Origin of the sequence: Dyadobacter sp. CY356 (assembly GCF_021440195.1) — a bacterium.
Taxonomy (GTDB): domain Bacteria; phylum Bacteroidota; class Bacteroidia; order Cytophagales; family Spirosomataceae; genus Dyadobacter.
Window position 1 is genome coordinate 288357 of the sequence record NZ_JAJTSZ010000008.1, and the last position, 44633, is coordinate 332989.

Genomic DNA, 44633 nt, shown 5'->3' on the forward strand with positions numbered 1-44633 from the left:
GAGCATAGATATCAGCCATTTCCTCATGGAAGGAAAATTCAGGCATTATTTTAGCAGCTTTTTCAAGTTCTGTCAGTGCTTTATCATATTCTTTTCTTGCTTTAAAAATCTGGGCTTGTCCGCGTAATGCAAATGCATAACTAGGGCGCATAGCCAGAATTTGCTGGTACTGAATTTCGGCTTCTTTCAGTTGGCCGGTTGTTTCATATAAATGTCCGAGCGTATTTTTACTCCAGCATTGTGGCTCAGATCCGGGTAAGCCTGCTTGAACAGCCAGTTTCATCGCAGCGATAGAGCCAGGATAATTGCCATAAATTTCACGCAGGTAAGAAGCACGGGAGTATGATTCCAGAGAAGGTTTGAGCTCCTGCATTTTATCAGACATGGTCACAGCTTCTTTATAATTTCCAAGTTCCACATTCGCATCAACCAAAACTCCATATACATATGCATTGCTGGGATTAATCTGACGTGCTTTTTCAGCAAGATCTCTTGCTTCGGAAAATTGATGCTGCGACATTTTAACGGAAGATTTGAAGGTAAGCGCTTCAAAGTTTTTGGGATCCATGGAAAGCACACCATCCAATATTTTTAAGACAGCCGGATAATAGTATGGGTGTTCACCGGTAATCCTGGCTTCTGAAAGATATATAACCACAACCTGTAAACGTGATTTAATATCACCTGGGTTTTCCTTTATTTTCTTTTTAAGTTCATCTACTTTTTCTTTCGTTTTAGGCCATTCCGCAGCGTTGGATAATTCTCCATGACGTTCGAACAATGGCGGAATTTCCATGCTCACCTGATTATTTTCAGTGCTTTCAGTTTTCTTTTTTTCTGTGCAGCTAAACTGAGCCAATAGCAGTACGGGCAGAATTAATGCAAATAGAGATTTCATGATCTTTAAATTTTGTGTTTGGTGAAGGATTTTTAAAGGTTTTTGTAAGAAGGCCGGGAATTACAGGATTATTTTTTTATTCCAATTCCCGGCCTTTCTAACGTATTACAGTTTTCTACCTGCGTAAAATTTTGATCGTGTATTTATCATCTGGTGTCGAAACACGCAAGAAATAAACACCTGGCTGGTTACCAAGTTTTACAGCACGGCGTTCTGTTAAATTGGCACTGCCAATAACCTGCTGACCAACAATCACACCTGAATTATTGGCAAGATCCAGTTGAACTCTTTTACCAAGCGCACCTTTCACTTCAATAATTACTTCTTCGTTGGTAGTAGGATTGCCCATAATTACTGCGGATAATGGAACAACCTTTTCACCGTTTTCAGGAACACCCATACGTGCCGCTTTACACGGTGCACGGAATTCGAATTCAAGGGATACTTCCGATGCCGGTTCGTTTACGTAACGAGCCTTTGCGTAGAGTTGGCTTCTGCTGTTTGCATCTTTGAAAAGTTCAGATTCGATCATTCTGTCTACAGAAGTTCCCCATCCGCCATTCACAACACCAGCAGCAGAATACTCAACAGTTTTTGTTTTGTCTCCACCTGTACGACCGAAAGTAAAAGCTCCTGTTGTACAGTTCAGATTAGAAATCGTTACTGCCAGCGCTTCCGGCATTTCAGCATCCTGTCCTTCGTAGCTGTTGCCACGGAAACCTGGCCATGGATTTTGCAGATAAGGGAAAGTTTTTTTCAACGTAGTGTCATTTTTGGTAACACCGGCATTGAAACCCAATACACCTGCAAGGTTTGGAGTTACAGGACTTGCAGTTACATTTGGTACATAATCATCATACCAAAGTCCGATTGCCGCCAGAACAACACCGCCCACTGCCTGTAATTCAATGGTTGTAACATCATCTTCCAAACGACGACCATTTGGGAATCCATCCATGTTTGGAATAAATTGAAGATCAGTCGTCTTGTTATAAGTCGCATCTGTCAACCCAAGTGCAGCAGCCTGAACAAGTCCCAATGAACTGAATTTAGGATCGTCGCGTGGTGTTGCGGGAACAGCCATATTCAGACGAAGCCAGTCACCCAAAGTAGGCAGGAAGTTGTTAATAAACGGTTTTCCGGGAGCCAGCGGATTTCCGTTTTTACCGGTTGCCAATTGATACGGAGGCAAATTAGGAACTCCTGTATAGAAAATCGGCAGGATATCCACAGCACGCGGACTTGTGGCATCCGGAAGTAATACACTTCCAAAAGCAGCTTCTGACAACGCAGTACCGTCCAGTGCAGCAGTTCCTTTTAAACCAAACAAACCAGCCTTTCCGTTACGGAAGTCAAATGCACCAAGAGATTTGGTCTGGATACGCAAAGGAGCAAGGCCCGGTACAGCAGTACCAAAGGCAGAGTCATCCATGTACAGGGCCAATTCAGGGTTGGTGAAATATTTGGCAAACTGCAAATCGTTGTCTGGCGTAGTTGCGTTCCATCTGTCTTTCATGCCAACAGGAATGACTGCTTCGTTAGTCAGCGGCATACCAAGGCGGGATACCTGCACCCAACTGCCATCATAACCTACGTCACTTCCACCATAAAGTGTTGTGATTTTTTTACGGCTTGATGACGCGTAAACACCGATCACATAATCAGGATCAAGAATATTGGAAGCCATAGCGACAGCCTTATGGCTTTTTTGAAGCGTTGCGACCGGAACTTCAATCACAATGGAGTGACAATTAAATTTCGCCACTGCATCTCTGCCACTTCCTGCACGAATATTTCCAAGGTCAAAAATTCCACCCAGGTCCACAAAAAACGGATCATCCACAGGTCCACAGAATATTTTTTCTCCTGTGCTTGCCGTCATGATGGATTTTTTGACCAAAGCATCATAACCCATTCCAAGTCCAACCGTTTTGTTATCAATCGAGCGTGGGCCGATATGTGGAGGTGGAACTGTGCCTTCTGAAATAATTGTTTCAAAAGATTTACCGCCATCTGTACTGCGTTCGCAGATATACGTAGTTTTCAGGTTTTCTTTTCCAAGACGGATCAGGAAGAAAGTTGTAGGATCTTCATTCTTTTTTGAAAACGTGAAGCGGTATACGATATCCGCACCAGGTGTCGAAGCGTTGTTGTCAACATGCACTTCGTAGCGGATATTTTCCCCGAATGAATACCAGTTGGGGCCGCCTGCGGGATGTTCAAACGGAATATAGTTGGCTACGAGCACTATGTTTTCTTTGTCAACCGGGCTTTTGAAAGCATACACGTCCGTGTTATCAGCCAGCGGATCGTTTGATATTAACGGTGCTTCACGATGTGAGGAAGCTTCCGATTGGTAGGGCAGGAGACACAAGGCCGCCATAAACCCGATCAGATATAAAATATTTTTCATTTGAATCTTTTTTAGATTGTTGATGGATCAGAATCTGGCTTTTTCCGGATAGTCAAACCCTCTCCACGGATTTTGTACGTAAGGGAATTTGCTTTTCAACTCAGTATCATTTTTTGTAGGACCTGAATTAAAACCAAGAACACTTAAAAGAGCAGGGGATACCGGTGCTTCCTTTGTAGCATCATCATAAAATAGACCGACTGCTGCAAGTACAACACCTGAAACTGCCTGCAATTCGATTGTTGTTACATCGTCTTCCAATCGGCGACCGTTCGGAAAGCCATCCATATTAGGGATAAACTGCAATGCAGTTGAACCATTGAATTCCGGATCCGTAATACCAAGAACTGCTGCTTTTATCAAACCTAATGAGCTGAATCTTGGGTCGTTACGCGGGGTTGCAGGTACTGCCATATTCAACCTCAACATATCTCCCAAAGTCGGCAGAAAGTTATGGATGAAGGGTTTCCCTTTGGCCAGTGGATTGTTATTTTTTCCTGTTGCCAATTGGTAAGGCGAAAGATTCGGAACACCTGTATAAAAAATTGGCAGAAGATCCACAGCGCGCGGACTTGCATTATCCGGCAATAAAATGCCTCCAAATGCAGCTTCTGCAAGTGCAGTACCGTCCAGTGCAGGATTTCCTTTTAAGCCATATAATCCTGATTTTCCATTTCGGAAATCATAAGATCCAAGTGATTTTGTCTGGATTCGAAGTGCATTCAGGGAAGGAACTGCGGTGCCAAACTGAGAATCATCCATATATAATGCCAGTTCCGGGTTGGTGAAATACTTGGCAAATTGCAGATCATTTCCTGCGTATGGCGTTTCTGAATTCCATTTGTCCTTCATTCCAATAGGAATAATCGCCTCGTTTGTCAAAGGCATTCCAAGTCTTGAAACCTGAACAAACTTTCCATCATATCCAACGTCGCCGCCGCCATACAATGTTTTGATCATTTTGCGGCTGGCTGATGCCCATACGCCGATTACAAAATCAGGATCTAGGATATTTGCCGCCTGTGAAATTCCTTTACCATCTTTTTGAAGAAGATTTACCGGAACTTTGATCGCTATGGTATGTACGTTGAAGCGGTTTAAAGCATCTTTTGGAGCGTTGGTTGTATTGCCCTCAGGACGGAAGTTTCCGACATCAAATGCACCTGCCAGATCAACAAAAAAAGGATCGTCTACGGGGCCGCAGAATATTTTTTCTCCGCTGTTGGCCGTTGCAATGGCACTTTCAACAAGCGAATTATAATCTGTTTCCAGTCCTACCGTTTTCCCTTCTATTGAAAGGGGGCCGATATTGGCCGGTGGTACAATTCCACCCATAACGATGGTTGTAAACGATTGTCCGCCATCCATGCTTTTTTCACACATGTATGTTGTCTTCAGATTTTGTTTTCCAAGACGGATGTTGAAAAAAGTGGTAGGATCTTCGTTCGTGCTTGAAAAAGTGAATCGATAAGTAATGTCGTCGCCGGCAGATGAAGTTTTGTTTTTGATGTGAATTTCATAACGAACGTTTGTGCCAAAGTTGTAGTAATTCGGCCCGCCTTCGGGAGATTCGAAGGGAATGTAATTCGCAATGATCGTGATACTGTTGGGGTCGTCGGGACTTTTAAATGCGTAAACGTCGGTATTGTCTGCCAGCGGGTCGTTAGAAATTAACGGGGCTTCCCTGTGACTTGATGCGAAACTGCTGACCGATAGCAGTAGTGCCGCGCAACTTAGGAATCCAATCCTGAGCTGCCGATGCAACGAAGAAACATGCATAAAGTAGAATTTTTAGATATGAAAAATTGATTTAAATGAACAAATAAGACAACTTCAAAAAGCAAAAGGGCTTCATATCTCACATGATACAAGCGACACGTCGGAAACTATGGATCCGTCTGATCCCGTAAAAAAAGTAATTAACTAATTTGTCCTGATATACGAGAAAGATACATTTTTGGATGTAATTTGTGATGGAATTTATTTAACTTTTTTGTGAAAATGCATCAGAGATATGCTGAGGGGCATTTGACTAATGTTAAGTTTTCATAATAAAGATCATCATCACAACTGTTGGTTGTAGATCATAAAGTTTTGTCATTTTGTAACTCGTTGGCTATTATCTTTAAAAAATCAGTTTCTATCCAAATTATATTTGGAAACATCAATTTTACTTGTTTTGGAAATGGTAACAGATTTTCAAAAAAACAAGTGAATCATATAAAATAAATGTCCTCAACATGCCTGGCGATTTTTTAGAAGTAATCGGGGACAATGATCACTATTTTTGATTTAAATAGATCAATATTGATTATTTTTGATCATTTAATTTGTTTTATAAACACCTTTCGTTTTATATTTGCAGCATGAAAAATCAATCTGCTCTTTCATTAAAATTCTGGTGGCGCAATACCCAACTTCGGTATTGTGAACGCTGGCTTGCTCGTTAGAAAATTCTTATGATATTATAAACGCGACTCTCTGTTCACAGGGAGTCTTTTTTGTTTTAACCAATAATTTTATGAACTATCAAATTGACGAAAACGGATTTTACGGTCCTTACGGAGGAGCCTATGTTCCAGAAGTTTTGTATTCCAATGTTGAAAATCTGAGCAGGAATTATCAGGCAATTCTTAACGATCCGGATTTTAAAAAAGAGTTATCAAGGTTGTTGAAGGTATATGTTGGCCGGGAAACGCCGTTGTATCATTCTCCCTCTTTATCAGAAGTTTACAACACAAAAGTGTATCTTAAAAGAGAAGATCTTTGTCATTCTGGTTCACATAAAATCAACAATACACTCGGGCAGGTTTTGCTTGCGAAAAGGCTGGGGAAAACCCGGATAGTAGCTGAAACAGGCGCAGGATCGCACGGCGTTGCTACGGCCATGGCTTGCGCACTGCTTAAATTACCTTGTTTTATTTACATGGGAGAGGTGGATATACAAAGACAATTTCCAAATGTCGGGCGGATGAGGTTACTCGGGGCGACGGTAATTCCAGCACTTTCGGGCAGTAAAACGTTGAAGGATGCCACTAATGAGGCTTTTCGGGATTGGATCAATAATCCTCTGAATACTTTTTATGTCCTTGGTTCCGTCGTTGGTCCGCATCCATATCCGGATATGGTTGCCCGGTTGCAATCGGTAATCAGCCAGGAATTATTACATCAGGTTCCGGAAATAACCGGCAAAGAAAAACCTGATTATGTCGTGGCCTGTGTTGGTGGAGGAAGTAATGCGGCAGGTTCATTTTATCATTTTTTGAATGATCCTGAGGTGAAACTTATTGCAGCAGAAGCAGCCGGAAAGGGTCTGGATTCCGGTTTTACAGCCGCTGCTACCTTCCGGGGAAAGCCGGGAATTTTGCATGGCAGCAAAACGAAATTTATGCAGACAAACGAGGGTCAGGTTGTAGAAGCACATTCAATTTCCGCCGGGCTGGATTATCCGGGGATCGGGCCTTTGCACGCATGGCTGAGTGATACCGGCCGCGCAAAATTTGTGGCAGTCACCGATGATGAAGCCCTGGATGCGGGACTTGCTTTAAGCCAGATGGAGGGAATTATTCCGGCTATTGAATCCGCACACGCATTAGCTGCACTTTCGCAATTAAATTTTAAAACGGATGATGTTGTCGTGGTCTGTCTTTCGGGCAGAGGTGACAAAGATCTGGAAACCTACATTCAATATTCAAATTCAAAGAAAACTGCTCATGGAAACGTTTAAAAAAAACCGGCTGAAAACTATTTTTAAAAGCCCGGAGAAAAAAGTTAGCATTTATTTTACTGCCGGTTATCCTGCCTTAACTGACACGCTTGATCTTTTATCATTGCTAGCGGAATCAAAAGTTGATTTTGTAGAAATTGGTATTCCGTTTTCCGATTCTGTAATGGATGGAGAAGTGATTCTTGAAAGTCATAAAGTGGCACTGGAAAATGGAATGACGATCGAGATTTTATTTGATCAAATACAAAAAATACGTGCTCAGGTTTCCATTCCTGTTGTGCTGATGGGTTCAATGAATCCGGTATATCAATACGGTTTTGAAAAATTCTGTCAGCGTTGTCATGAAGCGGGCGTGGACGGATTATTATTGCCAGATCTGCCTTTGGATGAGTATGAAAAATATTACCGAGTCTGGTATCAACAAAATGATCTAGCACCGATTTTTATGATATCACCTCAGACAAATGGCGATCGGATGAAGCGGATTGACGAGCTGGGTGAAGGGTTTCTATATGCTCTTTCAGGCAATTCAACAACGGGTAGTACCAGTGAAATCGGGGACAATTCTGAGTATCTGCAAAGGCTATCAAATCACAAATTTATCAATCCTGTTGTTCTTGGTTTTAATATTAAAACAAAGGATGACATTCTGTTCGCAAACCAGTTTGCAGATGGAGCCATCGTGGGTTCTGCTTTTGTGAAAACTTTAAAAGGCGGATTTAATAAGGAGCGGACAAAACATTTTTTGGAACAATTGATGTAACAAAGACTAAGCAATTGATATTCGAAATAGACGGTTATTGGGTCTAAGTGTGTTCTTCGCTGTATCAATGAGGCGGTTTTAGTTTATAAATAAAAACAGTCTTTAACGAAAATTTTTGATTGAATAACCAATTGTAGATCAAAGCTTGGTTATATTCAATTCTTAAACCAAAACTGCACCAATATGAAAAACAGAATTTTATTGATTCTAATGAGTTTTACCTGTTTTTCTGTTTCGGCGCAGGAAAAGAAAACCTATCAGGTCGGACAAATCAAAACCAGTTTTGGTGAAATTCTTTTCTGGTTATATGATGAAACACCAAACCACAAAGCCAGTTTTGTCAAACTGGCGAATGAAGGTTACTGGGATTCGTTAACATTTAATCGGGTGATTAAAGATTTTGTGGCCCAGGGCGGCTGTCCGGATACACCGGCCGGATTCTCGGATTCGCCTTATTTGCTAAAACCTGAATTCAATAAAAATATCCGCCATGTTTATGGAGCAGTTGCATCCGGTCGCGATAATAACCCGGAAATGCTATCTGCCGGATGTCAGTTTTATATTGTTCAAAACAAAAAAGGTCTGGCAAGACTGGATGATAAATATACCATTTTTGGACAGGTTTTTAAAGGAATGGATCTTGTTGATAAGATTGTCAGCGTAAAAACGGATTCAACAAACACGCCGCTGGTACCCATTAAACTGGATGTCAATGTGATTAATATGTCAGCAGCTGATCTAAAGAAAAATGGCTATATGGCGATTCCAAAATGATTTTCAATATTAAAAAGCTGTAAGTATCAGTTGCAATCTGAGTATTCAATCGGCTGATATTTAATTATTTTTATCATATACCTGATCAGCCTGCCAAAGTTCAAGTTGTATTCACTTCTATTCATAAAACATTGTCAAAAAATATCAGCATTATGAAATTAAAACTTCTCGTCTGTTCATTAGCGTTTGTCGGTATTCAGGCAGATTCGTTTAGTCAGGCGTTCAATAATTTTCCGGTTACCACGCAGAAACCTCCGCTGCATGCCAGACACTGGATGGGTATTACCGGAAAACCTCTGGCCGCAACTGCGGGCGCCATGATTTTTACCAAAGGTGGAAATGCCATTGATGCTTCCTGCGCTATGCTTGCCTCGACATGTACAATGTGGGACGTGCTCAGCTGGGGAGGCGAAACGCAGGCTTTGATCTATAATCCGAAAACTAAAAAAGTAATTGCATTGAACGCGATGGGCGTTGCACCAACCGGTGCCACTGCGGATTTCTTCAAAGGAAAAGGAATGAAATATCCTCCTGAATATGGGCCGCTGGCCGCCACGACGCCGGGAACTGCGGGCGGATTGATGACGATGCTTGCAGAATATGGAACCATGAGCCTGAAACAGGTTCTGGCTCCGGCAATGCAACTGGCGGCGGGTTATCCGATTGAAGCGCAAACAGCCAATTCAATTGAAAGAGGGAAGGCCAGGATCAAAGAATGGCCATATTCGAAAAAGGTTTTTCTGACACATTTGGGTGAAAAAAGAGAAGCGCCGGACGCTGGTGAAATTTTTGTTCAGAAAGATCTTTTGGCCACATTACAAAAACTGGTGGATACCGAAGAACTGGCTTTGAAAAAGGGGAAATCCAGAAAGGAAGCCATTTATGCAGCCTATGACCGTTTTTATAAAGGTGATATCGCAAAAGAAATTGCCAGAAGCTGTCAGGAGCAAGGCGGACTGATCACAGAGCAGGATCTGGCCAACTGGAAAGTGAAAATTGAAGAACCTTTAATGACAAACTACAAAGGTATTGACGTTTACAAAATGCAGCAGTGGACTCAGGGCCCTGTGATGTTACAGGCCTTGAATATGCTCGAAAATTTTGACCTGAAAAGTATGGGTTACAATTCTTCCCGATATGTACACACCTTGTATCAGACAATGAATCTGGCTTTTGCGGATCGGGATTTTTATTACGGAGATCCTGCCTTTGCTCCGGCCGGACCAATAAAAGGGCTATTGTCAAAGGAATATGCAAAGGAGCGGATTAAGCAAATTAACTGGGAAAGGAATGATCCGAAAACCTTACCGGGTGATCCGTATCCATTTGAAGGCAAGACAAATCCCTATTCTGATCAGATAAAAACCTGGGGGACAAAACAGCTTTCGATGCGGAATGATCATGGGCTGGACGAAAAGTTTATGGAGGAATTCACTGCCGGAACAACATCCGTGGAAGCGGCAGATGAGGAAGGCTGGGTGGTTTCGATCACGCCGAGCGGTGGCTGGGTGCCGGCCACAATTGCAGGAAATACCGGTGTGGGATTAAGTCAGCGTATGCAGAGTTTTGTTCTGGATGCCAAAGAAAACCCGTTTAATGTGGTTGAGCCTGGGAAGCGTCCGAGGGTAACGCTTACGCCAAGTCTGGCTTTGAAAGACGGAAAACCATTTCTATCATTTGCCAAACAGGCAGGCGATGAGCAGGATCAGTTATTACTGCAATTTTTCCTGAATATCGTAGAATTCGGAATGACAGTTCAGGAAGCTACCGAAGCACCAAGTTTCAAGACCTTGCAGATGTATGCCAGTTTTGGAGAGCATGAAAAAGATCCAGGTGGATTAATCCTAAACGAAGCAATGCCGGATTGGACCAGAAAAGAATTGTCAAGAATGGGTTACAAAAATTCATATCAGCCCCGTACCAGCGGCCCGATCAACGCCATTTATTTTGACTGGATTCATGGAAGTATGTGGGGCGGTTCCAGTAATCATGGTGAAGACTATGGAATCGGATGGTAATGTTCCTGGTACAGGTAAATTATTTTGATGAAAAAATAAGATTTCTTTAAACGTATAAGTTAAAAAACGCCGGCATCAGATGATGACCGGCGTTTTGAGTTTTAATTGCATGCATTTTAATGAATTAAAATTTTATTCAAGTTAAAATGGACACGTTAATAAAAAAACGCATGATAAAGACTTTGGCAAAATACAAAACTCTGTGCTCCTCTTTTTACCTCTGTGTTGCTCTGTGTAACCTAACAGAATAAGCAAAAAAACTCCGCAAAGAAAGTGCTAAGCATATAGGTAAATATGCAAAATTAAGTCGCTGAGGTAATATTGACCAGGCCAAAATTGTCACAGCAAGCATCAGGCCATAGCAGAAATAGTACCATCTGATATTACGATTGTATTTGCAGGTAAAGAAGCCGAATGCAAAAAACAGACTTAATGGATTGGCCCAAATCATATTGAGATTTACCTGTGAATAATGGGTTGTAAAGAACCATAAAAAAAGGAGTAAAACACCTACGGTACCGCTGATGAAGAATAGAGAAAAATCGAAAATCCTGGCGAAAATGGATTTATTAAGCTTAGGCCAGGTAAGAATAAAGGCAATAAAACAAATGATACTGAAAGTGATACCCGGGCTATAAAAATCTGAAAATGATTTTTTATTTAAATTGTGTTCACTTCTAAACAACGGTACCTTTTCTGTCACAAGCTGAACAAATTTTCCATTGCATTTTATTGTAGCCCTGTCATAGTTCCACATCAGAAAATCCGGTAAGAATTTAAATTGTTCAGGTGTGATTTTTCTATCCATTTCAATTCCCAGGCAAGTCTCAATTCCTAATTCTCCCCATTTACTTTGCTGTAAGTATTGATGCGTCAATTGTCGGATAGTTGCACCGGATTGGCCATGCGCTTCTGAGACACTTTTGGCATTAAATTTTAAACAATCTCCAAAAACCGTTTTTAGCGCATTATCGATCCGGGTGGAGCAGTTGTCATAGAAATAATCGTAGCGGTAGTTTTTGTTCTGAGGCAACGCATTATTTTCCATAAATAGGAACAATGCCTTTTTTTGCTTCAACGTTAAATTGAGCGTTTGCTGCGTAATATTCCGGTTTTCACGAAGTGCCCAGTTGTAGTATTCATTTTGAAAAGGACTAATCGAAAGCCAGTAAATATTTTCTCCCTTTGCAAAGTTTATATAGAAATTCTCGTCAAAAGTAAATGTCCCATAATTGTATACGTAATCAAGACCAATTGTCTGGTCAGAAATCCGCAAAGCACTATGGCCGAAAGATGAATAAATATCTTTTCCAGGGCCTACCGTCAGCAAACTGATTTTAGAATTTTCCGTTAATTGGGCGAAAACAGGAATGAAACTAATAAGAAAATAAATAATCAGCAGCGTACTTTTATTGAAGCTCATTGAAATTAAGATCACTGATGTATTTATAAAAGCCAACATTCCCCAATAATCTGGTCGCTTATTTTATAGCTTTCCAACGCATTATAAAAGTAATCACATAAAAGCCCATATTCCGGAAGCGGTTTTGCTTGCGCTACAATTTGATTAATCGCTATTTAAATAAATAAAGTTATAGTGACAAATGAACATCACTTTTAAATAATTAGATTTCAAAATAAAACCCTAAATACTGGCACCTGCCAATAATCTTATCAATATAAAACCGCCATCCGATTTCTCTTTCCCCATTTATATTGATGCGTCCAGTACGCCACTTTCATCGATAAAAATCCAATTCCCGCTCCAACGAGCACATCGCTTATGTAATGCCTGTTATTGGCCACCCGCAAAATTCCAACCGAAGAGGCAACCGTATAAGATGCATAGGGCATCCATTTATACCGGTCTTTATACTCTTCGCTCAGAAAAGTGGCTGCGGCAAAAGCCTGGGTTGTGTGGCCGGATGGAAAGGAAGTATATGCACTGCCGTCAGGCCGTAGTTCGTGGGTCATTTTTTTTAAAAGTGTGGCGGTTCCAATCGCCAGAATTTCTCCTTTTAACAAAATTACGGACCGGTTAAGCAAATCAGTTTTGGATTTTATACCGATGGCGTCCAGACCATAAGCTATCGCAAAGGGTGAAAACTGGAGGTAATCGTCCAGGTTGGTTTTGAATCTTGGTATATTTCTATTGCGATCTTCGGCGATTTCATTTTTAACGCTTTCCTGTGAATGTCCATTGGCAAGCAGTCCGGCCAAGACAAGCAATCCGGGTGCATAAAGTTGCTTTGTCGAAAAACGAAGTTCCTTCCGTAGCGAATCTTCGCATTGAGAAAACCCCTGTAATTGAAACAGGCAGCAGAATGCGAAGAACAGAACAGATTTCATAACAACGATCGGTAGTCTATAAAAACTTAATTGTCCGTACTTGGCGCATTGTGTAAAAAATCATTTCCCTGTTCTTTCCCTTTTTTAAATTCAAGTTTCCCGAATTTGTATGTCAGACTCAGACCAAAAGAGCGATAGGGGACCAGGACGGTATTGGTGGCCAGGTAATTACCGGTTTTCACTGTGGTGACCTGACTGATATATTTGGTAAAAGGATTTGTTGCCGTGAAACCGATACTCGCATTTTTGTGGTAAAATTGTTTTCTGAATGCAAAGTTGTAGGTAAGCTGCTGCGGCCTTTTGCCCTGAATGGTGTTGATGGCGGATGAATAATTCCCAAAACCTTCAAGACTTAAATCCTTTGGTAGTTGATAGGTCGCATTCAGATTAAAACGCCAGTTGGTTCCATTGGTTACGTTTCCACCGAGCAGGTTATTGACAACCCTCTTTTGTGTTACTACGAAATTACCTCTCAGATTTAAATGATCTGTGATTGGCATTGAGCCTGATAAACTCACGCCGGAATTATATTCCACACCAATATTTTGACGATTCGTCACCGACACATTCTCATATGTGGAATCACCGATCATGTATGTCGGATAAAAAGTGGTGTATGGTTTCACGTCTCTGGTGTTAATCCGTTCAATCAACGCGATGTACACACTTCCTCCATTGCTGAAAGGTTTGTTGTAACCAAGTTCAAAATTATTCCCGATTTCAGGTTTCAAAAGTGGGTTTCCTGCCGTGATATTATACGGATCGCTCAGGTTCATAAACGGGTTGATTTCCCGGTATTCGGCTCGCTCAATCCGGCGTGTGAAAGCCAGTTTTAAAGACTGGTCGTCCTTGAAATTGTGTGAAAATATAAGTGATGGTACCAGATTATTGTAGGATGGAATGGTCGTATTCGGATAATCGATTTTGACATCCGTATGTTCAAATCTTGCTCCGGCTTTTATATTGAGCCAGTTAAACATGGAAAAAGTAGTGGAAAGATAACCTGCATAAATCTTCATATTGTAGCTCAACTGATAAGACTGCGTCGGATCAAGTAAAAACTGGTTTTGAGACGGGGTGAAAACACTGATATCAGCCACGCTTTTAATATCCTGCAAAACCGTTTTTACACCAGTTTCAATCATAAAACCCTTTTTTACCGGATAGGCATAATCGATTGAAATATTGGTTTGTTTATCATTTCCGGGCGTATTCCCCCTCGTTCCGGATGTGGCGAGGGATTCACCGTTATAACTTTGGATCTGACTGTAATTATTCCCTGGTTTCCCAAAACTGGAACTGTAAAGTACGTTCAGTTCCTGTCCTTCTTTTTTTAGTTTTTTGATATAATTCAAACTCCAGTCAAAAGCGCCGATACTGTTTTTGCTGGAAGAGTTCCGTAGAATTTCCTGAGCCAGCGTAGGAATACCAGTCTGGCTGTATGTTGTTTGATTGATATCGGTAAGCCCGCTACCACTGCTCCGGAAACTGTTATAGCCGAATGATCCGATCAGATTATCTTTCTTGCTGATAGTCCAGTCAAAACCCAGACCGGAACGATAACCGCTTCTCTTAAAGTCCTGAAAACCATTCTGCAAAAGACGGGTTGTTGTGGTATCAGCAATGTTACTGGAAAGACGATCCTGGGTACTTGGTGTTCTGGAACTGAGCTGTTTATTCCCACTAAAAAAAGCATTGATACCAAAATTATTTTTCCTGAAATTCAGATTAGCAGAACCATTCTGAAGTCTGGTTCCGCCCGTCAGGCTCACATTTCCATTTATTCCCTGCAACTTGTTATCTTTCAGGATAATGTTGATAATTCCACCGGTTCCCTGCGCATCGTATTTGGCGCCCGGGCTTGTTATGGCTTCAATACTTTTGATCTGGCTGGCCGGAATCGACGAAAGCGCATCAGTAAGGCTGTTTCCAAAAACGCTGGACGGTTTTCCATTGATCAAAAAACGCACGTTCGGATTGCCCTGCAATTCAACATTTCCATCAATATCAACCGAAACCTGTGGTACTTTTTTCAAAACATCCAGCGCAACTCCGGCCTGGGAAGTAATATCATTTGCTGCGTTGTAAACAATTTTATCAATCTGATTTTCAACAATGGTTTTTGTACCTGTGACCGTCACCTCTGCCAGAACATTTACGGTTGGTGTTAAAGTGATAACATTTAATGAAACCGTTTTTGTAGAGCCTGAGATGATCACATCTTTTACTTCTTTTTTTTGATAGCCGATAAAATCAACCGAAACGGTATAGCTGCCAGCCGGAATCCCTGCAATTTCAAAATAACCCGATGTATCCGTCACGGCTCCGTTAACTATGGCATTTGTTAGCTGATCGGTTATAGCAACAGACGCGTATTCTACGGGTAAGCTTGTAGAAGCATCCCTGATTTTCCCTGTTACCTTACTGTTTTGTTTATTTTGGGCGTGTGCATTGATTACACATGAAAAGAATAAGAAAATATACAATAGTACTGGCCTCATAACTAATTTAAAAAATGATGAAACAAACGTAAAGACCAATTCTGAATTTTTTTGGTAAAAACCTTTGAAGTATAAACAAGTAGAAAAAATTAATGATTATTTAATGTGGGCCGGGGTGAATTTTCAAGAATTCATAATCGTCAAAAAATCTTCATTTTTATATTTTGACAACTTACTAAAAGATAGATATTTAAAGTCTGGAACTTATTTATTCTCTGTCTGTGTTAGCACAACATATCGGAAATTTTCAACTTTATATTACCACAAAACTGGTTTGAATTTCCAGGGTATCTCGTCAAGTCCGAGAATTTTAGAATGTTACTGTAAGATTGTTTCTTTTTTGTACTATTTCCATCAATAATTTATGCTGTCAGGCAACCGGAAAGCTTTGCTTGTTTTTCTGTGTACAATCTGTGCAAATGCGTTTTCACAGGATTTAAAACCAGGCTTAACTGGTATGGCTCCGTCCAAATGGCTGACAATGAGATATAATCATTCGCCGGGTAAGGTGTATGATTTTCCAAATGTGGGTGCCAAAAAGTTTACCCATGAAGAATATTATTTCAGAGCATGGCTTCCTGTGGTTCACAGTAAAAAAGTGACTCTTCTTGTAGGTCCAAACTATCGGTCTGAGCAATTTGAACTGAAAACGCCGGGGGATAATCCGATAAAAAAAATGGCGGGCTGGAACCTTCGCTCTTATGCCATGGATGTGAATGCACTTATCAAATTAGACAGTACTTCCTGGCTTGTTACTACGACGAACATCAATAAAAGCGGAAATCTTGAATATCTGACCTTAAAACAGATTCCGATCAATTATACAGTTTCAGCCACTTTTCTACGTAAAAAATCTGTCAATAAGGAGATCGGTTTTGGGGCTATGTTAAATAAAAGTTACAAACTGACCGTGCTGCCCGTATTTGTATTTAATTATAACTATTCCGAAAACGCAGGTATTGAGTTGATGCTGCCAAAAAGAATAGCATGGAGAAGAAATTTATCACCTAATGACATCATTTACCTGAAAGCCGAAACGGTAAGCCGGACGTATTATGTCAATTCCGCAAGCAGTGATTTACCAAGTGTATATCGCCGTGTTGACGTAGATATGGGCATAAGTTATAACAAGAAGCTGGGCAATTTTGGCGGTGTCGATATCATGGCTGGTTATAGAAAAAATTTGAGTACCCGAATGGTTGAAGGCGGGATTCCTATTAAAACCTCTGGCCTTGCCATAACGGTTGATTTTTACATACAGCCTCCAAGATTTCATAAAAAGAAATAAAAATTCAAAATCAGCCCGTATATCAATTTTGTTTCACCTGTCTTTCTGAACGTTTACCATTCAGCGTTCTAATGCAGGATCTGGTTGTAGAATAAAATGATTTGTGTAAAGCTAAAAAAAACGCAAAGGCCGCTAAGTTTTTACTTTGCGAACTTTGCGTTTTTACTTTTTTTTTTCTGCATGAAAAAGTTAAGCAAATAAAGATAGAAACCTTATTGAATTATCTTCTTCCGATGCGCCAATCCCCAGTAATGCAACTCTTCCATTACCTTTTCCAGTGACTTTCCATGTTCCGTAATCGTATATTCAACGGTTGGCGGAAAGGTGTCATATACATCTCTCCTCAGCAATTTGTTTGCTTCCAGATTCTTCAGTTCTTTGGATAACGTTTTGTCCGTAATGCCTGTAACTTCTTTTGAAATCTGTTTGAATCGCCGTGGACCCGCAGATAGGGCAAACAGAATTAAAAGCTTCCATCTGCCTTCCAATGCCTCCAAAGCATCGCGGATCGAAAGGGCAGTTTTAGGACACCCGCCTGTGGTCAGCATATTTATCTTGTTTTAATTTTACGATACTATCACTTTGGATAGCGCTATCCAAAGTGGAAGCGCTATCGAATGGAAAGCAAAGATAAGTAGGTTTGTATCACATTTTGAAATTTTACAGATACATGAACGACTATCAGAAATCATCAAAAACCAGGAATACGATCCTTTGGATTGCGCAGATATTGCTGGCAGCCTTTTTTATTATAGGTGCCGTAATGAAATTTATGCCGATTGAAAAAATATCCGTCATTATGCCATGGACAGGACAGGTTCCAGTCCAGATCGTAAGAATCCTTGGCATAATAGATCTGCTGGCCGCCGCAGGTTTAGTACTACCGCCTATATTTAAAATTAAATCAGAATTGACCTCATGGGCTGCAATCGGAATTGTTTTGATGATGATTTGTGCTGTTATTTTTCATGTTTTGAGAGGAGAAGCATCGGTGATCGGAATCAATTTGTTTTGTATTGTTTTGGCCTGTCTTGTGGCATGGGGACGGTTCAGGAAAGGTAGAATTGGGTGAAAATGTATCCGTAACTGGTACTTAATCATGATTGACACAGATTTAACATAGATAACTTTTTCAAGTTATTTCAAACACATATCTTGGTAAAAGTTTAGTGTCAACCACAAGTTAAACCCCAAATCATGGCTAAGATCACTGTAAAAGACGGTACTGAAATTTATTACAAAGACTGGGGAACCGGGCAGCCCATCGTATTCCACCACGGCTGGCCATTATCCGGCGACGATTGGGATGCACAAATGATGTTTTTTCTGGACAAAGGATACAGGGTGATTGCACATGACCGCAGAGGTCACGGAAGATCTTCCCAGACTTCTGAGGGACATAATATGGATACTTACGCATCAGACGTGGCTGAATTAACAGAAGCGCTTGATTTGAAAAATGCAATCCATGTGGGTCACTCAACCGGTGGTGGGGAAGCCATTCATTATGCTGCAAATTTTGGCCAGGGACGTGCGGCAAAGGTTGTTCTGATCAGCGCTGTTACGCCATTGATGGTACAAACTGCTGGAAATCCTGACGGTGTTCCAATGTCGATATTTGATGAGATCCGTGAAGGGACAGCTACGAAAAGAGCACAATATTTTCAGGATTTCACAATACCTTTTTACGGGTACAACCGTGAAGGTGCAACCATTTCGCAGGGTATCCGTGACAACTGGTGGCGTCAGGGAATGATGGGCAGCGTGAAGGCACATTATGACGGTATCAAGGCTTTTTCAGAAACTGATTTTACAGCAGATCTTCAAAGCGTAGATTTCCCCGTGCTGGTTTTGCATGGTGAAGATGATCAGATCGTGCCTTTCCCGATTTCGGGAGCAAAAGCTATAAAACTTTTGAAAAATGGTAAGTTGATTTCATACCCTGGTTTTCCTCATGGTATGCCTGCCACAGAAGCAGCTACGATCAACAAAGATCTATTGGAATTCTTCCAATCCTGACCTGCAAAGTAAAACGGCAGGTTTTTGGATTTAAATAAAAAAATGGCACCGCTTTATACCAGGGTATAGGAGGTGCCATTTCTTTACTTATTGGTAAAATTGTGATTACTTAATCGCAGCAATTGCAGCCGTGTAATCAGGTTCTTGTCCGATCTCCGGAACTTGTTGCTCATAAACAATTTTGCCTTCCGGGTTAATAACGATCACGGCCCGGCTCAACAAACCTTTCATCGGACCATCCGCGATTTGAACACCATAAGAGGTTCCGAAATCAGTTCTGAAATCCGAAAGCATAACCACGTTATTGATTCCTTCTGCGCCGCAAAATGCTTTTTGAGCGAATGGCAGATCTTTGGAGATGCAAAGCACTGTTGTATTTTTCAAACTTGCAGCATCTTCATTAAATTTCCTTACCGATTTGGAACAAACACCCGTATTCACACTTGGGAAAATGTTCATGATAATGTATTTTCCTTTGTATTCTGCCAAAGATTTTTCTTTCAGATCAACACCGGTCAGGGTTGAATTTTTAACATCTGTCCCGACAGCCGGAAGTTTTCCAACTGTATGAATTGTATTGCCACCCAAAGTAATAGCAGTTCCGGATTGTGCAAAAGAGCTGGTTGCGATGAACATACCAAATAGCCCGATAAAAACAACTTTGATTCTGACAGAAGATTTTTTTATGCTGGTCATATTATTTGTTTTTTTGTTATTTATCATCGAATGTACAAATAAAACTGACGCCACAATTTATTTATCCGGCTTTCCGGTCAAGTTGTATTAATGAAGAAAAAAGAGGATTTTTACAGTGATTAAAATTCTTCAAATTAAATTCAAAAATCATCATGCTTACCGACATAAATCCCAAATTGCCTATGCGTGATAAAGCTATCACGAAGGACTTTTACATAAACAAATTAGGTTTTGAGCAATTTGGCAGTGATGTGCATAAAGATTATTTGATGGTTAAAAAGGATAACATTCAAATTCACTTTTTTGAGTTTAAAGAAATTGACCCAAAGGAAAATTACGGGATGGTTTACATCCGGACTGATGATATTGAAAAATGGTACCAGCTGGCACTAGATCAAAAAGTAAGTATTCCAACAGCCGGACATTTGCAAATCAAGCCATGGAGGCAAAAGGAATTTGCGATGCTTGATCCGGATAATAATTTGTTGACTTTTGGGGAGAGTATGTTTTGAATTGTGTGACTGAAATTTCTCTCATGGTCAGTCCATAACCTTGCCAATGTGCCAGAGAGTATCAGCGCTAAGATCTATTTCTTCATTTTTCCATGAAACAAAATATACATAATTAATGACTCTTTTAAAGTTATTAATATCCTGCAACCACTGAAAAGCCTCGGATTTCAAAAAAGGTGATATCCGCATTTCTCGTAATGCCATCGTCAAAGAAACATTTCAGAAAGTATCCGTCTGTTGCTGTAAGATTTTTAATAGTTCTCATAGTCAAAGTGTGATGTTTTGTTCTAAATATAAATGAACAGCAAGAAATGTTCCCATATACCGTGTCTTTTAATATTTAACTATCATGTTCATAACTGTAATCATTTTTGTAAGTCCGAAGGACTGACATTATTATAGAGGATTCAAATGTCATGATCATCAATACCACGAAGTGGTGACATAAGGATTTTCTTCACTATTCAACAATAACCTTCAATTCCTAATTCCAACTACAATAAAAGTAGATTCAGCTACATTCACCAACTTTCTGCTGCTGAACTTTGTGATCTAAACAAACAGGGAAATAATGAAAATTATAGTAACAGGTTCGACAGGTCATATCAGCAAACCGCTGACGGATGAATTGGTACAAAGAGGCCACGATGTAACGGTCATCAGCAGTAAGTCTGAAAGAAAAGAGGAAATTGAAAATCTTGGTGCAAAGGCAGCCATTGGCTCCTTGGACGATGTGGAGTTTTTGAAAGATATTTTTGCGGGTGCTGATGCTGTGTATAGCATGGTTCCGCCAGCAAATTACTTCGATCATAACCTTGATCTGCTCGCTTATTATCATAACATTGGTAATAATTATGCAGAGGCCATCAATCATTCCGGAGTGAAAAAAGTGGTGAATCTCAGTACATTCGGGGGTGATCTTGAAAAAGGAAACGGAATTTTACGAGGTGCCCATGATGTAGAGGAGATTTTGAATAAATTACCACTGGATGTCTCAATCACACATATTCGGCCGACTTCATTCTTTTATAATTTGTATGCTTACACCAATATGATTAAGAAGGCAGGAATGATAGCGGCAAATTATGGTGCCGAAGATATTATTCCCTGGGTTTCACCAACGGATATTGCGGCGGTGGTTGCGGAAGAATTGGTGACGCCGTTTATTGGCCGAAAAGCGCGTTATATTGCAAGTGAAGAATTAACAGGAAGTGAAACGGCTGCTATTTTGGGTGCTGCCATTGGTAAACCTGATTTGCAGTGGATACTGATTTCTGATGAGCAGGTACAAAGTGGACTGGAAGCCATTGGGATGAACCCACAAATTGCGGCTGGAATGGTTGAAATGTATGGAAGTCTGCATAATGGTGCACTAGCGGAAGACTATTACCGTAATAAACCAGCTGTCATGGGAAAAGTGAAACTGACAGATTTTGCCAAAGAATTTGCGGCAAGATATCATAGTTAAAAACCTTAAAAATAATGGAACCGCTCCGCATCAAAACAATAACCGAATGGCATCAGTTAAGATTTTTGCCCAAACCCCAGCACCCGCTTGTCAGTGTGATCAATTATGCTGACATAAAGCAGCTGAGGGATGATGAGCCGAAAAGTATCGTAAATGATTTCTATTCAATTTCACTGAAAAGAAGTTTTAATGCGAAGATGAAATATGGTCAGCAGGAATATGATTTTGATGAAGGTGTTCTGTTTTTTATTTCTCCTGGTCAGGTTTTTTCAATTGATGCAGCTAAAAATATACAGCATACAGGTTGGTCATTACTGATTCATCCAGATTTTCTCTGGAACACATCGCTGGCACAAAAGATAAAGAAATATGAATATTTCAGTTACGCAGTTCACGAAGCACTGCATCTTTCTGAAAAAGAGGAGGCGATGATCGCAGCCATCATGCAAAATATTGAGCAGGAGTATCATGCCAACATTGACAATTTCAGCCAGGAAGTGATCATTGCACAGCTGGAATTATTGCTGACATATGCCGACCGGTTTTATAACCGACAATTTATTACAAGAAAGATAACGAACCATAAAATTTTAATCCGCCTTGAAGAAATACTGGATGATTATTTTGATGGCGATACTTTGGAGAAAAATGGATTGCCTTCGGTTCAGTATATCGCGGAAGTTTTAAATACCTCACCAAGTTATTTAAGCGGCTTGCTCAAATCTTTGACCGGACAAAGTACGCAGCAGCATATTCACGATAAACTTATTGAAAAGGCAAAAGAGAAATTATCGACTACTAATTTATCGGTAGGTGAAATTGCCTTTTCCTTAGGATTTGAACATTCCCAATCGTTCAGCAAATTATTTAAAAATAAAACCAGTCTTTCTCCGCTGGAATTCCGGCAATCCTTCAATTGAATTACGACGATTGAAAAAAGAAAATTCTGATTTATTCTTACAGCATTTTTTAATTAAACAAACGGCTTTCAAACTCTTCTGATTTGAAAGCCGTTTGTTTTTTGTCTGCACCTCTAAATTTCTGACGCCGTATCAAGTATTCCATAGTAGCATTCAAAAAAATAGTAATACAAACGGACTTGACCAAACGTAAAATATCACTGGTAGATTTATAAAGTGCCACTTAGAAATTAATAATTCGCGACTTTCTATCTGCAAATATATCCTTTGAATAAATCAATTTTTAAAGTTAAACAGGACTCATAAATTAGGCTTGATCTGCGTTGCAGTCAGATGATTTTCGCTCCCGAAAAGAATATAATTTTTTGTAGAAACCACAATTTTTCTTCGCTTAAAACAGCAGATGCCGGGATTAATTAATTGTAAATTTTTTAATAAATTCAGTGCGTTGATATTTTTATATAAAATCTGGATAAAATAACATGGTCGCTAATGTTTGGCAATATTTTAATTCCATTTTAATTTAGCTTTAATACCACGCTAATCAACATTGACGCTATTTGTAACCAGAACATGACCATGAATGACCACTACCTCACCTAAGTTTAATGTTTTGCGGCCGATGATTAAGAAACTGAGATTCATATTACCACTTGTAATTGTTTTGTTGACTGGATTTTTTCAGCACAGCGGACGTGGTTATAGCGATTCTTTTTTCCTTTCTGCAATAAAAGATTTCGAAGGTTCAGTGTTCTCCGGTTGTGCTGGTTTGCCCGCCAATCAAGGCTTCTTTTTACAATCCTTACCGTCTGGCTCCGAAAACGGAAATGTTAAAAATCACGCTACGGCCATCGAAGAAAAGAACGAAGAGCTGGTTGCTTTTAAAAAATATTTAGAATTCAGTTACGAATTTTTCACTCCGTTTTATTCCCACAACACCGGAGGTTTTCGCCCATTCATTCCCAACGGGTTATTTTTAGCCAAGCATTTTTGTTATTTTCCGTCATATAAATCACTGTATCTTTTATTAAAAGTTTTCAGGATCTGATACCCGGATTTAACAGGAAGTGCAAATGCCGGCTCTTCTGATTTTTTCTGTTGTTGATAACCAATAACATTGATCAAAAAGGCAAAAGGTATCTTAAATGCAGGATACTTTTCAAACAGAATTACCAAAAACTCATATAGTATTAAATAAAAAAATCATCATGAAGAGAATTCTCATGGTCATTAGTTTGTGTGCGTTGTTGCTACATACAAGCTGTGAATCAAAAAAGGAAGAAAAGGAAGAAGAAACCGACTATCAGGTTACAAGTCCATTGCTTAGAGACACTTTGGTGACAAAGGAGTATGTTGCACAGATCCACGCCATCAGCCATATTGAGCTGCGGGCTTTAGAAAAAGGTTATCTTCAAAAAATCTACGTGGATGAAGGTCAGTCAGTTAAAAAAGGCCAGCTTATGTTTCAGATCATGCCGATGATCTATCAGGCAGAAGCACAAAAAGCTCAGGCTGAGGCTAATTTCGCAGAAATCGAATACAAAAACACAAAATCGCTTGCCGATAGCAATGTTGTTTCTAAAAATGAACTAGCATTAGGTAAAGCCAAATTTGATAAAGCAAAAGCAGAACTTGGATTGGCAAAGGCTCACCTGGGCTTCACCGAAATCAGAGCTCCTTTCAATGGTATCATGGATCATTTCCAGGGCCGGTTGGGAAGTCTTGTAAATGAAGGTGATTTGCTTACAACGTTATCAGACAACAGTAAAATGTGGGTCTATTACAATGTACCGGAAGCTGAATATCTTGATTACAAAACGAAGATCAGCAAAGAAGGTCCTTTGAAAGTTGAATTGCTGATGGCAAACAACAAATTGTTTGATTATCCTGGTTATGTTGAAACGATTGAGGCTGATTTTAATAACGAAACAGGTAACATCGCGTTCAGGGCCACTTTCCCAAATCCAAAAGGATTGTTGAGACATGGCGAAACAGGTAATATCCAGGTTAAACTTCCATACAAAGACGCGCTTATCATCCCTCAGAAAGCCACTTTCGAGGTTCTTGAAAAGAAATACGTTTATGTGCTGGATAAAGACAATGTGATTAAATCAAGAGAAATAACGATAGCAGCCGAATTGCCGCACATTTTTGTCGTTAAATCTGGTTTGAATAAGAATGACAAAATCCTTCTTGAAGGTTTACGTCAGGTACACGAAAATGAAAAAATTCATACAAAATTCGTAAAGCCTGACTCTGTTATCTCTCATTTAAGTCTGTATGCCGAATAGTTAGGTATCTAAAAAAGTAAACGACATGTTCAATCAATTCATACGAAGACCTGTATTCGCTATTGTGATTTCGATCATGATAGTCTTTATAGGCATCCTGGCGATTGAGAAATTACCTATTTCTCAATTCCCGGACATTGCCCCGACAACAGTTAATATCTTTATCGCTTATCCGGGTGCGAGTGCGGATGTACTCGTAAAATCTACGCTGATCACGCTGGAACAGGCAATCAACGGGGTTCAGGATATGCGGTATATTGCAACGGATGCAACCAGTGCTGGTGAGGCTACCCTGAGGATCATCTTCGAGCCCGGGACCGACCCCAACGTTGCGGTTATCCGGGTTAAAACAAGGGTGGATCAGGTTATGCCACTTTTGCCGGAACTTGTTCAGCGTGAAGGGGTTATTATCTCTCCTGTTCAGCCTAGTATGTTGATGTACGTCAACCTTTATTCGAAAGAAAAAAGCATTGACGAAAAATTCCTTTTCAACTATGCTACGGTAAAAATGATTCCTGAGATCCAACGGACCAAAGGGATTGCAAGAGCACAAATATTAGGTAGCAGAAGATATGCGATGCGTCTTTGGTTAAACCCTGAACGTATGCGTGCTTACAATATTTCTACCGAAGAGGTTATGAAAGCGGTAGGGGAACAAAGTATTGTTGGTCGCCCGGGTCGTATTGGACAAAGCTCCGGTATTGCGGCTCAGTCGCTTGAATACGTACTTACTTATAAAGGACGATATGACAAACCTGAAGAATATGAAGGAATTATCATTCGTGCTAACTCAAAGGGTGAAAGTATACACCTTAGAGATATCGCCAAAGTTGAGTTAGGTAGTGAATTCTTTGATATTTATTCCAACCTGGATGGTCACCCATCGGCGGCCATTGTATTAAGACAAAATTATGGTAGTAATGCCAGTGATGTAATTGAAGAAGTAAAAAAGAAGCTTGAAGTGATGAAGGAATCTTTCCCTCCGGGAGTAGATTACAAAATCAGTTATGACGTTTCGAACTTTCTTGACGCGTCTATCGAGCAGGTTATTGATACCTTGCGTGATGCGTTTATCCTGGTAGCCCTGGTTGTATTTGTATTCCTTGGCGACTGGCGTTCAACTTTGATTCCGATCCTTGCGGTTCCGGTATCACTGGTCGGGGCATTCTTTGTAATACAGGCTTTTGGGCTTTCCATCAACCTGATCACACTTTTTGCCCTTGTACTTGCGATTGGTATTGTGGTCGATGATGCGATTGTCGTCGTCGAGGCCGTCCATGCCAAGTTTGAGGAAGAACCCGGGATATCACCCTTCAATGCGGTGAAAAAAGTGCTTGCAGAAATCAGTGGTGCGATTATCGCGATCACAGCCGTAATGGTTTCAGTGTTCCTGCCGATTTCGTTCATGTCTGGTCCCGTTGGTACTTTCTATCGACAGTTCTCGATCACGATGGCCAGTTCAATCGTAATTTCGGCCCTGATCGCCTTGACACTTACTCCGGTATTGTGCGCCATGTTGCTTCAAAATCATCATGGACACGAGAAGAAGAAAAACATTCTTACAAAAGCGCTTGACAGCTTTAACCGTGTATTTGATAAACTTACCGGAAGATATGTTGCTTTGCTTAAAAGGATCGTTAGCCGCAGATTTGTTACCTGGGCAGTATTGCTGGTATTCTGTGCAGGAATTGTATTTGTGAATAAAATTCTGCCGGCAGGTTTTATCCCGAATGAGGATCAGAGTACTATCTATGCGATTATCCAGACACCTCCGGGTTCTACGCTTGAAAAAACGAATGAAGTTTCAAGACGTCTTCAAAAGATTTGCGAAGAAGTGGGTGGAATTGAATCGGTATCATCTCTTGCAGGTTACGAGATCATGACCGAAGGTCGGGGATCTAACGCCGGTACTTGTTTGATCAACTTGAAATCGTGGCACGACCGTGATAAGAACGTGAAGGAAATCATGGAAGAGCTCGAGTCAAAAACTCGTGGTCTTGGAGCCGTGGTTGAATTCTTTGAACCGCCGGCAATTCCTGGTTTCGGTACTTCCGGTGGTTTCTCTATGCGTTTGCTTGATAAAAACTCAGAAACAGATTATAGCGCATTTGATAAGATCAACAAGAAGTTCATGGAAGATCTTGCAAAACGTCCTGAGCTTACTGGTTTGTTTACATTCTTCGCTGCGAATTATCCTCAGTACGAATTGCAGATCGATAACCAGCTTGCCATGCAAAAAGGCGTATCAATCGGAAAAGCGATGGATAACCTGAATATCATGATCGGTAGTACATACGAACAAGGGTTTACAAGATTTAACCAGTTCTTTAAAGTGTATGTGCAGTCTGACCCAAGTTTCAGAAGACTTCCATCTGATCTTTTAAAACTTTTTGTGAAAAATGATGCGGGTGAAATGGTTCCTTATTCATCATTTATGACGCTTAAAAAAGGTCAGGGACCCAATGAGATCACACGTTTCAACCTGTACAATTCAGCGGCGATCCAGGGTCTTCCGGCCAAAGGATACACAACGGCTGATGCCATCCAGGCTATCCGTGAAGTTGCTGCGAAGACGTTGCCAAAAGGATATGATATTGCTTTTGAAGGTCTGTCTTATGACGAATCGATTCGTGGAAATGAATCTCTTGTCGTGTTCATGATCGTATTGGCTTTCGTATACTTTGTATTGGCAGCGCAGTATGAAAGTTTCATTATTCCATTCGCCGTAGTGTTATCGCTACCGGTTGGGGTATTTGGTTCATTCCTGCTGCTTAAATTGATGGGTCTTGAAAACAACATCTATGCTCAGATCGGTCTCATCATGTTGGTAGGTTTGTTAGGTAAAAATGCCGTGTTGATTGTGGAATTCGCTGTCCAGAAGCGGCAGCAGGGTGAAACAATTCTGAATGCAGCCATTGAAGGAGCAAAAGTTCGTTTCCGTCCTATCCTGATGACATCATTTGCATTCGTTGCCGGTTTGATACCATTGATCAGTGCAACAGGTGCAGGTGCGATTGGTAACCGTACAATCGGTGCTTCGGCTATGGGTGGTATGTTATTCGGAACAATTTTCGGAGTAATCATCATTCCTGGATTGTACTATATATTTGGCTCTTTGGCCGATGGTAGAAAAATGATCAAAGATGAAGAGGACGGCTCATTGTCTGAACAGTTTGTTCATGCGATCGACGCTTTCCCCCAAACTAACGAACCTCATAATGATGCGCAATAAAAGAATATTAAGTTGGGTCGGGATAGCATTTATTTCCCTCGCTTACACCGCGTGTAAGACACCAACTCTGGTAACGAAAACAGAAAATAAAGCAGTACCTGTGAGCTATACCGGCTCACAGGACTCAACCAATGCCGGAAAGCTGTCGTGGAAAACTTACTTTGCGGATAGCTCGCTGCAAGCCCTGATTGAACAGGGTTTGCAAGGCAATCAGGAGTTGAATATCACATTGCAGGAAATCCAGATTGCCAATAACGAGATTATGGCAAGAAAAGGGGAGTACATGCCTTTTGTAAATCTGGGTGGTGCGGCTGGTGTTGAAAAAGCATCGCGGTATACACTTCCGGGTGCCACTGAGGAAATCACTGAAATAAAGCCGGGCAAGAAAACGCCGGATCCTTTATCAGATTTTCGTTTTGGCGCAACTGCTTCGTGGGAAATCGACATCTGGCATAAGTTAAGAAATGCTAAAAAGGCTGCCGCTTACAGATACCTGTCTTCGGTGGATGGTAAAAATTTCACTGTGACCAACCTGGTGTCAGAAATTGCAAGTAACTATTATGAACTACTGGCTCTGGATGCGCAGCTTGAAATTTTGCAGAGAAACATTGACATTCAGAACAATGCCCTGAAAATCGTTAAAATGGAGAAAGAAGCAACCCGTGTGACGGAACTGGCTGTAAAGCGATTTCAGGCGCAGGTGCTGAATACCCAGAATCTGCAATACGATATCAGACAGAAAATTGTGGAATCTGAAAACCGTATTAATTTCCTTTTAGGACGTTACCCACAGCCGGTTGTCAGGACTCACCAGAATTTTGAAACGCTGATGCCAACCATCATTCAGACTGGTATCCCAACTCAGTTGTTGGAAAACCGTCCGGATGTTAAACAGGCTGAGAATGATCTTGCCGCTGCCAAACTGGATGTTCAGGTTGCAAAAGCTAATTTTTATCCTCGCCTGGGTCTTTCAGCTGTACTTGGTTTTCAATCGTTTAATCCGGTTTATCTTGCCAAAATGCCAAAGTCGATCATTACGTCAATTGCCGCAGATATGGCAGGACCATTGATTAACAAAAACCTGATCAAGGCAACTTATTACAGTGCAAATGCGAAACAGATACAGGCTGTTTATAATTATGAGCGTACTGTTTTGAATGCTTACATTGAAGTTGCCAATCAGATTTCTAGAATTGGTAACCTTGAAAAAAGCTACGATCTGAAAAAGAGCGAAGTGGATGCACTTAATGAATCGATCAACATCTCAAACCGTCTTTTCGCTTCGGCAAGAGCGGATTATATGGAAGTTCTTCTGACTCAGCGCGACGCGTTAGAATCAAGATTCGACCTTATTGAAACAAAAATGAACCAGATGAATGCCACGGTTAGTATCTATCGTGCTTTGGGTGGTGGATGGAGATAATAAAATGCTGAAAATAATATAGCATGTAAAGTTCCATCATAAAGTCAAGCAAAAAATGGTTGCCAAATCCACGGCAACCATTTCTTGTTTTTCAACAAATCCGAACAACAAACGACAACCCTTGACAATAAATGACAATCCTTAACAATACTCTAATCTTCCAAAATTTCCACCCCCACATCAGTTTCTGTAAACTCCAAAATATCCCCAGGCTGACAGTTCAGGACTTTACAAATACCTTCCAGCGTAGTAAAACGAATCGCTTTTGCCTTTCCGGTTTTGAGCACAGACAGGTTGGCAAGTGTTAATCCAACTTTTTCCGAAAGCTCATTCAATGACATTTTTCGCCTGGCCATCATCACATCCAGATTTACAATGATCGGCATAGTTTATACGGTAAGGTCATTTTCTGATTGAATTTCCACACCACGTTTAAAAACCTGGGAAATTATAAATACCAGTCCGGCCATGAAGATAAATTCCTCTGCGGACAAGGTTTCGCTTGTGATACTTGTTTGCTTCAATAACCAGCTAACGTGTTCGTTGTTTAAAACGGCTACAATCCAGATTCCTAACAATGTGTAGCTGATTTTTTCAAGTATTGAAACCATTTCAACTGTAAAAGGATTTGCCAGATTTACTTTGGAAAGTGCCTTGATCACCATAAATGATACATAAGCCTTCATTGCTGATACGGCAATTATAAAAGAAACGGACATCGTGTATTGATATATACTGAACGTTCTGAGTTCTTCTAAATTCAGGTCTTTATATAAATTTTTAGCCGCTCCCGGATTTAGGCAGCTTACAACATAGGAAACCAGAATTGCTCCGGTTTCTATCATTAAACCAACAAATGCAATCCAGGTAAGGACATACATTACGTTTAAAATTTGTTTTGTTCTAGTATCTGTTTCCATAGTCTTGATATTTTATGAAACAAATATAGATAATTATTTATTGTTTATCAATAAATAAAATATTTTAATCGATAAATGATGATTGGGTGTTATAAATCAATTTCCAGTAATTCCAGCGATTTTTGATTGTCGGTTACGCTGATCATTATATTAAAAGCTTCACGGGTTCGGCGGAATTTAAATATATCATCTGACAAATTTTCAAATACTACATCAGCAACGACAATTATATGATATATTTAAATCGGGGATAAATGGGTCATCTTCATCCTATTTAAAATGATAAAATTATGCCTGGTTCAGTTTTTCATAACGGCGAGCTATACGTTCAGCAAAGTACTGGTGAAGAATATTTTGCGATGCAGAATGGCTCCATTGTCAGGGATAGTATCATGGGAGGAGCGCTTAATTTTGTGCATAGTCAAAGATTCTTTTTTGCGTCAACAAAAGATCAGGACGGAAGGCTCTGGGCTTCTGTACTTTCAGGAAATCCTGGTTTTCTGGATATTCAGGATGCTCACAATTTACTTTTAAATATAGATTTTCTTAATTCCAGTCCTGGTGATATTTTCTGGGAAAACATCCGTAACAATTCGTCAATTGGTTTATTGTTTATAGAGCTGGCGACCCGCAGACGGTTCAGGGTGAACGGCAATATCATTCAATTGGGAAAACTTTGGAAAATTGAAATTGAACAGGCATATCCCAATTGTCCAAAATATATTCAAAGAAGAGAATTCACAGAGACAAATTTAATTGCAGAACCGGCGAGTCGGGATATAAAAAAATGGATTGCGGAGGCGGATACTATTTTTGTAGCAAGTGCTGGCAACGATAATAATCTGGACATGTCACATCGCGGAGGAAATCCCGGATTCATTTCCTGGGCCGCAGAAAATGTATTACGAATACCTGATTATCGCGGTAATTCAATGTTTAATACTTTGGGTAATTTTTATGAAAATCCACAGGCTGGATTACTGTTTGTGAATTTTGAGAATGGTGAAACGATGAAATTATCGGGCAAGGCAGAGCTATTCTTAAATGATGAAAAAGCCGGTTCTTTTACAGGCGGAACAAACCGCTACTGGGATTTCCATATTGAAAAGATAATTTTTGAAAAATCACTTGAAAATTTTTCAATGCACCTTGTTGATTATTCACGCTATAACCCGTAGTATGTTGTTTAAAAATATTTCTTTTTACTGATCAATATGTAAAATCTTAGACAGACAAATAGACGGAATCAGTTCATGATTTCCATTATTTGCCTGCCTTTTCTAGTATTCCTCTAAAACCTTTATCAATTAATTGCCTGCTTTTTTTGCTGATTCTTCGCCAGATTCTTTGGCGGAATTTATTTTATCCTGTTCCGCCAATACATCGTCCCACATGGTGTCTCCACATTCTTCATTCACAAATGGGAGGTAATTTTCTTCCTCCACTTTCGGGGTTGAGGTCGCTAATTTTTCAGTATCCATAAATTTTTTTTTGTTTATTAAGACCGGCTATATTGTTTCGGTTTCATACCGATATGTTCATTAAAAACTTTTGAAAAATGGCTAAGATTAGTAAAACCCATCCGGTAACCTACGTCTGCGACGGATAGTCTTTCTCTTTTTAACAAAAAAGCTGCTTCTTTCATTCTGAATTCCTGGTAATAATTAAAAATGCTGTTCCCGAAAATTTGCCTGAATAATCGTTTCAGTTTGGTTGGGCTCATATGGGCGTAAGCTGCCAGTTCATTTATGACGGGCGGCGTTGCAAGATCTGTCAGCATTGCACTTTCACTTTGTACAGGATTTGAATATCCTGTGGGTTTAAGTCATAGATATGCTTTTCATTCCGTCTGGCCAGTTCCATTAACAATCTGCAAATCAGTTCCTCCGCCTTTACTCTCAGAAAAAACAATTGAAAAATTTCTTCAATGGGTTCAGAAACCATTTGTGCTGCAATCTGATGAAGAGAAGGATAGATAATCTGTTCAAACAACAAAGGTTGATTATTCTGCAACAGGCTTTGCAATACCAGTGATTTTTCAGTCAGGTCAAATAACCCGTTCAGATAATGCGCATCCACTTCTATGTTGATCGTCGCGGTATTGGTGTGCACAGGGATTTCAGCCATACTCATATGCATGGTAGCAATTAAAACCGAAGGCATCAATTGCAGATCTTTTTCCATTGGCAAGTCTTTTGTAATGGGGAAAATATTTTGAAACTTGAATAGTAACCTGCTATCGGGTTTATCATCGTAAGGATTGCTGATGATCAGATCTTCGTTTAGTTCGTAGTTGAAGATCAGCATTCTGATATTTTCGTTAAATACAAATCCGGCGCAATAACCTCGCCCAAATTTCTCCGGAATTTCCAATCTGTGGTTTTTTACTTCCGTCCCTAAGAGCTGAGCGAATTCTTTTAAAACATTGGGTACAGTTAGCATTGAGCATTTTTCATTAAGTCTTTTACGACTGTTTTAAAGTCTTTTTCGGATATATTATCTCTAAGCTACCTGATATTTTTGTATTGTAGTTAATAATTTGAGATTATGATACTTTATAATAAGAAAATAGCCATTATCGGCGGTGGACCGGGAGGTTTAACATTGGCCAGACTTTTACAGCTTCGAGGTGTGGATGTAAAAGTGTATGAAAGAGATTTTAGTCCGGAAGCCCGCGTACAAGGTTCTCCGCTTGATATGCATGAAGAATCAGGATGGGCAGCTTTAAATAAGGCAGGTTTAACAGATGAATTTAAAAAACATGTTCGTCATGGAGCCGATAAAAAGATTATCCTAAACGAACAGGCCGAAATAGTTTTCAGCGACCACGAAACCAAATCTTTTGAAGGTTTGAATAAAGAGCATTATCGTCCTGAAATTGATCGTGGCGCGTTGCGAAAGGTATTTTTAAATGTTTTATTGCCGGAAACAGTGGTTTGGGATAGTCATTTTATTTCCCTGGAAAAGCAAAATAGTGGTTGGCTTGTGTATTTTAAAAATGGTTCTGTTGCTTATGCTGATCTTGTGATTGGCGCTGACGGTGCTCATTCTAAAATCCGGCCATATGTTACAGATATTAAAGCTGTTTACACAGGCATCACCATGCTTGAAATCAATATTGAAAACGCTGCAACATCAATTCCTGATATTTTCAGACTTCTGAATGGAGGCAAAGTAATGGCTTTTGGAAATGGAAAATGTCTGTTGGGCGGTCAAAAAGGAGATGGCGGCCTGGGTTTTTATGCCAGCTTTAAAACAGATGAAAATTGGGCATTATCGGGTGGCTTAAATTTCTCAGACAAGTCACAAATGTTGGATTGGTTTAAAAATGAATATAACCAATGGAGCAATATCTGGTATAAGCTGTTTGGAAAAGCTTCTATGCCAATGATTCCGCGTCCAATTTATTGTATGCCATTGGATCAAAACTGGCAGGCTCTACCGGATCTGACATTGCTTGGCGACGCTGCTCACGTCATGCCGCCCTTTGCCGGAGAGGGAGCCAATACTTCCATGTTTGATGCAATTGAACTTTGTGAATGTTTGACATCCGGCAAGCACAACACTATGCTGGAAGCCATTTCGTCCTATGAAGTTAGTATGCGTAAAAGAGCAGCAAGGGCCGCAAAACAATCATTGGTAAATGGCGAACGGATGCATTCAGAAGCTGCGCTGGAAAAAATGCTGGGTGTTTTTGGTTTGAAATAATTGTTGACTAACTAAGCATCAAATACTAAACGGACCATTCTTTGGGCGTTTTGCCAAATTTTCGTTTAAAAGAATGGGAGAAATGGGAGAGGCTTTCAAACCCGAGTTCGAGATAAATTGCAGACGGTTTTTTGTTCTTACTTTCTATCAGATGCCGGGCTTCTATAAGTCTTCTTTCTTGCAGCCAGTGCCGTGGTGCCATGCCAAATATTTTCTGAAAGTCACGCTTGAACCCAGCCAGACTTCTTCCCGTAAGCAGTGCAAATTTTTCAACCGGAATATTATAATGAAAGTTGCTGAGCATGAATTTTTCCAAATCCATTTTATAAGGCTCCGAAAAGTCAAATAGAAATTCTTCGAGTTCGGGCATGGTGTAAAGGAGGAGGTGTACCGCCTCCTTTACTTTCAGCCTGCCAAGCGAACTGGTTATTTTTGGATCAGGATTACGAACATATGGAATAATGGAGTCGAAAAATGCGCGCAAAAAATCATTAGCAGGAATAAGAATGTTTGGCGGTCCCGTATATTTTTGACCAATCTCAATTTGTTCTTCCAAGACAATCTTTCTGAGCAGTTCTTCATTTAAACTGATGACAATCGTTTGATAATATTCCCCTTCCAAAGGAGTTTTCGTAAGCTCAGCCAACTGATTTTTTTGTACCAATAACATCTCACCCCGACCCATTGAAATTTTCTCGTTGGCCGTTTCTAATGTGAAGCGGCCCGAAACCTGTAAAACCAGGATCTTGTTTTCCAGGAATGCCACTTTCTCTTTTTTGCGGGTTGAGAGATAAGAGGAAAAAATCATCCCTGGAATTATTTCAGTTGGATTTGTCATGCGCAAAGATATTAAAAACAAGACTTACATAATGTTTACCGCTGAAGGTATGTACCGCCCAATATCGATCCCGGTGCAAAGTGCGTATTCAGCATATCCATTTCCCCGGCGGTTAACTGAATTTCCATGGCCTCCATATTTTCTGGCAGTCTGGACCTCCGGCTCATACTTACCAATGGCATAATATGGTCTCCCTGCGCATTCACCCAGGCGATCGCCAGCTGCGTTGGCGTATAACCTTTTTCCTTAGCCATCTGCTTTAAAACTTCAACAGTTTCAAGATTTTTAATCAGATTATCTCCCTGAAAACGTGAGAAATGGTTGTGGTAATCATCGGCTGAAAGTGGAGCTTTCATTTCACCGGTCAGCAATCCTTCTGCGGTATTAGCAAATGCGACAACGCCTATTCCAAGTTCTTTCGCAGTTGGAAGCAAGTCGCTCTCTATCTGACGATCTGCCAGAGAATACCCAATTTCCAGTGCAGATACCGGATAAACGCGGTTTGCCTCACGCAGTTGATCAACAGTTATTTCGGATACACCCAAGTGGCGCACTTTTCCTTCCTTTATCAGATCGGCAACCGTTCCGATCACGTCTTCAACCGGAACACTGCCATCGAGTCTGCATGGCTGATAAAGATCGATTGTTTCAATTCCAAGACGTACCAGGGAATAGTTGACGAAATTCTTAATCGCAACAGGCCTCAGATCCAACCCGATCCACTGTCCATTATGAAAAATTGCTCCAAATTTTACACTCACAAAAGCATCATCCCGACGACCTTTGATAGCCTTTCCTACCAGCATCTCATTATGTCCATGGCCATAAAAGTCGCCGGTATTTAAAAAATTAATTCCACTGTCCAACGCCGACTGAATGGTAGCGATGCTTTCATTTTCATCATTCGCCAGACCTCCCCAAACGGATGACATGCGCATACAACCCAACCCAAGTTTAGAAACAAGCGGGCCATTTTTTCCAAGATTTATTTTTGTTATCGTTGTCATTGTTTTGTTTAATGATTGATAACCCAAAGGTCGTTGATGTTCTTGCTTCTAAATTTCGTCTACGGCTCAAAAAACTTGTCTGTACGGATCAGTTATTGATTTTGGAGTTTACTATTGACGAATTTGTAAATACTAAAAAAGGAAGCAAAAACAACTGCAAATTTTTGTTTACAGGTGTTTTTGCTTCCCATGACATGATAAAATACCTAACTAATTTTTTGTGACAAACATTATTTCATCAGACTGATATTTGTCATGCCTCCGTCTGAAAGGATTTCGGTACCAACAATAAATGAAGAGTCGTCAGAGGCAAGGAAAACTGCTGCTTTTCCCATGTCAGATGGTAAGCCCATTCTTCCTACCGGAATCAGGTCCTTCCAGACTTGTTTAACTGCTTCCACCTGTTCTTTTGGTACGATCTTACCAAATACCGGTGTGTCAATTGAGCCGGGTGATAAGGTATTCACTCGGATTTTTCTTTCTAACAGATCTAGCGACAGACCTTTGGCGAGTGATACAACTGCCGCTTTCGCCGCACCATAAATCGTCATGCCAGGTGCTGCGCGGTGTGCTGCGCTGGACCCGATCAGGATAATGGATGCGCCTTCGTTGAGGTACGGAAGTGCTTTTTGAACCGTAAAATAGGCACTTTTCAAATTCAGATTCATGTATTGGTCATAGTTGTCTTCTGTAACATCCGTGATAGATGCCATGGCCATTCCATCTACGATACCACCGGCATTGACAACCACAGTATCAATTTTACCAAACCGGTCAAAAGTAGTTTTGAAGATGCGTTCCAGGTCTTCCATTTTTGTTACATCGCCCTTGATGGCTATAAAGGTTGATCCAAGTTCCTGAACGGATTGATCCAGTGATTCCTGATTTCTGCCGGTAATTGTACCAATTGCACCTTCGTTTTTGAACGCTTCTGCAATACCGAATCCAATGCCGCTATTTCCGCCGGTAATGACAGCTACTTTATTTTTTAACCTATCCATTTTATTTTTTTAAACCTTACATTAATAATTAAATTCCGTAGATACCGCCCGAAACGGATATCTTCTCTCCCGTAATCCAGCCGGCATCGTCGGAAGCCAGAAATACTACTTTCGCAATATCTTCCGGTTGGCCGGTACGCCCGAGCGGGGTAGTGGCGACTAATTTTGCTTCAAAATCGCTGCCGATAAAACCTGCACTATGCGAGCCTTCTGTTTCAACCACACCGGGCAAAATGGAGTTGATCCGGATATTTCTTCCGCTGAATTCTTTTGACAAAGCAATTGTAATGGCGTCCAATGCTGCTTTGGTGGCAGAATAGACTGAGCCCGTTGGTAATGGCGTATTGCTTGCGCCGGAGCTGATGTTGATGATGTTTCCACCTTTGTCACCAAAAAGTTTCAAAGCCTCGCGGATTGCCAGGATTGAACCCAATACATTGATATTAAAGTGCTGGTGAACAGACTCAACGGATACCTGTTCAATGGGTGCGTACTGGTATATGCCAGCATTATTTACCAGGATATCCAGCTTTCCAAAAGCTGTTTTTGTTTCTTCAAACAACCTGATCACGTCAGCTTCATTGGAAACATCGGCCTGTATCGAAATGGCTGTTCCTCCAAGATTCGTTATTTCCTTTACAATTTTGTCTGCACCCTCTTTGCTTGATGCGTAATTCACCACAACTTTTGCGCCTTCTGCTGCAAAATATTTGGCAATAGATGCGCCTATCCCTTTTGATGCGCCAGTTACGATGGCTACTTTGTTTTCCAGTTTACTCATTTTGACTATTGATTAAATATCGAGCTGCAAAGTTATGGCAGACAAATATATTTTGGTAACTTTGTTTCAAAAAGTAACAGTAACATTGAAGTAACCGGGTAACCTATGGAGTGCAAAACTGATTTTCAAACGGATCGTAAAAAGGAGATGATGGCCATCCATGACGCCATGGATGTGCTGAGCGGAAAATGGAAGATCTATATCATTTCGTCCATTTGTCATTATAACAAAAGAAGATTCTCAGATATTTTGAATGATGTCGTCGGGATATCAAACAAAATGCTTAGCAAGGAATTGAAGGAGCTGGAAATCAATAAGCTGGTTGTGCGCACCGTTTTAGATACGCACCCGGTGACTGTTCACTATGAGCTTACCAAACACGGCAAGACGTTACAGACCATTATTAATAATCTGACCACCTGGGGAATGGAGCACAGAAAGGAAATTATCGGGAATGGTTAAAGTTTCCGGAATACGTGACTGATCAGTTTAAACTCCGGTATTCATGAGGGGTGACACCGGTTTTTTGTTTAAAAAGTCGTGTAAAATGTTGTTGATATTTGAATCCGAGCTGATAGGCGATTTCGCCAAATGATGTATTTGCTTCAAAGATTTTCACTTTTGCCTCTTCAATTAACCTGGATTGTATGAAATCCTGAGCCGTGCTTCCGGTTTCTTTTTTAATAAGATCACCAAAATAATTTGGAGATAAAAACAGCATTTCAGCACAGTAGGCTACACTTGGTAATCCCAATGTTTGCGCCTTTCCTGACTTAAAGTAATCGTTTACTAATTCTTCAAAACGGACGAGAATGTCTTTATTGGCATGGCTGCGGGTGATAAACTGGCGGTCATAAAACCGCATGCAGTAATTTAGAAATAATTCAATGTTGGAAACGATCAGCGTTTTACTATGCTTGTCGATATTCTGATTGATCTCGACGCTGATCTTCTCAAAACAATCGATAATTGTGTCTTTTTCTTTTTTTGATAAATGTAAAGCTTCATTCACCTCATAAGAAAAGAAGGAATATTCTTTGATTATTTTTCCCAGTTGTGTGCCGGCAATCAGATCCGGATGGAAGATCAGCGCATAACCCGAGGGTTTTATTGATTTTCCTTTACTGTCAATTCCATATACCTGTCCCGGAGAAACAAATACCAAAGTGCCATCTTCATAATCGTATGGTTTACAGCCATAAACTATGTCGCCGCACTTTATGTTTTTCAAAAATACAGCATAAACGCCCATATAGCGTCTGAAATGCTGGACAGTGGGAATCTCATTAAAATTGATAACACTCACCAGCGGGTGCAGCGTCTCAGTTCCCATCCAGCTATTATACTGCTTCACCGAATCTATTCTTTCTACCTGTTCCATTTTTTCATAAATAATCACTCAAATATAACAAGGCAAAAACTCTGATTTACTCGTGAAAGTCTAAATCCGTAAAAGTGGTAAATAAACCAGTAATCTGTATAAAAATTGAAGCACGTAGATGAGCGACCTTTGTCATATGAAAAGATTAACAAACTTCATATATGAAACGAAACCTGAAGTCAATTACTTACTCGCTTTTGATCGCAGCATTATTGCCGGTCGCAGCATTCAGCCAAACTAAAAATTCAACAAAAATGACAAACGAACAAACCACCGCTCTTTTTCCAAAAGGAGACAAGTTACCGGATTCATATTTCACCGGAAACGCTTATCTGAAACCGCTTTTGGCAAAAGATAAAAATAATGATTTCGCCATGGGTAGTGTAACTTTTGAACCAAACGCCAGAACGATTTGGCATACACATCCACGCGGACAGGTTTTAATTGTAACAGAAGGAGCGGGATTCTATCAGGAAAAAGGAAAACCGGCCCGTGCCATTAAAAAAGGAGACGTTGTTAACATTCCGGAAAATGTAGAACATTGGCATGGAGCCGGTGCAACAACAAGTATGACGCATATCGCAATCACCAACTATGAAGGGGATACCAATGTGATCTGGCTTACACCCGTTTCGCAGGAAGAGTATAGTGCAGCTAATAATAAATAAAACTTATAGCCATGGATTATGTCAAAATCACTCGTCTGTGTACTGCTTTTGGTGTTTCTGTTTAATTCAACTTTCATGAAAGCACAAGAGTTTAAAGATCATAATAGGGTACTCAGCCTTCAACAAGAAAAAATTGTAGCTATTTCCGCGCTGACGGCAACCGGAAATCTTGAAAGTCTGAAATCAGCGTTGAATGCCGGTCTTGACGCAGGTTTAAGTGTGGAGGAAATTAAAGAAATCCTGGTGCAGCTTTATGCTTATTGCGGTTTTCCAAGAAGTCTCAATGCGATAAGTGCGTTCATGGCTGTTGTGGAAAAAAGAAAGGCAGACGGCATCCATGACAAACAAGGGAAACCGGCAGTTTTAAAGAAAGAGCCAAAGGACAAATATGAACAAGGCAGGAAGGTATTAGAAGTTTTAACGAAAACGCCTCAAGAAAAGCCAGCACCAGGATTTGGAGAATTTGCTCCCAGAATAGATGCATTTCTGAAAGAACATTTGTTTGCTGACATTTTCGAAAGTGAGGTATTGACCTTCCGGCAGCGAGAGCTCGTGACCATATCAACCCTTTCTGCGATGCCTGGCGTAGTACCTCAGTTACAGGCTCATATAAAAATGGGGATGAATACCGGAATCACCGAAGCCGAGCTTGGAGAAGTTGCTGTGCTGATTGAAAAGTTTGTCAGCGCTACACAGGCAAATTCATTAAGAGATATTATTGCAAAACTTTAATTTTCAACCTTTTATCCGGCATTGGAGCAGCCTGACCAGATGAGGGTCAGGCTGGCGGATCCGACCGCCCTGGCCGGAAAAATGGTAAAATAAATAACTGAAATAATGAAGAAGGCATCAAGAAGAAAATTTATTCAGCAGACAATCGCAACAGGAACGGGCTTAATGATTGTCAATCCATTACAGCTTTTTTCACAAAAAAAAGGAATGATAAATATGAGTGAGAATATCCAAGCAAAAGGTTATGCAGGAAAGGACATAAACGGAAAACTTCAACGCTGGAATTTTGACAGACGTCCGGTGGGGGATAATGACATTTTAATTGATATCAAATATTCGGGTATTTGTCACTCAGATATTCATACCATCAAAGGTCATTGGGGGCCACAGCAGTATCCGCAGGTTCCGGGTCATGAAATTGCAGGGATTGTATCAGCAGTAGGCAAGAATGTTACAAAATTTAAGATTGGTGACAAAGCAGGAGTGGGTTGTATGGTTAACAGCTGTATGCAATGCGAAAGTTGCAAAAAAGGAGAAGAGCATCACTGCGAAACCACAGGAATGACCGGTACCTATGGCAGTCCTGAAAAATCATCTCCAACAGGAATTACGCAGGGAGGTTATGCAAATAATATTGTTGTTACCGAACATTTCGCTGTTCAAATTCCGCAGTCCATGGACTTGAAATATGCTGCACCACTATTGTGCGCTGGCATAACGACATACTCTCCCTTAATGAAAGCCGGGATGAAAAAGGGTGATAAGATTGGTGTGGTGGGTATTGGTGGTTTAGGGCATCTGGCTGTCAAGCTTGCTGCTTCGAAGGGTGCGGAAGTTTACGCATTCACCACATCAGAAAGTAAACGTGAGGACATTCTCTCATTCGGGGCAAAGGAGGTGATTTTAGTAAAAGGTGCTGATGACTTGAAACCCTGGTTTGGGAAAATGGATTACATGATTTCCACCGTTCCCTATGCCTATGATATGTCCGCCTACATTTCTTGCGTGAAACCTTACGGGTATTTTACACAGGTAGGACAGCCCGTTAATGGTGAATTGACCATCAATAATTTCAACATGATTTTTAACAGGGTCAATTTTAACGGTTCTCTTATTGGCGGCATACCTGAAACGCAGCAGGTGATGAATTACTGTTCAGAAAATAAAATATATCCTCAGATACAAATCATTAAGGCGGAAGAAATTAACGATGCATGGAACAAAGTGGTTAATAAAGAGGCCCGTTACAGATTTGTGATTGACGCAGCAACCATTTAGTAGTGAAATTATCAAAATAATGAAACACGCTCTCACAGCTTTATTTTCAATCATCATATTCATTGGTTTTATGGCTTGTAAAACCGATGAGAATATCACCGCTGTAAAAATGGACGAAGGGAATAACAACAATGTATCTGTTGAAACTGCCGGCACCAGGGTGAATATCAGGATTGGTTCAAAGACTTTTTTGGCAACACTAATGAATAGTCCGGCAGCAAGTGCTTTTAAAACCAAACTACCAATGACAGTTGCGATGAGTGACCTGAACGGGAATGAGAAATTTTTTAATCTGCCTGCGAATCTGCCCGTTAATGCATCCAGTCCGGGATCGATCCATACTGGGGATTTGATGATTTATGGCTCCAATACGTTGGTACTTTTCTACAAATCTTTTACGACACAATATAGTTACACCAGGCTTGGACGCATAGAAGACGTTTCAGGACTAGCTACGGCGGTCGGCTCAGGAAATGTAACTGTGACTTTTACACTTCAATAAGAGCATCCATGAAAGAGCAAGTAATAGAAAAAGATATTTTTGAGCGGATGAGGGCAGGTGAGTCTATCCGGAAAGATGATATCGGATACAAGAAATTTGAGGAAGTGGTATCCCGAACCATACGGTTATCTGTTCAGATGAATGCGACGGCAACGGATGTAGACCAGGTACGTACTACATTGAGTGAAATAACTGGAGTCGAAATAGATGAGTCAACAACCATATTTCCACCATTTTACACAAATTTTGGACAGTTTATAAAACTTGGAAAAAATGTGTTTATCAATCATGCCTGTTCTTTTCTGGATATTGGCGGGATAACAATTGAGGATGACGTGCAGATTGGCCCAAGAGTTAACTTAACCTCAGAAAATCATTCTATCAATCCCGGAGAACGAAAAACTCTTCTTTTGAAGCCAATTGTGATAAAGCGAAATGCCTGGATAGGGGCAGGAGCTACAATTCTTCCGGGCATTACCATTGGAGAAAATTCCATTGTTGCAGCTGGCGCCGTTGTAAGCCGGGATGTACCGGCGAACACTATCGTAGCAGGTGTTCCGGCAATGATTGTGAAAACTATTTAAACCTTTTGAAGGCGGTAACGGATTAGTATGAATGATCAATAACCGAATGACCATTCATACTATCTATATCTCGTATTTTTCATTTTAATTATCTGATTCCCAGTTGTATCTGCCTGGCAAAATGGCGCGTTTCCAATATCCGCAAATGAAAGTTAGCTGGTCTTTTAATGCCTCGTAAGTTGGAGGTTTTAAATAAAATCCCTGAACCAATGAGAGGTAGGCATCATCGACATCCTTTGGATTAATTGAATCTGATAGGAAAATAAATGGGATTGAGCGCTTTTTTAAGTGCTCTTCCGCATTAATTTTTTCTCTAAGTTCAAGTCCGGAAATTTGTGGAATGTTGAGATCACAAAGAATAAAAAAAGGTCTTTCCTCAGTTTTCTGGAGATATTCGATAAGCTCGTATCCATTATCGAAATTAACGACCTCGCTCTCACATCCTATATCCGCCAGAGCCGTCGAAACCAGAAACTTATCATCCATATCTCCTCCAACATATAGTATTGCATCTTTTGCCATATCTCGTCTGATTTAAATTTAAGACGGGTTTTAAAAAATAGTATGCCAGTTAGTCCTTTAAATCAGCCAAAAGGCTTTTATTGTGGTTTCATGAGCCTATGCGTATCCAAACTTTACCGGGTTCCACATACTGATCGTTATACTTTTTCTAAGATATGCGCCGGGAACTAATCGCCTTAACCCATTCATCTTTCTCACATCTTTTGCACACTTTCCGGCCCTTATTTACATGCTCAACATTGCCACAAAAAGAGCATGCATAATCCGCAGGCTCGGTGATAGTTTTATATTTTTGTTTGTATAGTTTGGGCATGACCGGAAGTCCGGGTTTAACTTCCTCATCTTCAAAAAACAGAAAACTCACATTTCCATTGGGTTCGAGAATTGCCGTGCGCACCTGTCCCAGGTGTTCGATACTTTGCTGACGCATTTCTGAAAAGAATTCGTCCTTGGCATATGTTTCGTCTTCTGCGTCCAGGTTAAATATTCCGTCTTCAATGATATATACGGGATCACCCTCCAGCACACTTTCAAACTTCTCATTTTTCATGGCAAACCATGTAATGAGCCGGTAGAATCCCAATATGGTAACAAACACCAGAAACGCAGGTAAAATGGCGTTTTCTTTGTTCGACATCGGGTCGCCAGCTGCTGAACCCAGGCCGATGATAATGGCTACTTCAAAAATCGAAAGCTGACGGACCCCTTTCTTTCCGGAAATTCTCAGGAAAATCAGGATAAGCGCAAACATGATTAGTGTACGGAGAACGATTTCAATAGCGAATTCCCAGTCCAGGTCGTTCAGGAACATTGCTTTCCAATCCAAGTTGTATATGTTTAATTGTTGAAGCTACCCGGGGTTAAAAGAACCATACCCAAACTGTAAATTATTTAAGGTGTTTTTTTGGGAATCGGGGAGAAGGTATAGTTAAGATTTGGATTTGACTTTCTGGTGATCCCGCTGGGATTCGAATTCGATCGCGAACCCGGCCAGGATCCATACATTAAAAGTATATTGCTTATATTATTCTAAAACAAAAAAAGCCAAACCCATTAAGATTTGACTTTTTGGTGATCCCGCTGGGATTCGAATTCGATCGCGAACCCGGCCAGTATTCATACATTAAAAGTGTATCGCTTTGATATTATTTTAAAACAAAAAAAGCCAAACCAATTAAGATTTGACTTTCTGGTGATCCCGCTGGGATTCGAATTCGATCGCGAACCCGGCCAGGATCCATACATTAAAAGTGTATCGCTTTGATATTATTTTAAAACAAAAAAAGCCAAATCAATTAAGATTTGACTTTCTGGTGATCCCGCTGGGATTCGAATTCGATCGCGAACCCGGCCAGGATCCATACATTAAAAGTGTATCGCTTTGATATTATTTTAAAACAAAAAAAGCCAAATCAATTA

Annotated in this window: 43 protein-coding genes and 1 pseudogene (1 of these 44 only partly in view); 22 read left to right on the forward strand and 22 right to left on the reverse strand. The window is 40.4% G+C overall.

What is annotated here, in order from left to right; translation table 11 throughout:
* The 3 genes from LXL81_RS23580 to LXL81_RS23590 form a co-directional block, all read right to left on the reverse strand.
* Positions 1-898, reverse strand: partial view of a tetratricopeptide repeat protein gene (locus LXL81_RS23580; RefSeq protein ID WP_234649493.1) — the 5' portion only. It extends 392 nt beyond the left edge of the window; only the first 898 of its 1290 coding nucleotides appear in the window; it begins with the start codon at positions 896-898; its stop codon lies off the left edge, out of view.
* Between the two features lie 115 nt (positions 899-1013).
* Entirely contained in the window at positions 1014-3311 is a 2298-nt protein-coding gene (locus LXL81_RS23585; protein ID WP_234649494.1) for a DUF4331 family protein, read from the reverse strand.
* A 27-nt stretch (positions 3312-3338) separates the two neighbouring features.
* Positions 3339-5090: a DUF4331 domain-containing protein gene (locus tag LXL81_RS23590; RefSeq protein WP_234649495.1), complete on the reverse strand. Its 1752-nt coding sequence runs from the start codon at positions 5088-5090 to the stop codon at positions 3339-3341.
* Positions 5091-5832: 742 nt separating this feature from the next.
* On the opposite strand from LXL81_RS23590, the gene trpB reads away from it, so the two are divergent.
* The 4 genes from trpB (at position 5833) to LXL81_RS23610 (ending at position 10593) form a co-directional block, all read left to right on the forward strand.
* Positions 5833-7038: a tryptophan synthase subunit beta gene (gene trpB / locus LXL81_RS23595; protein ID WP_234649497.1), complete on the forward strand. Its 1206-nt coding sequence runs from the start codon at positions 5833-5835 to the stop codon at positions 7036-7038.
* Entirely contained in the window at positions 7025-7801 is a 777-nt protein-coding gene (gene trpA, locus LXL81_RS23600; protein ID WP_234649499.1) for a tryptophan synthase subunit alpha, read from the forward strand. The genes trpB and trpA overlap by 14 nt, the downstream gene beginning before the upstream one ends.
* 210 nt (positions 7802-8011) lie before the next feature.
* Positions 8012-8575 carry a peptidylprolyl isomerase gene (locus tag LXL81_RS23605; protein ID WP_409013957.1) on the forward strand — a complete coding sequence of 188 codons (564 nt, stop codon included), beginning with the start codon at positions 8012-8014 and terminating at the stop codon, positions 8573-8575.
* Positions 8576-8727: 152 nt separating this feature from the next.
* Positions 8728-10593 carry a gamma-glutamyltransferase family protein gene (locus tag LXL81_RS23610; protein ID WP_234649503.1) on the forward strand — a complete coding sequence of 622 codons (1866 nt, stop codon included), beginning with the start codon at positions 8728-8730 and terminating at the stop codon, positions 10591-10593.
* 214 nt (positions 10594-10807) lie between these two features.
* On the opposite strand, the gene LXL81_RS23615 is transcribed toward LXL81_RS23610, so the two are convergent.
* The 3 genes from LXL81_RS23615 to LXL81_RS23625 all read right to left on the reverse strand — a co-directional run bounded on the left by LXL81_RS23615 (position 10808) and on the right by LXL81_RS23625 (position 15443).
* A complete protein-coding gene (locus LXL81_RS23615; protein ID WP_234649505.1) occupies positions 10808-12016 on the reverse strand; it encodes a DUF4105 domain-containing protein in 1209 nt (402 codons plus the stop codon).
* A 251-nt stretch (positions 12017-12267) separates the two neighbouring features.
* Positions 12268-12942 carry a phosphatase PAP2 family protein gene (locus LXL81_RS23620; RefSeq protein ID WP_234649507.1) on the reverse strand — a complete coding sequence of 225 codons (675 nt, stop codon included), beginning with the start codon at positions 12940-12942 and terminating at the stop codon, positions 12268-12270.
* Between the two features lie 26 nt (positions 12943-12968).
* Complete coding sequence (locus tag LXL81_RS23625) at positions 12969-15443, reverse strand: TonB-dependent receptor domain-containing protein (protein WP_234649508.1); 2475 nt, start codon at positions 15441-15443, stop codon at positions 12969-12971.
* A 706-nt stretch (positions 15444-16149) separates the two neighbouring features.
* On the opposite strand from LXL81_RS23625, the pseudogene LXL81_RS29345 reads away from it, so the two are divergent.
* Positions 16150-16611: pseudogene (locus LXL81_RS29345) on the forward strand (DUF6268 family outer membrane beta-barrel protein); the annotation flags it as partial.
* Here the strand turns inward: LXL81_RS29345 and LXL81_RS29350 are convergent.
* A complete protein-coding gene (locus tag LXL81_RS29350) occupies positions 16522-16719 on the reverse strand; it encodes a DUF3986 family protein (protein WP_409013958.1) in 198 nt (65 codons plus the stop codon). The pseudogene LXL81_RS29345 and the gene LXL81_RS29350 overlap by 90 nt on opposite strands.
* 224 nt (positions 16720-16943) lie before the next feature.
* Positions 16944-17279, reverse strand: a complete 336-nt coding sequence (locus tag LXL81_RS23635) for a helix-turn-helix domain-containing protein (RefSeq protein WP_234649512.1) — start codon at positions 17277-17279, stop codon at positions 16944-16946.
* Positions 17280-17401: 122 nt separating this feature from the next.
* On the opposite strand from LXL81_RS23635, the gene LXL81_RS23640 reads away from it, so the two are divergent.
* Together LXL81_RS23640 and LXL81_RS23645 are read left to right on the forward strand one after the other, a co-directional pair.
* The gene (locus LXL81_RS23640; RefSeq protein ID WP_234649513.1) at positions 17402-17803 is read left to right on the forward strand and encodes a DoxX family protein; all 402 of its coding nucleotides are present in this window, start codon (positions 17402-17404) and stop codon (positions 17801-17803) included.
* Between the two features lie 125 nt (positions 17804-17928).
* Entirely contained in the window at positions 17929-18750 is an 822-nt protein-coding gene (locus LXL81_RS23645; RefSeq protein ID WP_234649515.1) for an alpha/beta fold hydrolase, read from the forward strand.
* Between the two features lie 105 nt (positions 18751-18855).
* Here LXL81_RS23645 and tpx read toward each other — a convergent pair whose 3' ends face one another.
* Positions 18856-19446 carry a thiol peroxidase gene (tpx, locus tag LXL81_RS23650; protein ID WP_234649517.1) on the reverse strand — a complete coding sequence of 197 codons (591 nt, stop codon included), beginning with the start codon at positions 19444-19446 and terminating at the stop codon, positions 18856-18858.
* Positions 19447-19598: 152 nt separating this feature from the next.
* Here tpx and LXL81_RS23655 point away from each other — a divergent pair, with 152 nt between their 5' ends.
* Complete coding sequence (locus LXL81_RS23655; RefSeq protein ID WP_234649519.1) at positions 19599-19958, forward strand: VOC family protein; 360 nt, start codon at positions 19599-19601, stop codon at positions 19956-19958.
* Positions 19959-20091: 133 nt separating this feature from the next.
* Here LXL81_RS23655 and LXL81_RS29085 read toward each other — a convergent pair whose 3' ends face one another.
* The gene (locus LXL81_RS29085) at positions 20092-20223 is read right to left on the reverse strand and encodes a hypothetical protein (protein WP_255713891.1); all 132 of its coding nucleotides are present in this window, start codon (positions 20221-20223) and stop codon (positions 20092-20094) included.
* A gap of 306 nt (positions 20224-20529) precedes the next feature.
* On the opposite strand from LXL81_RS29085, the gene LXL81_RS23660 reads away from it, so the two are divergent.
* The 6 genes from LXL81_RS23660 to LXL81_RS23685 all read left to right on the forward strand — a co-directional run bounded on the left by LXL81_RS23660 (position 20530) and on the right by LXL81_RS23685 (position 29292).
* Positions 20530-21426, forward strand: a complete 897-nt coding sequence (locus LXL81_RS23660) for an NmrA family NAD(P)-binding protein (RefSeq protein WP_234649521.1) — start codon at positions 20530-20532, stop codon at positions 21424-21426.
* A gap of 14 nt (positions 21427-21440) precedes the next feature.
* Positions 21441-22346, forward strand: coding sequence for an AraC family transcriptional regulator (locus LXL81_RS23665; protein WP_234649523.1), 906 nt, complete (start codon positions 21441-21443; stop codon positions 22344-22346).
* A gap of 583 nt (positions 22347-22929) precedes the next feature.
* Positions 22930-23394, forward strand: a complete 465-nt coding sequence (locus LXL81_RS23670) for a hypothetical protein (RefSeq protein ID WP_234649526.1) — start codon at positions 22930-22932, stop codon at positions 23392-23394.
* Positions 23395-23554: 160 nt separating this feature from the next.
* Positions 23555-24637, forward strand: a complete 1083-nt coding sequence (locus tag LXL81_RS23675) for an efflux RND transporter periplasmic adaptor subunit (protein ID WP_234649528.1) — start codon at positions 23555-23557, stop codon at positions 24635-24637.
* A 25-nt stretch (positions 24638-24662) separates the two neighbouring features.
* Entirely contained in the window at positions 24663-27869 is a 3207-nt protein-coding gene (locus LXL81_RS23680; RefSeq protein ID WP_234649530.1) for an efflux RND transporter permease subunit, read from the forward strand.
* On the forward strand, positions 27859-29292 hold the full coding sequence (locus tag LXL81_RS23685; RefSeq protein ID WP_234649567.1) for a TolC family protein: 1434 nt from the start codon (positions 27859-27861) through the stop codon (positions 29290-29292). The genes LXL81_RS23680 and LXL81_RS23685 overlap by 11 nt, the downstream gene beginning before the upstream one ends.
* A 152-nt stretch (positions 29293-29444) precedes the next feature.
* Here LXL81_RS23685 and LXL81_RS23690 read toward each other — a convergent pair whose 3' ends face one another.
* Positions 29445-29678 carry a helix-turn-helix transcriptional regulator gene (locus tag LXL81_RS23690; RefSeq protein WP_234649531.1) on the reverse strand — a complete coding sequence of 78 codons (234 nt, stop codon included), beginning with the start codon at positions 29676-29678 and terminating at the stop codon, positions 29445-29447.
* A 3-nt stretch (positions 29679-29681) separates the two neighbouring features.
* Positions 29682-30212, reverse strand: a complete 531-nt coding sequence (locus LXL81_RS23695; protein ID WP_234649534.1) for a DUF2975 domain-containing protein — start codon at positions 30210-30212, stop codon at positions 29682-29684.
* A 290-nt stretch (positions 30213-30502) separates the two neighbouring features.
* On the opposite strand from LXL81_RS23695, the gene LXL81_RS23700 reads away from it, so the two are divergent.
* Complete coding sequence (locus tag LXL81_RS23700) at positions 30503-31390, forward strand: pyridoxamine 5'-phosphate oxidase family protein (RefSeq protein ID WP_234649535.1); 888 nt, start codon at positions 30503-30505, stop codon at positions 31388-31390.
* Positions 31391-31519: 129 nt separating this feature from the next.
* Here LXL81_RS23700 and LXL81_RS23705 read toward each other — a convergent pair whose 3' ends face one another.
* Genes LXL81_RS23705 through LXL81_RS23715 form a run of 3 tightly spaced genes read right to left on the reverse strand, consistent with a single transcriptional unit; the run spans position 31520 to position 32654 of the window.
* The gene (locus tag LXL81_RS23705; RefSeq protein ID WP_234649537.1) at positions 31520-31693 is read right to left on the reverse strand and encodes a hypothetical protein; all 174 of its coding nucleotides are present in this window, start codon (positions 31691-31693) and stop codon (positions 31520-31522) included.
* A gap of 17 nt (positions 31694-31710) precedes the next feature.
* A complete protein-coding gene (locus LXL81_RS23710; protein ID WP_234649538.1) occupies positions 31711-31992 on the reverse strand; it encodes a helix-turn-helix transcriptional regulator in 282 nt (93 codons plus the stop codon).
* Positions 31986-32654 (reverse strand): hypothetical protein, encoded by a 669-nt coding sequence (locus tag LXL81_RS23715; protein WP_234649540.1) that lies wholly within the window; start codon positions 32652-32654, stop codon positions 31986-31988. The genes LXL81_RS23710 and LXL81_RS23715 overlap by 7 nt, the downstream gene beginning before the upstream one ends.
* A gap of 105 nt (positions 32655-32759) precedes the next feature.
* Between LXL81_RS23715 and LXL81_RS23720 the strand changes: the two genes are divergently transcribed.
* Positions 32760-33920 carry an NAD(P)/FAD-dependent oxidoreductase gene (locus LXL81_RS23720; protein ID WP_234649542.1) on the forward strand — a complete coding sequence of 387 codons (1161 nt, stop codon included), beginning with the start codon at positions 32760-32762 and terminating at the stop codon, positions 33918-33920.
* A gap of 25 nt (positions 33921-33945) precedes the next feature.
* Here LXL81_RS23720 and LXL81_RS23725 read toward each other — a convergent pair whose 3' ends face one another.
* The 4 genes from LXL81_RS23725 to LXL81_RS23740 all read right to left on the reverse strand — a co-directional run bounded on the left by LXL81_RS23725 (position 33946) and on the right by LXL81_RS23740 (position 37547).
* Positions 33946-34758, reverse strand: a complete 813-nt coding sequence (locus LXL81_RS23725; RefSeq protein WP_234649543.1) for an AraC family transcriptional regulator — start codon at positions 34756-34758, stop codon at positions 33946-33948.
* Positions 34759-34793: 35 nt separating this feature from the next.
* Positions 34794-35765, reverse strand: a complete 972-nt coding sequence (locus LXL81_RS23730; protein WP_234649545.1) for an aldo/keto reductase — start codon at positions 35763-35765, stop codon at positions 34794-34796.
* Between the two features lie 230 nt (positions 35766-35995).
* Positions 35996-36766, reverse strand: coding sequence for a glucose 1-dehydrogenase (locus LXL81_RS23735; protein WP_234649547.1), 771 nt, complete (start codon positions 36764-36766; stop codon positions 35996-35998).
* 28 nt (positions 36767-36794) lie between these two features.
* Positions 36795-37547 carry an SDR family NAD(P)-dependent oxidoreductase gene (locus LXL81_RS23740; protein ID WP_234649549.1) on the reverse strand — a complete coding sequence of 251 codons (753 nt, stop codon included), beginning with the start codon at positions 37545-37547 and terminating at the stop codon, positions 36795-36797.
* Positions 37548-37652: 105 nt separating this feature from the next.
* Here LXL81_RS23740 and LXL81_RS23745 point away from each other — a divergent pair, with 105 nt between their 5' ends.
* A complete protein-coding gene (locus tag LXL81_RS23745) occupies positions 37653-38009 on the forward strand; it encodes a helix-turn-helix domain-containing protein (protein ID WP_234649551.1) in 357 nt (118 codons plus the stop codon).
* Between the two features lie 22 nt (positions 38010-38031).
* On the opposite strand, the gene LXL81_RS23750 is transcribed toward LXL81_RS23745, so the two are convergent.
* The gene (locus LXL81_RS23750) at positions 38032-38928 is read right to left on the reverse strand and encodes an AraC family transcriptional regulator (protein WP_234649553.1); all 897 of its coding nucleotides are present in this window, start codon (positions 38926-38928) and stop codon (positions 38032-38034) included.
* Positions 38929-39089: 161 nt separating this feature from the next.
* On the opposite strand from LXL81_RS23750, the gene LXL81_RS23755 reads away from it, so the two are divergent.
* The 5 genes from LXL81_RS23755 to LXL81_RS23775 all read left to right on the forward strand — a co-directional run bounded on the left by LXL81_RS23755 (position 39090) and on the right by LXL81_RS23775 (position 42692).
* Positions 39090-39596, forward strand: a complete 507-nt coding sequence (locus LXL81_RS23755; RefSeq protein ID WP_234649555.1) for a cupin domain-containing protein — start codon at positions 39090-39092, stop codon at positions 39594-39596.
* 75 nt (positions 39597-39671) lie between these two features.
* Positions 39672-40328 (forward strand): carboxymuconolactone decarboxylase family protein, encoded by a 657-nt coding sequence (locus LXL81_RS23760; protein WP_234649557.1) that lies wholly within the window; start codon positions 39672-39674, stop codon positions 40326-40328.
* Positions 40329-40433: 105 nt separating this feature from the next.
* Positions 40434-41606, forward strand: a complete 1173-nt coding sequence (locus tag LXL81_RS23765) for an NAD(P)-dependent alcohol dehydrogenase (RefSeq protein WP_234649558.1) — start codon at positions 40434-40436, stop codon at positions 41604-41606.
* 19 nt (positions 41607-41625) lie between these two features.
* Complete coding sequence (locus LXL81_RS23770) at positions 41626-42108, forward strand: cyclophilin-like fold protein (protein ID WP_234649560.1); 483 nt, start codon at positions 41626-41628, stop codon at positions 42106-42108.
* An 8-nt stretch (positions 42109-42116) separates the two neighbouring features.
* Entirely contained in the window at positions 42117-42692 is a 576-nt protein-coding gene (locus LXL81_RS23775; protein ID WP_234649563.1) for a DapH/DapD/GlmU-related protein, read from the forward strand.
* An 84-nt stretch (positions 42693-42776) separates the two neighbouring features.
* Here the strand turns inward: LXL81_RS23775 and LXL81_RS23780 are convergent, their stop codons facing one another.
* Together LXL81_RS23780 and LXL81_RS23785 are read right to left on the reverse strand one after the other, a co-directional pair.
* Positions 42777-43214, reverse strand: coding sequence for a response regulator (locus tag LXL81_RS23780; protein ID WP_234649564.1), 438 nt, complete (start codon positions 43212-43214; stop codon positions 42777-42779).
* Between the two features lie 148 nt (positions 43215-43362).
* Positions 43363-44040, reverse strand: a complete 678-nt coding sequence (locus LXL81_RS23785) for a DUF421 domain-containing protein (protein ID WP_234649566.1) — start codon at positions 44038-44040, stop codon at positions 43363-43365.
* Positions 44041-44633 lie beyond the last annotated feature (593 nt).

Excerpts from the sequence above, each read along its gene's own strand:
- LXL81_RS23605 (WP_409013957.1), top strand. The coding sequence starts at position 8,012 with ATGAGTTTTACCTGTTTTTCTGTTTCGGCGCAGGAAAAGAAAACCTAT.
- LXL81_RS23755 (WP_234649555.1), top strand. The coding sequence starts at position 39,090 with ATGAAACGAAACCTGAAGTCAATTACTTACTCGCTTTTGATCGCAGCA.
- LXL81_RS23585 (WP_234649494.1), bottom strand. The coding sequence starts at position 3,311 with ATGAAAAATATTTTATATCTGATCGGGTTTATGGCGGCCTTGTGTCTC.
- trpB (WP_234649497.1), top strand. The coding sequence starts at position 5,833 with ATGAACTATCAAATTGACGAAAACGGATTTTACGGTCCTTACGGAGGA.
- LXL81_RS23760 (WP_234649557.1), top strand. The coding sequence starts at position 39,672 with ATGAAAGCACAAGAGTTTAAAGATCATAATAGGGTACTCAGCCTTCAA.
- LXL81_RS23590 (WP_234649495.1), bottom strand. The coding sequence starts at position 5,090 with ATGCATGTTTCTTCGTTGCATCGGCAGCTCAGGATTGGATTCCTAAGT.
- LXL81_RS23675 (WP_234649528.1), top strand. The coding sequence starts at position 23,555 with ATGAAGAGAATTCTCATGGTCATTAGTTTGTGTGCGTTGTTGCTACAT.
- LXL81_RS23700 (WP_234649535.1), top strand. The coding sequence starts at position 30,503 with ATGCCTGGTTCAGTTTTTCATAACGGCGAGCTATACGTTCAGCAAAGT.
- LXL81_RS23720 (WP_234649542.1), top strand. The coding sequence starts at position 32,760 with ATGATACTTTATAATAAGAAAATAGCCATTATCGGCGGTGGACCGGGA.
- LXL81_RS23615 (WP_234649505.1), bottom strand. The coding sequence starts at position 12,016 with ATGAGCTTCAATAAAAGTACGCTGCTGATTATTTATTTTCTTATTAGT.
- LXL81_RS23665 (WP_234649523.1), top strand. The coding sequence starts at position 21,441 with ATGGAACCGCTCCGCATCAAAACAATAACCGAATGGCATCAGTTAAGA.
- LXL81_RS23770 (WP_234649560.1), top strand. The coding sequence starts at position 41,626 with ATGAAACACGCTCTCACAGCTTTATTTTCAATCATCATATTCATTGGT.
- LXL81_RS23750 (WP_234649553.1), bottom strand. The coding sequence starts at position 38,928 with ATGGAACAGGTAGAAAGAATAGATTCGGTGAAGCAGTATAATAGCTGG.
- LXL81_RS23645 (WP_234649515.1), top strand. The coding sequence starts at position 17,929 with ATGGCTAAGATCACTGTAAAAGACGGTACTGAAATTTATTACAAAGAC.
- trpA (WP_234649499.1), top strand. The coding sequence starts at position 7,025 with ATGGAAACGTTTAAAAAAAACCGGCTGAAAACTATTTTTAAAAGCCCG.
- LXL81_RS23620 (WP_234649507.1), bottom strand. The coding sequence starts at position 12,942 with ATGAAATCTGTTCTGTTCTTCGCATTCTGCTGCCTGTTTCAATTACAG.
- LXL81_RS29350 (WP_409013958.1), bottom strand. The coding sequence starts at position 16,719 with ATGAAATCTTGGAGGCTGTATGTAAAAATCAACCGTTATGGCAAGGCC.
- LXL81_RS23775 (WP_234649563.1), top strand. The coding sequence starts at position 42,117 with ATGAAAGAGCAAGTAATAGAAAAAGATATTTTTGAGCGGATGAGGGCA.
- LXL81_RS23660 (WP_234649521.1), top strand. The coding sequence starts at position 20,530 with ATGAAAATTATAGTAACAGGTTCGACAGGTCATATCAGCAAACCGCTG.
- LXL81_RS29085 (WP_255713891.1), bottom strand. The coding sequence starts at position 20,223 with ATGAGAACTATTAAAAATCTTACAGCAACAGACGGATACTTTCTGAAA.
- LXL81_RS23690 (WP_234649531.1), bottom strand. The coding sequence starts at position 29,678 with ATGCCGATCATTGTAAATCTGGATGTGATGATGGCCAGGCGAAAAATG.
- LXL81_RS23765 (WP_234649558.1), top strand. The coding sequence starts at position 40,434 with ATGAAGAAGGCATCAAGAAGAAAATTTATTCAGCAGACAATCGCAACA.
- tpx (WP_234649517.1), bottom strand. The coding sequence starts at position 19,446 with ATGACCAGCATAAAAAAATCTTCTGTCAGAATCAAAGTTGTTTTTATC.
- LXL81_RS23710 (WP_234649538.1), bottom strand. The coding sequence starts at position 31,992 with ATGCTGACAGATCTTGCAACGCCGCCCGTCATAAATGAACTGGCAGCT.
- LXL81_RS23780 (WP_234649564.1), bottom strand. The coding sequence starts at position 43,214 with ATGGCAAAAGATGCAATACTATATGTTGGAGGAGATATGGATGATAAG.
- LXL81_RS23635 (WP_234649512.1), bottom strand. The coding sequence starts at position 17,279 with ATGCTGACCACAGGCGGGTGTCCTAAAACTGCCCTTTCGATCCGCGAT.
- LXL81_RS23730 (WP_234649545.1), bottom strand. The coding sequence starts at position 35,765 with ATGACAACGATAACAAAAATAAATCTTGGAAAAAATGGCCCGCTTGTT.
- LXL81_RS23625 (WP_234649508.1), bottom strand. The coding sequence starts at position 15,443 with ATGAGGCCAGTACTATTGTATATTTTCTTATTCTTTTCATGTGTAATC.
- LXL81_RS23740 (WP_234649549.1), bottom strand. The coding sequence starts at position 37,547 with ATGAGTAAACTGGAAAACAAAGTAGCCATCGTAACTGGCGCATCAAAA.
- LXL81_RS23680 (WP_234649530.1), top strand. The coding sequence starts at position 24,663 with ATGTTCAATCAATTCATACGAAGACCTGTATTCGCTATTGTGATTTCG.
- LXL81_RS23725 (WP_234649543.1), bottom strand. The coding sequence starts at position 34,758 with ATGACAAATCCAACTGAAATAATTCCAGGGATGATTTTTTCCTCTTAT.
- LXL81_RS23695 (WP_234649534.1), bottom strand. The coding sequence starts at position 30,212 with ATGGAAACAGATACTAGAACAAAACAAATTTTAAACGTAATGTATGTC.
- LXL81_RS23705 (WP_234649537.1), bottom strand. The coding sequence starts at position 31,693 with ATGGATACTGAAAAATTAGCGACCTCAACCCCGAAAGTGGAGGAAGAA.
- LXL81_RS23640 (WP_234649513.1), top strand. The coding sequence starts at position 17,402 with ATGAACGACTATCAGAAATCATCAAAAACCAGGAATACGATCCTTTGG.
- LXL81_RS23610 (WP_234649503.1), top strand. The coding sequence starts at position 8,728 with ATGAAATTAAAACTTCTCGTCTGTTCATTAGCGTTTGTCGGTATTCAG.
- LXL81_RS23670 (WP_234649526.1), top strand. The coding sequence starts at position 22,930 with ATGACCACTACCTCACCTAAGTTTAATGTTTTGCGGCCGATGATTAAG.
- LXL81_RS23715 (WP_234649540.1), bottom strand. The coding sequence starts at position 32,654 with ATGCTAACTGTACCCAATGTTTTAAAAGAATTCGCTCAGCTCTTAGGG.
- LXL81_RS23685 (WP_234649567.1), top strand. The coding sequence starts at position 27,859 with ATGCGCAATAAAAGAATATTAAGTTGGGTCGGGATAGCATTTATTTCC.
- LXL81_RS23655 (WP_234649519.1), top strand. The coding sequence starts at position 19,599 with ATGCTTACCGACATAAATCCCAAATTGCCTATGCGTGATAAAGCTATC.
- LXL81_RS23745 (WP_234649551.1), top strand. The coding sequence starts at position 37,653 with ATGGAGTGCAAAACTGATTTTCAAACGGATCGTAAAAAGGAGATGATG.
- LXL81_RS23735 (WP_234649547.1), bottom strand. The coding sequence starts at position 36,766 with ATGGATAGGTTAAAAAATAAAGTAGCTGTCATTACCGGCGGAAATAGC.